Below are 56995 nucleotides of genomic sequence, written 5' to 3' on the forward strand. Positions count from 1 at the left end.
GCTTAAAGTGGCCATTACCGCAGCAATGGATATACACACCGACCGGGAATTGCTTAAAGGATCGCCACACCCCGGCGGCATAGCTATCCACCCGACAGCCAGGAATCAACCAGGCAATGCAGCCTGCTTACGACTGGCCGCCGCCGTCACCGCATAACCCAACAACGCCGCCAGAATCGACCCGGTGAGAATCCCCATCCGGTCCATGCCCGCATAGTCGCTGACACCCGGCTCAAACGCGAGGGAGCCAACAAACAGACTCATGGTGAACCCGATCCCACACAGGATTGCCACCCCCAGGATCTGCCCCCAATTAGCCCCGGCGGGCAGGCTGGCGATGCCGATCTTCACTGCCAGCCAAGTCAAGCCGAACACACCGACGGTCTTGCCCAGCAACAGGCCGATCGCAATGCCCATCGGTACATGATGGGTGAAACTCTCGGCGGTCACGCCGCTCAGGGACAGGCCCGCGTTGGCAAAGGCGAACAGCGGCAGGATGCCGTAGGCCACCCAGGGATGAAGGGCATGTTCGAGTGCCAGCAGCGGCGACGTTTCGGCGTTTTTCGTGCGCAGTGGAATGCAGAAGGCCAGCGTCACACCCGCCAGGGTGGCGTGGACGCCGCTCTTGAGCACGCAAACCCAGAGGATCAGCCCGACCACCATGTAGGGTCCGAGCTTGACCACGCCCATGCGGTTCATGGCCACCAGCGCCGCGATGCAAGCCGCAGCCAGGCCCAACGACAGCGTCGACAGGTCGCCTGAGTAGAACATTGCAATGATGACGATGGCGCCCAGGTCATCGATGATTGCCAGGGTCATCAGGAACAGCTTGAGCGACACCGGTACTCGCTTGCCCAGCAAGGCCAACACGCCGAGGGCAAAGGCAATATCGGTGGCTGTCGGGATCGCCCAGCCGGCCAGCGCGGCAGGGTTCTCGCGGTTGAGGAACCAATAGATGAGCGCCGGAACCAACATGCCGCCGATCGCCGCTGCGCCCGGCAAGACGATCTGCGACGGCTTCGACAGTTGTCCGTCGAGGACCTCGCGCTTGACTTCAAGACCGATCAGCAGGAAGAACAGCGCCATCAGGCCATCGTTGATCCACAGCAACAGGGGCTTGGCGATCTTCAAGGCGCCGGCCTGGGCCACCACCGGTGTGTCCAGCAAGCCGTTGTAAAGCCAGTCCAGCGGCGAATTGTTGATGACCAGGGCCAGGACGGCGGCAGCGATCAAGAGAAGGCCGCTCGCCGCTTCCAGTTGGAAAAAACGTGTCATAGAGCTACGTAGAGCCAAGACTGCTCTCCATTCATCGAATCAAAAGATGGGCTACCCTAACCCGTACTGTTAGTTGTTAAAACAAAAGTTATATTCTTTTTTGTTATATGCTGTTACAACGCTTGCGCCGGGCAATCGGGCAGTTGCCGGGCATATTGGACCTTAGCTGTACCTGTGCGGGATGTCGGTTTTTTCCTAAGCTGGCGTCTCGTATTTGCGAACCAGATCGTGCCCCGCGGCTATCGGTCTGCCTGCGTCGTACCGATCCAGCGAGAAAACACCATGAATGACCACCGTCAGTGGGCGCGTGAAGCCATCCGTATCATCGAAGCGGATTTCCAGCGCAGCGCCGATACGCACCTGATCCCGCTACCCTTGCCGGGACTGCCGGGCATAGAGCTGTATTTCAAGGACGAATCCAGCCATCCCACCGGGAGCCTCAAGCATCGATTGGCTCGCTCGTTGTTTCTCTATGCGCTGTGCAACGGCTGGCTCAAGCCCGGTGCGCCGGTGATCGAAGCCTCCAGCGGATCGACGGCGATTTCCGAAGCTTACTTTGCCCGATTGCTGGGCCTGCCCTTCATTGCGGTAATGCCCGCGAGCACCTCCCGGGAAAAAATCGCACAGATCGCCTTCTATGGCGGCCAAAGCCACTTGGTGGACGATCCTACGCAGATTTATGCCGAATCCGAACGCCTGGCGCGTGAGCATGACGGTCATTTCATCGATCAATTCACCTATGCCGAGCGCGCCACGGATTGGCGCGCCAACAACAACATCGCCGAGTCGATCTTCCAGCAGATGCGTTTCGAGCAGCACCCGGAACCGGCCTGGCTGATTTCCAGCCCCGGAACCGGTGGCACGACTGCTACCCTGGGACGCTACGTACGTTATCGCCAACACTGTACCCGTGTGCTGTGTGCCGACGCCGAACGCTCGGTATTTTTCGATTACTACCGCAGTGGCGACGCCAACCTGCGCCTGGATTGCGGCTCGCGGATCGAAGGCATCGGTCGGCCACGGGTCGAAGCGTCGTTCCTGCCCAAGGTCATCGATGCGATGGTCAAGGTCCCCGACGCCCTGTCCCTCGCGGCCATGCATTACCTGGCCCAGCGGCTGGGGCGCCGGGTCGGCGGGTCCAGCGGCACCAACCTGATCGGCGCATTGATCGCCGCGAAGGGAATGGTGGACGCCGGAGAGTCGGGGTCGATCGTGGCGATTTTGTGTGACGGCGGCGAGCGTTACGCCACGACTTATTACGATCCGGCGTGGCTCAAGGAGCAGGGGTACGAATTGGACGTATTGATCAGCGCCGTGGCTGCGTGTGCGGAGCGCGGAGAAGCGCTGCCGGAGAATGTGTTGCGGGCCAACATTTGAATCACTGCGATCGCCTGTGGGGGCGAGCAAGCCCGCTCCCACAGGTCCGGGGTCACGCCTCGAGACCGAGGATATCCCGTGCCACCGCTTCGGCAATGCGGATTCCATCCACGCCCGCCGACAGGATCCCGCCCGCGTAACCGGCGCCTTCGCCAGCCGGGAACAGGCCCTTCACATTCAGGCTCTGCAGCGTTTCGTTGCGAGTGATGCGCAGCGGCGATGAAGTGCGGGTCTCGATGCCGGTCAGCACGGCATCGTGCAGTGAATAGCCGCGGATTTGTTTCTCGAACGCCGGCAACGCTTCACGGATGGCTTCGATGGCGAAATCCGGCAGGGCCAGGGCCAAGTCACCCAAGGCAACCCCTGGTTTGTAGGACGGTTCGACGCTGCCCAGCGCCGTGGACGGCTTGCCGGCGATGAAGTCGCCCACCAGTTGCGCGGGGGCTTCATAGTTGCTGCCGCCCAGTACGAAGGCGTGGGACTCCAGGCGCTCCTGCAACTCGATCCCAGCCAGTGGACCACCCGGGTAATCCACTTCCGGGGTGATGCCTACAACGATGCCGGAGTTGGCGTTGCGCTCGTTGCGTGAGTACTGGCTCATGCCGTTGGTCACGACGCGGTTCGGCTCGGAAGTGGCTGCCACCACAGTGCCGCCCGGGCACATGCAGAAGCTGTACACGGAGCGGCCATTCTTGGCGTGGTGCACCAGTTTGTAATCGGCGGCGCCGAGCTTCGGATGGCCGGCGTATTTGCCCAGCCGTGCGCTGTCGATCAGCGATTGCGGGTGTTCGATGCGGAAACCCACCGAGAACGGCTTGGCTTCCATGTACACGCCACGGCTATGGAGCATGCGGAACGTGTCACGGGCGCTGTGGCCCAGGGCGAGGATCACATGTTTGGAATGGATCTGTTCACCGCTGGCAAGCTCGACACCGACCAATTGGCCATCTTCGATCAGCACATCGGTGACCCGCTGTCCGAAGCGGACTTCGCCGCCCAGCGCGCGAATCTGCTCACGCATGTTTTCCACGACGCCTGTCAGGCGAAACGTGCCGATGTGTGGCTTGCTCACGTAGAGGATTTCTTCGGGCGCCCCGGCCTTGACGAACTCGTGCAGCACCTTGCGGCCGAGGAATTTCGGATCCTTGATCTGGCTGTAGAGCTTGCCGTCGGAGAATGTCCCCGCGCCGCCCTCGCCGAATTGCACGTTGGATTCAGGGTTGAGCACACTTTTACGCCACAGGCCCCAGGTGTCTTTGGTGCGCTGGCGCACTTGCGGGCCGCGCTCGAGGATGATCGGCTTGAAGCCCATCTGCGCGAGCAACATGGCGGCGAAGATGCCGCACGGGCCGAAGCCGACGACGATCGGTCGTTCGCCCAGGTCTGCCGGTGCCTGGCCAACCATCTTGTAGCTGATGTCCGGCGCTTCGCTGACGTTACGGTCATCGGCGAACTTGCGCAGCACGCTGGCTTCATCGCGCACCGTCAGGTCGATGGTGTAGATGAAGCAAAGCTCGGAGGATTTCTTGCGTGCGTCGTAGCTGCGCTTGAACAAGGTGAAGTCGAGCAGGTCCTCGCTGGCGATGCCCAGGCGTTGCACGATGGCGGGACGCAGGTCTTCTTCGGGATGGTCGATCGGCAGCTTGAGTTCGGTGATTCGTAACATGACAGGATCCGGTTCGCGGGGCACACAACTGCGCCAGGGCGTGCTTCAAACCGGTGATTATAAGCTGCATTCCCTGTTTCCCGTGAGGTTAAAACAGCCGTGCAACGAGTCAGTCGTCCCGTGCACCACCGAAATAGGCACAACCGCGCTGGACCTGGCCGTTGACCCGCAGTTCAGCGCTCATGTGTTGCACGCTGCCGCTGGCGCTGTCGACGCAGCGCGCCGGGGTAACCCAGAGCTCGACTTTCTGGCCGTTGGCCTCGGTGCCGAGATTGAAGCGGCCATCGCCCAGTTGCTCCTCGACGTAGGGCACCGCCAGCGTTGGCTGGCCTTCGCGGTCCAGTACCAAGCCCTTGCCGCTGGCCTTGAGCACCCATTCCGGGCCGTGGCCCGCGGCGCGCAGGGCCAAGCGTTTGAAATCCACCTCTTCACAAGCCGTTCCCGAGCGCTCCAGGCGATACAACTGCTCGACGTCCAACTGGCTGTCGGTGCCGGCAGCCGCGCTGGAAACGATGCGACCCCGCATATCGGCAAACAGCTTGCCGCGATCATCCGCCAGGGTGGCGGCCTGTTGCAGGACGCTGGTGCCGCCGGTGTCATTGATGATGTAACGGCGCTGTTCCTGGCATGGCTGGAACACCAGTCTGCCATCCGCCGCCGTCAGTTCGCCTTGCATGCGCGTCTGCCCGGCATGGGATGCGCTCTGGCGCGGGGCATCGAGCAATTGGCAGCCGGCGAACAGCGGGAGGAGGGTGACAAACAACAGGGAACGAGCGGCACGCATCATTGGGTCTCCAGACAAGTGCCGTCACGTTACTCAGACTGTTCCTTCATCACAAGGGGTCAGCCCACGTGAAAGGTCTGTCCGGTTTGCTGGCCTTCGACACTCTTGGCGTAGGCCAATGCCACCTCCGCTGCGGGAACCGGCTTGTAGCCAGGGAAGTACGGCGCATATTTGTCCATGGCTTCCAGCAGCACATTCGGGCTCACCGAATTGATCCGCAGCCCACGTGGCAGTTCGATTGCCGCCGCGCGTACAAAACTGTCGAGGGCGCCGTTCACCAGCGCCGCCGAGGCGCCGCTCTTGATCGGGTCGTGGCTGAGCACGCCAGTCGTGAGGGTGAAGGATGCGCCGTCATTGGCGAATTCACGACCGATCAGCACCAGGTTGACCTGGCCCATCAGTTTGTCCTTCAAGCCGAGGGCGAAGCTCTCCTCGGTCATGTCGCCCAGGGGCGCGAAGGTGACGTTGCCTGCGGCACAGACCAGCGCGTCGAAGCGTCCGGTTTTCTGGAACATGGCGCGGATCGAGGCACTGTCGCTGATGTCCACCTGCACGTCACCGCTGTGGCGGCCGATGCGCACGATGTCGTGGCGGGGCGATAACTCGTTATCGATGGCCGAACCGACGGTGCCGTTGGCGCCGATCAACAGGATTTTCATGGCTGTTCCTCATTGGGGTTGAACGAGGTTGCAGTCTAGAGTGGATTTTCCTGGGGATAAGCGTGCTAATAGGAAACCTTTGGTTTTCAATTGGAAACAATCCAGTGAGCGAAATTGACGACCTTGCAGCGTTTGCAGTGCTGGTGGAGGCTGGAAGTTTCACCTTGGCGGCGCAGCAATTGGGATGCAGCAAGGGGCAACTGTCCAAGCGCATCAGTCTTCTGGAAGAGCGATTTTCGGTGCTGCTGCTCCAGCGTACGACACGACGCTTGAGCCTGACGGCGGCGGGGGCGGCGCTGCTGCCCCAGGCCCAGGCGTTGTTGGTCCAGGTGGAAAGGGCGCGTCAGGCGTTGGCGCGCCTGAAGGGCGATATTTCCGGGCCGGTGCGTATGACCGTTCCGGTTTCGTTGGGCGAAACGTTCTTTGAGGGGTTGCTTACGGAATTTGCCCACAGCTATCCCGATGTGCAGATCGAGCTGGAGCTCAACAACGGCTACCGCGACCTGTCCCGCGATGGCTTCGACCTGGCGATCCGCTCCGATGCGGCAATCGATGAGCGATTGGTGGCTCGCCCATTGTTGGCCTGGCATGAGATGACCTGCGCCAGCCCGGCCTACCTGGAACGCTATGGCGAGCCCGAGAGTCCCCACGCCTTGGCGGAGCACAAGTGCCTGCTCAACAGCCACTACAGTGGCCGGGAAGAATGGTTGTATCACCAGCAACACGAATTGCTCCGGGTGCGAGTGTCCGGGCCGTTTGCCAGCAACCACTACAGCCTTTTGAAGAAAGCCGCCTTGGCGGGCGCCGGCATTGCCCGTTTGCCGTCTTACCTGCTCAACGATGAATTGGCCGATGGACGCCTGCGCTGGCTGCTGCGCGACTATCAGACCCGGCGCATGCCGATGTACCTGGTCCACCCGTATCAGGGTGGGTTGCCCAAGCGGACGCAGGTGCTGGCTGATTATTTGATGGCGTGGTTCAAGAGGAGTGGGGAGGCGTTGGATCGGTTGTAGAGTGAAAGGCGCTATACCTGTGGCGAAGGAGCAAGCTTCCTCGCCACAGGTGTTTTCGCTGAACATCGGGGCGAAAAAAAACGGCCCGAAGGCCGTTTTTTTCATCGAGGCGGAATCAACCGCCCAGGTACGCCTCGCGCACTTTCGGGTCGGTCAGCAGCGCTTCACCGGTGCCTTGCATCACCACGTGACCGTTCTCCAGCACGTACGCCCGGTCGGCGATTTTCAGCGCCTGGTTGGCGTTCTGCTCCACCAGGAACACCGTCACGCCGTCCTTGCGCAGTTGTTCGATGATGTCGAAGATCTGCTGGATGATGATCGGCGCCAGGCCCAGGGAAGGCTCGTCGAGCAACAGCAGCTTGGGCTTGCTCATCAGCGCACGACCGATGGCGAGCATTTGCTGTTCGCCACCGGACATGGTGCCGCCGCGCTGGGTAAAGCGCTCTTTCAGGCGTGGGAAAAGGTGCAGGACCTTGTCCATCTGCTCCTGATAGTCGCCCTTGTCGGTAAAAAAACCGCCCATGGCGAGGTTTTCTTCCACGGTCAACCGGGCAAATACCCGACGACCCTCAGGCACCACGGCAATGCTCTTGCGCATGATCTTCGCCGAGTCCTGGCCCACCAGTTCCTCACCCATGTAGCGGATGCTGCCGCTGTGGGCCTGTGGCGAACCGCAAAGGGTCATCAGCAACGTTGACTTGCCGGCACCGTTGGCACCGATCAGCGTGACGATTTCGCCCTGGCGGACCTCGACGTTGACGCTGTGCAGCGCCTGGATCTTGCCGTAGAAGGTGGAAACGTTTTCGAACTGCAGCATTTACGCTTCCCCCAGGTAGGCTTTGATCACTTCAGGATTGTCGCGGATCTGTTCCGGCGTGCCGTCGGCCAGGGGGGTGCCCTGGTTGATCACGACGATGTGGTCGGAAATGCTCATGACCAGCTTCATGTCATGTTCGATCAGCAGCACGGTGACGTTGTGCTCCTCGCGCAGCACGCTGATCAGCGCCTTCAGGTCTTCGGTTTCCTTCGGGTTCAGGCCGGCGGCCGGTTCGTCGAGCATGAGGATCCGCGGGCGGGTCATCATGCAGCGGGCGATTTCCAGGCGACGTTGCTGCCCGTAGGCGAGGGTGCCAGCGGTACGGTTGGCGAACTCGGTGAGGTTGACCTTGTCCAGCCAGTACCCGGCGTACTCCATGGCCTCGCGTTCGCTCTTGCGGAACGCCGGGGTCTTGAACAGGCCGGCAAAGAAGTTGGTGTTCAAGTGACGGTGCTGGGCGATCAACAGGTTCTCGACCGCCGTCATGTCCTTGAACAGCCGCACGTTCTGGAAGGTCCGCACCACGCCCTTGCGGGCGATGTGGTGGCCGGGCAGGCCCTGGATCGGCTCGCCGTCCAGCAGGATGGTGCCGCCGGTGGGCTGGTAGAAGCCGGTCAGGCAGTTGAACACCGTGGTCTTGCCCGCGCCGTTCGGCCCGATCAATGCAACCACTTGTTTCTCTTTGACGGTCAGGGCCACGCCGTTGACCGCCAGCAAGCCGCCGAAGCGCATGCTCAGATTTTCAACCTTTAGGATCTCGCGGCTCATTTGCGCAGCTCCATGTGGGGGCGTTGCATAGGCAGCAGACCTTGAGGACGCCAGATCATCATCAGCACCATCAAGGCGCCGAACATCAACATGCGGTATTCACTGAATTCACGCATCATTTCGGGTAGCAGGATCATCACGATCGCCGCCAGGATCACGCCCAACTGCGAGCCCATCCCGCCCAGCACCACGATGGCGAGAATGATCGCCGACTCGATGAAGGTGAAGGACTCGGGCGTCACCAGGCCTTGGCGAGCCGCGAAGAAACTACCGGCGAAACCGGCGAACGCTGCGCCAAGGGTAAAGGCCGACAGTTTGATCACGGTCGGGTTGAGACCCAGGGCACGGCAGGCGATTTCGTCTTCACGCAGCGCTTCCCACGCACGGCCGATCGGCATGCGCAGCAGGCGATTGATGACGAACAGCGCGGCCAGGGCCAGGAGCAGGGCAACCAGGTAGAGGAAGATCACCTTGTTGATCGAGTTGTATTGCAGGCCGAAGTACTCGTGGAAGGTCTGCAGGCCTTCGGCGGCTTTACGCTCGAAGGTCAGGCCGAAGAAAGTCGGCTTCTCGATATTGCTGATGCCGTTCGGGCCACCGGTAATGTCGGTCAGGTTGCGCAGGAACAGACGGATGATCTCGCCAAAACCCAGGGTTACGATCGCCAGGTAGTCGCCGCGCAAGCGCAGGACCGGGAAACCCAACAGGAAACCGAAGGTGGCGGCCATCATCCCGGCGATCGGCAGGCAGATCCAGAAGCTCAGGCCGAAGTAGTGGGACAGCAGCGCGTAGCTGTAGGCGCCGACGGCATAGAAGCCGACGTAGCCCAGGTCCAGCAGCCCGGCGAGGCCTACGACGATGTTCAGGCCCAGGCCCAGCATCACGTAGATCAGGATCAGCGTGGCGATGTCCACCGCGCCGCGCGAACCGAAGAACGGCCACACCAGTGCCACGACGATCAGGCCCAGGACGATCCAGCGCTGGGTCGATGGCAGGGTCAGGAAGTTGCTGGCCTTGGCCGGGATTACCGGAACGCCGGGCGATGCCTTCCATGCGGCGCTGATCTGGGTGCTGAACAGCACGCGCAGGAACATCAGCACGGAGCACACGGCGATGGTGGCGAGGATGGCCGGGCTGGTGCCGTGCACTTCCAGGTTGATGCCGACGATGGTCAGTTTGAGACCGAGTACCGGGTAGGCCACGGCCCAGACCAGCAGGGCGCTGAAAAGCGCCGATTTGAGATGCCTAGTCATACTTTTTCAACCTCCGGGCGGCCCAGGATGCCGGTCGGCCGGAATAACAGAACCAGAACCAACAAGCCGAACGCTACGACGTCCTTGTACTGGTCGCCGAAGATGTCGGCGCCAAAGGCTTCCGCCACGCCCAGCACCAACCCGCCGAGCATGGCGCCGGGGATGCTGCCGATGCCGCCCAGTACCGCGGCGGTGAAGGCTTTCAGGCCGACGAGGAAGCCGGCGTTGGGGTTGATCACGCCGTATTGCATGCTCAACAGCACCGCCGCGATGGCCGCCAGGGCCGCACCGATGACGAAGGTCAGGGCGATGATGTTGTTGGTGTTGATGCCCAGCAGGTTTGCCATCTTGATGTCCTCGGCGCAGGCACGGCAGGCGCGGCCCAGGCGGGAACGGGAGATGAACAGCGTCAGGCCGAGCATGGCGACCAGGGTCACCACGAACACCACGATTTGCATGTAGGAAATCAGCACTTCATGTGCCCCGCCTGGCCCGATGGCGAAGTTGCCCGGAATCAGGTTGGGAATGGATTTGTCCTTGGAGTCTTGCGAAAGCAGTACCGTGTTCTGCAGGAAAATCGACATACCAATGGCGGAAATCAGCGGGATCAGACGGTTGCTGCCGCGCAGGGGGCGGTAGGCGATCCGTTCGATGCTGTAGCCATAGGAACTGGTGACCACGATGCTCGCGATGAAAGCCGCGGTCATCAACAGCGGGACACTGTCGAGTCCCATCATGGCCAGCCCGGCGATGGCGATGAACGCCACGTAGGAGCCGATCATGTACACCTCGCCGTGGGCGAAGTTGATCATTCCAATGATGCCGTAGACCATCGTATAGCCGATGGCGATCAGGGCATACGTGCTGCCAACGGTCAGGCCGTTAACCAGCTGCTGGAAGAAGTGATAGATGTCAGGCATTACAGCGCTCCTAAAAACCTGATACGCATTTCACTGGTGGAGTCATTTTCCCGCCCGGGGCCCGTGGATCTTCATCCACTTCGAACACGGGTTTTGCCAGCGAACCGCTGATGACGGTTTTGAGATTTTCAGGTGGGGAGACTGGCGGATCACGCCAGCGCGGCCCAATACATTCAAAACAAAGCCCACGGCACGCCGTGGGCTTTATTGGCAGTCAGTCAGGCAGGGCCTTACTGAGGCGAAGCTTCGGTTTTAGGTTTGCCGAAATGCCACTCGTAAACCACGAACTTGAAGTCCTTCAGGTCGCCGTTCTTGTCGAAGCTCAAGTCACCGGTCGGCGTCTTGAAGGTGCCGGCGTGGATGGCTTCAGCCACTTTTTCCGGGTCTTCGCTTTTGGTGGAAGTGATGGCCTGGGCGATCACTTGCACAGCGGAGTAGGACGGGAACACGAACGGACCGCTCGGGTCTTCTTTCTTGGCCTTGAACGCGTCAGCCAGGGCGACGTTGGCTGGATCCTGGTCGAAGGATTTCGGCAGGGTCACCAGCAGGCCTTCGGAAGCTTCCTTGGCGATTTGCGAAATGGAGTCGTTACCCACGCCTTCCGGACCCATGAACTTGGCCTTCAGGCCTTTTTCCTGGGCTTGACGCAGGATCAGGCCCAGCTCTGGGTGGTAGCCGCCGTAGTAGACGAAGTCGACGTTGGCTTGCTTGAGCTTGGCGATCATCGAGGAGAAGTCTTTGTCGCCGGCGTTTACGCCTTCGAATACGGCAACCTTGGTGCCTTTCTTCTCGAGGGTGGCTTTCACCGCGCTGGCAATGCCTTCACCGTACTGCTGTTTGTCGTGCAGGACCGCAACGACTTTCGGCTTGACGTGGTCGGCGATGTAGTTGCCGGCCGCTGGGCCTTGGGCGCTGTCCAGGCCGATGGTGCGGAAGATCATCTTGTAGCCACGGGCGGTGATGTCCGGGCTGGTGGCCGCTGGAGTGATCATGATCACGCCTTCGTCTTCGTAGATGTCCGAAGCCGGCTGGGTGGAGCTGGAGCACAGGTGGCCGATGACGAACTTGACGCCGTCGTTGACGACTTTGTTCGCGACCGCGACCGCTTGTTTCGGATCACAGGCGTCGTCGTATTCAACGGCGACCAGTTGCTTGCCGTTGACGCCGCCCTTGGCGTTGATTTGCTCGATCGCCATCTTGGAGCCGCTGAACTGCATGTCGCCGTATTGGGCTACAGGGCCGGTTTTCGGGCCGGCGATGCCGATCTTGATGGTGTCGGCGGCAAACGAATGGCTGGCAACCCCGGCCAGAACCATAGCGGCAAACAGTTTGGAAATCTGCTTAGTAGCCTTAGTCATAGTGCTCCACTCATGCTGTTGTAGTTTTTATAGTCCTGGCGCCGTAGCAGCAGAACCGGGTCAGATATCTTGGATATCCTCGCGGAAAATGCCCCCGGCAACTGTACCGGTACAGTGTAGAGCGCCGATTGTTGGCAAGGGAAGCTGGCGCTTGGGGGCAAAACCTGAGGGTGTCGCTTTATTGAAAGAAAAAGACAGATTCGCGGCGGGGTTTGTCCGGTCAAATCGGCAATCCTTGGCTTTGCTGCGCTTTTCGATCGATGCTGCAATTGCAACCGGGTTTTGCTGCCAGACCACCGACGTTATCATTCGCGCCGATTTCTTTTCCGGACAGCTCCCATGAATCAAGAACCTAGCACCCTCTATGCCAAATTGCTCGGTGAAACCGCATCTATCACCTGGAAAGAGCTGGAGCCGTTCTTTGCCAAGGGTGCCCTATTGTGGGTCGACCCGGCATTGGATCTGATCGCCGCAGCCGAAGCCGTTGCCCAGGACGAAGGTACCAAAGTCGCCGCCTGGCTGGGCGCCGGGCAGGTCGCCAAGCTATCTGAAACGCGGGCGCTGGATTTTTTCGAGCGTGATCCACAACTCTGGGCCGTGGTGGTTTCGCCTTGGATCATGATCCAGGAAAGGGCATCGAATTGATCGATGCACCAAATTGAATCGTCCCGTGGCCCGGTTGAAAGTGTGTAGGTGAGTAGCGAGACGTCAGCCTGCCGTGGCGAAACGCCACAAGGCAGGGTGACGTATACGTAACGGGAACAGTTTATCGAGCAGCCTTTTGGCTGCTTAATTGTTTCTGGATGTTGTTTCTGCGGTGTCGCTCAAGGCCCCTTCGCGAGCAGGCTCGCGAATCGGGGCGATACGGTGGCCTGCCTCAATAACTCTTGCCCGTATGGTTATTGAGGGAAATAACCTTGGTCTTGCCGATCCGGTGACGGTAGATCTCGCGCAGGTACTTGATGGATTTCTTCACGCAATCCCGGGACAGGCGGATGTCGTTGATCGAGACGAACTTCTCCTTGTCGCTGATCAGCTCACGGTACTTCTTCTCGTACATCGGCTTGATCGCGTACCAGTTGGTGTCGAGGATCTTGGCCGGGTTCTCGAATTCATTGAGCAGATCGTCGATGCGTGCTTCGTCGAAGTCTTCATTGATGATGAAGTCCAGGATCGAATTGTCCAGCGTCTCGTCGAAGCGGTACGGGGTGCGGGCGAAGCAGCGCTTGATAAACGCCACGATCAGGGTCAGGAAGTCGTCCGACAGGCACGGGCTCTTGGCGATCAGGGTGGTCAGCGACAGGTTGGCCGAGGCGCCGATCACCAACGCGTAGCGCTTGAGGGTAGTGTTGGGGAACAGGCTGTTGAGGTGGGTCTTGAGCCGGTTCAGGTCCATGTAGGACAGTTTGTAGTCCTTCGGCAACGAGACGATCGATACCACCGACGAGCAATTCTTGAAGAAGTGCAGGTCGTGCAGGGCCGCAGCGTCGTAGCCGGAGTTCTTGTATTGCTCCAGCGAGGCGCGGTAACGCTTGGACTCGATGGGCAACAGGCTGATGCCCTCGATGGCCTGGGTGACTTTGTTGAAGTGCGGCAGGTCGATGGAGCGGAAGAACAGGTCGTCGATGTTCAGGCGCGGCGGCTCTTTCTCGAATACCTTGAACTTGTCACCGCTCGGCGCCGGCGTTTCCGGGACGACAGACTCGGCATAGGCGATTGCCACCGGGCCGGCCAGGCTCATGAACAAGTCGTTGGCGTCCAGGCGAATGGTTTCGCCGATGTCGATGCCGGCGCGACGGAAGTAGTTCTGGTCGTAGTCGGTGGTGACGGCCTGGGCCGTCAGGATGTTGAAGATCTGCTGGGAGATGTATTGGTTGGCGTGCTTCTCCATGGCATTGACATCAATGTTCTGGATGTTGCCGTCATCGCTTTCTTCGGCGTAGCGCATGATGTCGTTGGAGATCAGCATCATCGCGTTCCATGGACGGATACGCCCCATCACGCTGGCTTCGCTGCTGTCTTCGTTGGCGAAGTTGTACGAGAAATCCCATTCTTCCGAGAGGTATTTGCACAGCAGGCGTCCGGCGTTGATGTGCAAGGCCTCGGACATTTCGCTGCGATGGTCGGAAATGTTCGGCAGCACGCAGATGCCGCTGGTGAAGATCGGCTCGAAGACGAAGGAATGGCCGCTCTTGCTGTCATGCTCGTCCATCGGCTTGGTGTCGAACGTCTTGTTCATGTACGAGTACTGCTGGGCCAGGCCGAACTCCGAGGCCATGCCCGAACCGGTGCCGCCGCCGGCACTGAAGATCGAGAAATACAGGCGCGACTGGTTGGCCTTGATGCCGCAGCTGTCGATCAGGTACGAGTGGATCATTTTCCAGTCGGGGCTGGAAAAACGCTGGGTGTCCTTGTTCAGGATGATCTTGGCCAGGTACTGGCCGAGGATCGGCGCGTTACCGGCACCGCCGGCATGGACTTCCGAAAGGTCCATGATTTTCATTTTGCTGTAGTCGCGCAAAAAGCCACTTTTCTCGCCCTTGCGCGAGAAACGGATGCGCCCGGCGATGTCCTTGTCCAGGTCGCCGAGCATGACCAGCGGTTCCACCAGGAACACCGGTTTGCTGGCCTTGCCGGTGCCCAGGCGCAGGTTGCGCATCCACTGGGCCGGGCGATAGCTCTTGTCACCGTAGTTCTTGTCTTCGGCGTTGAATTCGTTGAGGTAGAACTTGCGGGCGTTGTAGACCAGCTCCGCGACGTCCAGGGCGATATTGGACCCGCAGCGCCCCAGGCCGATCAGGCACACCGAAGGGAATTCCTGCTGGCCACGTTCGCTCTCGTCGTCCACCAGATGCGGCGGGCGCGGGAACACGGCATCGCGCAGGCCGTCGAGGTTGTCGAGGATGCGGTCGGTGTTGGTCTCGGTGAAATACAGGTATTGCTGGGTGGCCAAGGATCGTGAGCTGCTCGACAGTGTCGAGGTTTCAGGGCCGTTGGCGGCTGGGCTCAGGGTCAGATCGGAAACCGCAGTGGCTGTTTTTTTGGAGGTCATTGTGCGCCGTATGCCTGGACTGGTCGGATCGACGATCTGGGTCGTCGAACCATCGCGAATGGGAACTCGCGTCCTTTGATGGCGACGCGAGTGTCGGCCCAAGCGTTCAGGGCTGCAGCCTGAGCAGCGCTCGGGAGAATCTATTCCTGATCATGTTGGATCGGCCATCGCCCGGCGTTCTTTAATCATGAACAGGCAAAATGATGGCAATTGTTACAGCAAATTGACCAACGTCATGAAACACGCCCTGCGCCATGGTTCGGTATCAGCCATGCGAATGATTGGAGACAGCTCGCGCCCGGCTGTCTAGATTGCAGACTCCGGGCTCGGATGCCTCGCCCAACAATAAAAAGAGACGGACCCATGCAGAACTCGACCCAAGCGGCGAATGCCTGGCGCATTCTGTTCCTGCTGTTCCTGGCCAACCTGTTCAATTTCTTCGACCGTACCATCCCGGCGATCATCATCGAACCGATCCGCATGGAATGGAGCCTGAGCGACTTCCAGATCGGCATCATCGGCACCGCGTTCACCATCGTCTATGCCATTGCCGGCTTGCCGCTGGGGCGTATGGCCGATACCGGCTCGCGCAGCAAGTTGATGGGCTGGGGCCTCGCGGCCTGGAGTGGACTGACGGCGGTGAACGGCCTGGTGGGCAGTTTCTGGGCGTTCCTGGTGGTACGCATGGGCGTGGGCATCGGCGAGGCCAGCTATGCACCGGCGGCCAACTCATTGATTGGCGACCTGTTCCCGGCTCACCGCCGGGCGCGGGCGATGGGTATTTTCATGCTGGGGCTGCCGATTGGGTTGCTGCTGGCATTCTTTACCATTGGCGCGATGGTCAAGGCCTTCGACAGCTGGCGTGCACCGTTCTTCATTGCAGCGGTGCCGGGGTTGGTGCTGGCGGTGTTCATGTTTTTCATCAAGGAGCCCAAGCGCGGCGCGGCGGAAACCGTGCAAGTGTCCCAGGAAAAGGTCAATAAACCGGTTCGCCGAGTGCTGGCGATTCCGACCTTTCTCTGGTTGGTGCTGGCGGGGCTTTGCTTCAACTTCGCCACCTATGCCTGCAACTCGTTCCTGGTGCCGATGCTGCAACGTTATTTCGGGATGCCGCTGCACGAGGCGGCCGTGGCCACCGGCATCATGGTGGGCGTGACGGGATTGTTCGGTCTGACCCTGGGCGGCTGGGTCGCGGACAAGATCCACCAGCGCGTGCCCAACGGGCGCCTGCTCTTTGCAGCGTTCAGCCTGGCCATTTCCACCGTCACCACGGCGTGGGCCCTGCATGCCGGGCGCATAGAGATCGGTGTGTTCGTGGCGGTGTTCAGCGTCGGTTGGCTGTTTGCCTATAACTTCTATACCTGCGTCTATACCGCGATCCAGGACGTGGTTGAGCCGCGCCTGCGCGCCACGGCGATGGCCTTGTATTTTGCCGGGCTGTATTTGCTCGGCGGCGGCCTGGGGCCGGTGGTGGTAGGCGGCCTGTCCGACTACTTCGCCCACACGGCAATGGCGGCCGCAGGCGCCCCGCAAATGACCGAAGCGTTCAAGGCCATCGGCCTGCACGACGCGATGTACCTCATCCCGGTGGCGCTGCTCCTGACCATGGTGTTCCTGTTCCTGGCGTCACGCTGTTTCGTGCGCGATGCCAAGCGGATGAAGGATGGGATGAGTGCAGTGGTGGTGCCGGAGGGTGTGGTGGCGACAGCCTAGTGCGATTTTGTGACAACGGTGCTTTTGTGGCGAGGGAACAAGCTCCCTCGCCACAGAGGTGGTGTGTTACAGGTTACTCAGCCTTGTCATCCCGGCCTCGCAACAGGCGGTTGGGCATCGCCAACGCTGCCGCCAACCCCAGCAGCGACACCGCCGCGCTAATCATAAGCAAGTGCCGGAACGTCGCCTGCAATTCTCCACGCAAGGCATTCCGTGCCTCGCCCGGGGCAGCGTTTAGGCCATCGAGCAGCACGTTGCCGGAATGCCCTTCGCCGAGCAGCGACGAACCGGCGAGTTGGGCGAAGCTTGAATCCTGCAGCAAGGCCAGCAGCAACGCCGACATCAAGGCCACGCCCACCGCGCCGCCGAGAGAGCGGAACAGGTTGGTGGTGCTGGTGGCGACGCCGATGTCCCGTTGCTCCACCGCATTCTGCGAGCCCACCAGCGACGTGGGGAATTGCATGCCGGAGGCGATGCCGCTGAGCAACATGAACAGGCTGCTCAGCCAGAACGCAGCGGGCGGCGTGAAGGCCATGCCGAGGATCGCGAACGGAAAGAGCAGGGCGCCGCTGAGGATTATCGGTTTGTAGCGCCCGGTGACCGAGGTCCGTCGACCGGCGAAATACGCGCCGATCGGCAGCCCCATCGCCAACGGCAACAAGTGCAAGGCCGCGCTGTCGGCACCGGCGCCGGTCACGCTCTGGAAGCGCAACGGCACCAGCACCGTCAGGGAAATCGCCTGGAAGCTGGTGAAAAACACCGTGCACCAGCACAGCACCGCGCTGCGGTTCACGAACAAGTGCATGGGCAGCAACGGCTCGCGGGCGCGGCGTTCGTGCCAGGCGAAGAGACCCAGCACAACCACGGCGCCACCCAGCAGCCCGAGCACCTCGCGGCTGTGCCAGGCGTGGCCCTGGCCGACCTGGGTAATGCCTGATAACAGGGATGTCAGGCCGATGATCAGCAACACGGTGCCCAGGTAGTCGATGATCGGCGTGCGTTGCGGCACCGGCAGCCCCACCAGGGCGCGCCGGGCCACCAGCCAGGCGCCCAGGCCCAGCGGCAGGTTGATCCAGAACACCCAGCGCCACGACAGGTACTCGGTCATGTAGCCGCCCAGCACCGGCCCGGCGACGCTGGCCACCGCGTACATGCTGCTGAAATAACCCTGGTAGCGACCGCGCTCGCGGGGCGCGATGATGTCGCCGATGATCGCCTGGCTCACCGAAATCATGCCGCCAGCGCCGATGCCCTGGAGGATCCGCGCCAGCACCAATTGCTCCATGTTCTGGGCCAGGCCACAGAACAGCGAAGCGAGGGTAAACAGGCCCATGCCGAACAGCATCAGCGGCCGCCGGCCATACAAGTCGCCCAACTTGCCGTAGATCGGCACCGCCACGGTCATGGCGACCATGTAGCCGGAGATCACCCAGGCCAGCAGGCTGACGTCCTTGAACTGCGCGGAAATGGCCGGCATCGAGACCGCGACGATGGTCTGGTCCAGCGCACCGAGGAAAATCGCCAGCATCAGCGCCACCAGCACGCTGCGGATGGCGGGTTGCGGGGCTTGAGGCGTATCGAGCTGAGTCAAGGCAAGACCTGCGGGCATCGCGCCAGGCGGCGCGGGGACGAAGCCCGCAGTTTAAATCGGTAGCCGGCTATTCGATAGCCTCGTAAGGAAGGCCGACGTAGTTTTCCGCGATGGTCTTGCGGCCCGCCTCGGAGTCGACAAAGTACTCCAGCTCCGCTTCGCTGATGCGCTGGTTGAACGCATCGTCATCGAAGCGGTGCAGCATCGAGGTCATCCACCAGGAAAATCGTTCGGCTTTCCAGACCCGTCGCAGGCAGATTTCGGAATAGCGTTCCAGCAGATCCACACGGCCGTCGCGATAGACCTTGAGCAAGATGTTGAACAATGTGCTGACGTCGCTGGCGGCCAGGTTCAGCCTATTGGCGCCGGTCGGCGGGACGATGTGGGCGGCGTCGCCCACCAGGAACATCCGTGCGTATTGCATCGGTTCGACAACGAAGCTGCGCAGCGGCGCGATGCTTTTTTCGATGGAGGGGCCGGTCACCAGCGCTTCGGCCAGATCGGCGGGCAAGCGGTTTTTCAGTTCGGCCCAGAAACGCTCGTCCGGCCAGTCGGTCACTTGTTCGGTGGCGGGCACCTGCAGGTAATAACGGGTGCGAGTCCGCGAGCGCATGCTGCACAGGGCAAAGCCCCGCTCGTGGCGAGCGTACACAAGTTCTTCATGGACGGGCGGGGTGTCGGCGAGAATGCCGAGCCAACCGAACGGGTAGACGCGTTCGAAGACCTTGAGTTTTTCCGCCGGGATCGATTGCCGCGCCACGCCATGGAAACCGTCGCAGCCGGCGACGTAATCGCAGTCCAGGCGCCAGGTTTCGCCGGCGTGTTCGAAGGTCACGAAGGGGTGATCGGTCGTGAGGTCGTGGGGCTGGGCATTGTCGACCTGATACAGCGTCCGCGCGCCTGATGCCTCGCGCGCCGCCATCAAGTCGCGGGTGACTTCGGTCTGGCCGTAGACCATGACGTTCTGCCCGCCGGTCAGGCCCTTGAGATCAATGTGCACGCGGCGGCCGTTGAGGACCAGTTCAAAGCCATCATGGGGCAGGCCCTCGGCGTCCATGCGCTGGCCGACTCCGGCCTGGCGCAGCAGTTGCACCATGCCCTGCTCGAGTACACCGGCGCGGATGCGGCTGAGTACGTAGTCGGGCGTCTGGCGTTCGAGGATCACGGTGTCGATCCCGGCGTTGTGCAATAACTGGCCGAGCAGCAGCCCAGAGGGGCCGGCGCCGATAATGGCGACTTGGGTCTTGAGGGTTTTCATTGTTGTTATGACTCGCAAGAGGCACGCGACCAGGGTCGACGTTTATTTTTAGTAATCCTGGCGTGCATTTTTCGCTTGCGGACCTGTCAATTGAAGGGGAAAACTGCGCTGAAACCTGTACTTTCTGCCAATCGGTGCGATTACCGCCCGTAACCCGAGGCCGATCCTCGTTATGAAGAAAACTGAGCTGCCTTCGATCCCGGTGTTCAAGCTCTATGGCGAAAGCCAGGATTGGCCCACGCCGGACCTGCTGCACTGCGAAACCATTTCCAGCCGCAGTAGCGAGCACCAATGGGAAATCAAACCCCATCGGCATGCCGACCTGTGCCAGTTGCTGTTTGTCTTCAAGGGCGAGGCAGAGCTGGAGATTGAAGGCCAGCGCACCCGGCTTGACGAGCCGGCGGTGCAGATCCTGCCGCCGCTGTCGGTCCATGGTTTTCGGTTTTCCGAGGATGTGCAGGGCTATGTCGTGACCCTGGCGGCGCCGCTGGTCACGCACCTGCAAGGGCAGTTGGGCCATTCGGTCAACATCCTGGCCCAGGCCGAAGCCTACCCGGCAGGGGAAAATGCCGATTACCTCAACAGTTTGTTCAGTGCCTTGCAGGCCGAGTACGTCGGCCATCAACCGGCCCGGGAAATGCTCATGCATGCATTGGTCAGCGTGATCATGGTCTGGGTCAGTCGCCAAGTGATGAGCCGGCGCACCTCGACCCAGCGCCCGCAACGAGCCCGGGAATACCTCAACGGGTATATCCAGCTGGTGGAAGAAACCTATCGCCAGCACGTCAAGGTCGAAGACTTGGCCCATCGGCTGGGCATCTCGGTGTCCCACCTCAACGGCACCTGTCGCGAACTGGCGGGGCAACCGGCGTTGCAGATCATGCATGAGCGGCAGTTGCTGGAAGCCAAGCGGCTGCTGACGTATACCGGCATGACGATCTTCGAGATTTCCGAGATGCTCGGTTTTTCCGACCCGACCAACTTCACCCGGCTGTTTCGCCGGCGAGTCGGCATTTCGCCAAAGGCCTTCCGCGACCGGCTCAAGACCGATCAGCGGGACGACTGAGGCCGCTTCAGCGCAGAGCGTTCAGGGATGCGTTGTGCGGTATGCAGCGTTCGAAGTTGCAACTGGCGTAGTCTCGGGGCAACTGCCTGGCCTGCTCGACCCGATAAGCCGCGGTGCCATACAGCGCGAGCGTGGCGGTGCAGGTCAGGAAAATGGCGAGGCGTCTTCTTGTTTTGATGTTCATGGCGATGACCTCTGAACGAATACCCGGGGGTACTGTTTTCAGCATAGGTCAGCTATGGCGGGTTGCCACTGAGGTGGGTCTCGTATGTAGCTCGATATTCAGAACAATGATGGCGGCCAGGTGCAGGGATTGATTGTGGCGAGAAAGCAAGCTCCCTCGCCACAGATGCTTTTCATGACCGAAAGGGTGTGTCAGGGATTACTCCAAATGCTCAGGCTTCATCGGGTCTCCCGGCTTGACGTCCAGTTGCTGGCGCACGTCTTGGAACATCTCATCGTAGTACTTGTGCATCGAGCCAATGCTGGCGGCCTTGGGCAAACCGTATTGCTGGGCGATGCGGGTGGCATGGCGAGCAAAGTCGAAGGCTTGGTCCTTGGCCAGGAAAAACGTCTCGTCCACGTTCTTGTCTTCCACCGTGCCATGCAGGCGAAATGACATGCCCTTTCCCTCCTTGGGATCCTGTGCAATCTCGTAGTCGATGCACAGGTTATAGCTGAAGTCATCCTTGTTCAGCGCATGGCGCTCCATGTGCAGGTGTCCGGGTTGGAACGTGGCCATCAGCGTCTCTCCTTTGAATGCATGGAGAACGGCAGACACCGCGCCTGCCGTATAAGTTTTCCCGTTACCGATAAACAATTCCTGGCGTCGCCGTGCTGATACGCGTGCCCGCCGTGCCCTGGACGATAGCATCGATGTCTGAAAGCGACCCGATCACCGCGACCTTGCCGGTATTGCGGGCAAATTCGCAGGCGGCTTGCACCTTCGGCCCCATGGAGCCGGCGGCGAAACCGAGCCGTTCCAAGTCGTCGGGGTGGGCCTGGGCGATGGCTTTCTGGGTCGGCTTGCCGAAGTCGATGAACGCCGCGTTGACGTCGGTGGCGATGACCAGCAGATCGCTTTCCAGTTGTTCGGCCAGCAGCGCCGAGCACAGGTCCTTGTCGATCACCGCTTCCACGCCTTGCAAGTTGCCGTGGGCGTCATACATCGTCGGGATGCCGCCACCACCGGCGCAGATCACGATGCTGCCTTTTTCCAGCAGCCATTTGATCGGACGGATCTCGAAGATGCGCTTGGGCCTGGGGCTGGCGACCACGCGCCGGAACTTGTCGCCGTCCGGGGCGATGGCCCAGCCTTTTTCGGCGGCCAGTCTTTGCGCTTCTTCCTGGCTGTAGACCGGGCCGATGGGCTTGCTCGGGTTCTGGAACGCCGGGTCGTTGGCGTCCACTTCAACCTGGGTCAGCAGCGTGGCGAAGGGCACTTCGAAGTCCAGAAGGTTGCCCAGTTCCTGTTCGATGATGTAGCCGATCATGCCTTCGGTCTCGGCGCCGAGCACGTCCAGGGGGTACGGCGTGACCGAGGTGTAGGCCGCCGCCTGCAACGACAGCAGGCCGACCTGCGGACCGTTGCCGTGGGCAATGACGAGTTCATTGCCGGGGTGGATCTTGGCGATCTGTTCGGCGGCGGTGCGGATGTTGCTGCGTTGATTGTCTGCGGTCATGGGTTCACCCCGACGCAGGAGGGCGTTACCGCCCAAGGCAACGACGATACGCATGGTGTTGTCCTTTCAGGTTAGGTGTTGATCGTTCCCATGCGGAGCGTGGGAACGATCACGCTTCAAGCGTCTAGATATCCGCCAATGCCGCCACCAGGATCGCCTTGATGGTGTGCATGCGGTTTTCCGCCTGTTCGAAGGCGATGTTGGCCGGGGATTCGAACACCTCTTCGGTCACTTCCACGCCGTTGGCCAGGTTCGGGTAGCGCGCGGCGATGTCCTTGCCGACCTTGGTTTCGCTGTTATGGAACGCCGGCAGGCAGTGCATGAATTTCACCCGGGGGTTGCCCGAGGCCTTCATCATTTGCGCGTTGACCTGGTAGGGCAGCAATTGCTCGATGCGCTCGTCCCAGGCTTCCACCGGTTCGCCCATGGACACCCAGATATCGGTGTGGATGAAGTCCACGCCCTTGACGGCTTCCCGCGGGTCTTCGGTGATGGTGATCCGTGCACCGCTTTCGGCGGCGAAGGCCTGGCATTGGTCGATGAAATCCTGGTGCGGCCACAGCGCTTTCGGCGCGCCGATGCGCACGTCCATGCCGAGCTTGGCGCCGATCATCAGCAGCGAATTGCCCATGTTGTAACGCGCATCGCCCAGGTACGCGTAGCTGATGTCATGCAGCGGCTTGTCGCTGTGCTCGCGCATGGTCAGGGTGTCGGCAATCATTTGGGTGGGGTGGAATTCGGCGGTCAGGCCGTTGAACACCGGTACCCCGGCGTACTTGGCCAGCTCTTCGACGATCTCCTGTTCGAAGCCCCGGTATTCGATGGCGTCGAACATCCGCCCCAGGACCCGGGCGGTGTCCTTCATGCTTTCCTTGTGGCCGATCTGCGACGACACCGGGTCGATGTAGGTGACGTGCGCGCCCTGGTCATGGGCCGCGACTTCGAAGGCGCAGCGGGTGCGGGTCGAGGTCTTTTCGAAAATCAACGCGATGTTCTTGCCCTTGAGGTGCGGCTGCTCGGTGCCGGTGTACTTGGCACGCTTGAGGTCGCGGGACAGGTCCAGCAAAAAGTGCAGCTCGCGGTTGGTGTGATGCATCAAGCTCAGCAGGCTGCGGTTGCGCATGTTGAAAGCCATGGTGGATCTCCTTGGGTGTCGGTTATCCCCTGGGCCATTCTCGATAAAAACGGCCCAGGCTCGAAGGTCAGTAATCGATCGGGTCGCGGATGATCGGGCAGGTCATGCAATGGCCACCGCCCCGGCCCCGGCCCAGTTCGCTGGCGCTGATGGTGATGACTTCCACGCCGGCCTTGCGCAGCAGAGTATTGGTGTAGGTATTGCGGTCGTAGCCGATCACCACGCCTGGCTCCAGGGCGACCACGTTGTTGCCGTCGTCCCATTGCTCGCGTTCGGCGGCGAAGCTGTTGCCGCCGGTTTCCACTACCCGCAACGCTGGCAGCTTGAGGGCGGCGGCCACGGTGTCGATAAAACTGCCTTCCTCGCGGCGCACATCGATGCCACCGGGTTTGCTCTCGTCCGGACGCAGGGAAAACGCCACGATTTGGCTGACGACTTCCGGGAAAACCGTGACCAGGTCGCGGTCGCAGAAGCTGAACACGGTGTCCAGGTGCATGGCCGCGCGGGATTTCGGCAGGCCGGCGACAATCACGCGCTCCACGGCTTTGTGCTTGAACAGGTTCAGCGCCAACTGGCCGATGGCTTGGCGGGACGAGCGCTCGCCCATGCCGATCAACACCACGCCGTTACCGATCGGCATCACGTCGCCGCCTTCGAGCGTGGCATTGCCGTGATCGTGGTCCGGGTCGCCGTACCAGATCTGGAAATCGGCCTGGGTGAACTCGGGGTGGAATTTGTAGATGGCGCTGGCCAGCAGGGTTTCCTGGCGGCGCGCCGGCCAGTACATCGGGTTCAGCGTCACACCGCCATAGATCCAGCAGGTGGTGTCGCGGGTGAACTGGGTATTGGGCAGTGGCGGCAGGATGAAGCTGGAGTGCCCGAGGAAGTCGCGGAACATCTGGATAGTCTTGCCGCCGAAGCTGTCCGGCAGGTCATCGGCCGAGACGCCGCCGATCAGGAATTCAGCGATATGGCGCGGCTCCAGGCTGCGCAGCCAGGCGCCGACTTCATGCACCAGGCCCAGGCCCACCGAGTTGGCGGTGATCTTGCGCTGCAGGATCCAGTCCAGCGCTTCGGGGATGGCGACGATGTCAGTCAGCAGGTTGTGCATCTCCAGGACGTCGATCCCGCGTTCGCGCATCTTGGTGACGAAATCGAAATGGTCGCGCTTGGCCTGGTTGACCCAGATCACATCGTCGAACAGCAACTCGTCGCAGTTGTTCGGGGTCAGCCGCTGGTGGGCCAGGCCTGGGGAACAGACCATGACTTTGCGCAATTTTCCAGCTTCGGAGTGGACGCCGTACTTCACTTTTTCCGTGGTCATTACCGTAATCCTCCAGATAAATGCATCAGCGTTACAGGGTCAGGAAGCCATCGTAGAGGCCGTAAGCCGCCACCAGGGCTCCGATGATCACAGCAGCAAAAATCAATTTTTCGATCGAGGTGAAAACCGGTTTGCCCAACTCGCGCTTGGCCTTGGCGAACAGAATCACGCCGGGGGCATAGAGCAGGGCAGAGAGCAGCAGGTACTTGACGCCGCCGGCATAGATCAGCCAAACCGCATAGATCAGGGCGATGGCACCGATGAACAGGTCCTTGCGCCGCTCGGCCGCGAAGCCTTCGTAGGTCTCGCCGCGCACCGCCAGCAACACTGCGTAGGCCGCCGACCACAGGTAAGGCACCAGGATCATCGAGGTAGCGAGGTAGATCAGCGACAGGTAGGTACTGGCGGAAAACAGCGTGATGACCAGGAACAGCTGAACCATCGCATTGGTCAGCCACAGGGCGTTGGCCGGCACGTGGTTGGCGTTCTCGCGGCGCAGGAACTCGGGCATGGTGTGGTCCTTGGCGGCGGCGAACATGATTTCGGCGCATAGCAGCACCCAGGACAGCAGGGCGCCGAGCAGCGAAATGATCAGGCCGACGCTGATCAGCACCGCGCCCCAATGCCCGACGACATGCTCCAGCACGGCGGCCATGGACGGGTTCTGCAACTTCGCCAATTCAGGCTGGGTCATGATGCCCAGGGACAGCACATTGACCAGCACCAGGAACAACAGCACGGTGATGAAACCGATGACGGTGGCCTTGCCGACGTCGGTGCGTTTCTCGGCGCGGGCGGAAAAAATACTCGCGCCCTCGATGCCGATGAACACCCACACGGTGACCAGCATCATGTTGCGCACCTGGTTCATCACGCTGCCCAGGTCCGGATTTTTCAGGCCCCAGATGTCAGCGGTGAAAATCTCCAGCTTGAAGGCAAATACCGCGATCAGCACGAACAGCAGCAGCGGCACGACCTTGGCGACGGTGGTCACCAGGTTGATGAACGCGGCTTCCTTGATGCCACGCAGCACCAGGAAATGCACCGCCCACAGCAGCACCGAGGCGCCGATCACCGCGGCGACGGTATTGCCCTCACCAAAAATCGGGAAAAAGTAGCCCAGGGTGCTGAACAGCAACACGAAGTAACCGACGTTACCCAGCCAGGCGCTGATCCAGTAGCCCCAGGCCGATGAGAAGCCCATGTAGTCGCCGAACCCGGCCTTGGCGTAGGCATACACCCCGCCATCCAGATCGGGTTTGCGGTTGGCCAGGGTCTGGAATACGAACGCCAGGGTGAGCATGCCGACGGCGGTGATGGCCCAGCCGATCAACACCGCGCCGACATCGGCACTGGCGGCCATGTTTTGTGGCAGGGAGAAAATTCCCCCGCCGATCATCGAACCCACTACCAGCGCGACCAGCGCACCCAATCGAAGTTTTCCGGGGGTATCAGACATTTGCGAGACTCCAATGCAGGAGAAGAGAGTCAACAGACTAAGTCGATTTGAAAGTTGAATTGCTGATCTGGATCAGTGCATGACAACATTCCATTGTTAATGAACAACTTAAGGCGTCCATTGGCGTGTATAAATGCTTGAAAGGCCCATTCCAGAGGCTTTCGGTCAGGTCGTTGGACGATTGCTTTTTCGTAGGATATTCACGCTAGTTGATTTCCACCGAGTCGCAACTATTTTGTAGATGGCTGTCTTGCAACGCTATTGAGGGCCAATGGCTGATAAATAAGACAACGGACTTTGAAACGCGCGCGTTATTCAAAATGGCTATTGGGCTTTTATTTAATTATTAAATAGCGAGGGGAAATGTCGCCACCGATTGAAAAGTTGCCGCTGGGCGCATTGATCGCACTGGTGGTGGGGTCGATGATCGGTGGTGGAATTTTTTCCCTGCCGCAAAACGTCTCGGCTCGGGCCAATGTCGGTGCGGTGTTGATCGGCTGGGCCATCACCGCCGTCGGCATGCTCACCCTGGCGTTCGTATTCCAGACCCTGGCCAATCGCAAACCGGCGTTGGACTCGGGCGTGTATGCCTACGCCAAGGCAGGGTTCGGTGACTATATGGGTTTCTCATCCGCCTGGGGCTACTGGATCAGCGCCTGGATGGGCAATGTCGGTTACTTCGTGCTGCTGTTCAGCACCTTGGGCTATTTCTTCCCGGTGTTTGGCCAGGGCAACACGCCGGTGGCCATCGGCTGTGCATCGTTGCTGCTATGGGCCGTGCATTTCCTGGTGTTGCGGGGCATCAAGGAGGCGGCGCTCATCAACCTGGTGACCACCGTGGCCAAGGTTGTACCGCTGTTGATGTTCATCGTCCTGGCCGCCGTGGCCTTCAAGGCCGAGGTGTTCACCCGCGATATCTGGGGCGCGATGAGTCCGGAACTGGGCAGCGTGATGGACCAGGTGCGGCACATGATGCTGGTCACGGTGTTCGTGTTCATCGGTATCGAAGGCGCCAGCGTGTATTCGGCGCGGGCGCAGAAACGTGCGGACGTAGGGCGGGCGACGGTGATTGGTTTCCTTGGCGTACTGGCGTTGCTGGTGCTGGTGAATGTGTTGTCCCTGGGGGTCATGAGCCAGCCGGAACTGGCGCAATTGCAGAACCCGTCCCTGGCTGGCGTGTTCGAGCACATTGTCGGGCCTTGGGGCGCTTTGCTGATCAGCCTGGGCCTGGCGGTGTCCCTGCTGGGGGCGCTGCTGTCCTGGGCATTGTTGTGCGCCGAAATCCTCTACGCCACCGCCCGGGACAAGACCATGCCTGCATTCCTGACCAGGGAAAATGCCAACCATGCGCCGGTCAACGCGCTGTGGTTGACCAATGGCATGATCCAGCTGTTCTTGCTGATCACCCTGTTTTCCGCCGGTACCTACACCAGCCTGATCTACCTCGCTTCATCAATGATCCTCGTGCCATACCTGTGGTCGGCGGCCTATGCGGTGCTGCTGTGCGTGCGAGGGGAAACCTACGAACGGGCCTCGGCCCAGCGTATGAAAGACCTGTGCATCGGTGGCGTTGCGTTGTGCTACGCGGTGTGGCTGTTGTACGCCGGCGGGGTGAAATACCTGCTGCTGTCGGCGTTGTTGTACGCGCCGGGGGTGATCCTGTTTGCCCAGGCCAAGCGGGAACAGGAACAGCCCTTGTTCACCGCTGTGGAAAAAGGCGTTTTTACCTGCGTGGTGTTTGGGGCAGGCGTGGCTGCGTATGGGTTGTACAGTGGTTTTTTGGCGTTGTGAGGTTCACCACCGGGCCCGATGTGCCCCCAGTTCCGCCGCCGGCAAGGTCCATTGCAGCGGTGTCCCGGTGATTTTCACGGGCACCTGCAGCCGGTGGGCTGGTCCCCATGGCGTCTGTTCGATCACCAGGCCCTGATCATCTTCGGCCTCGGCTCGCAATGGGCTTGAGTCCCCTGCGCCACGCTCGACCAACAGCTTTGCCGTGCGCGCCAGCGACAAGCGTGCCGAGCCGCCGTGGCCGCTTTCGAGACGGCGGGACAGTAGCACCAAGGCGCTGGCCGCCAGCAAATAGCCGGTGCCATGGTCCAGCGCTTGTACCGGCAGCGGTGTCGGTTTGTCGGTGTGTTTCCAAGCCATGCCGGCTTCGGCAATGCCACTGCTCATTTGCACCAGGCTGTCGAAGCCGCGTCGGTTCTGCCACGGGCCGCTCCAGCCGTAGGCGTTGAGGCTGACGTCGATCAGGCCCGGGGCCAGTTTCCGGCACTGTTCGGCGCCGTAGCCCAGGCGCTCCAGGGCGTCGGCACGGTAGCCGTGCAGGAGAATGTCGGTGTCCTTGAGCAGGGCCTCGAACGTCGCGCGATCCTCGGCTCGATGCAGGTCGAGGCGGGCGCAGCGTTTGCCCAGGGTGACTTCCGGGACCACGCCGGGCTCGTTCCAGGTCGGCGGGTCGATGCGCAGCACGTCGGCACCGAGGCCGGCAAGGAAGCGGCTGGCGACGGGGCCGGCCAGTACGCGGGTCAGGTCCAGGACCTTGAGTCCCGCCAGTGGCTGGGTCACGGAGCCGAGCCAGGGTTTGTGCTGTTCTGCAATCGTTTCACTCAGATGCACCAGCGGCTCGGCGTTCACCGCCATGCCTTGAGGGTGGGTTTGCCAGGCCTGCCACGAACGCATTTGCGCGGCGCAACCGTCGGCGTCGACCACGGCCTGTTCCAGCTCGGCCTTGTTCCAGCGGGCCACCCTGGCCGCCATGTCGGCGCGGTCGGTGCAGGTGCCGAGGACTTTTTCCGCCGCCAGGCGATGATGCGGCGCGTTGGTGTGCAGGCGAATCCAGCCGTCGGCGCAGGCATAGTCGCCGGCCACCGGATCCCACATCGGCGGCACGTGCCAGCCGATGGGGCGTAGGGAGGTGGCGAACCAGAACGACGCCAGCCGTCGGTCGACTTCGACGGGTGGCAGGCGGCCGGTTTGCTGGTGGATGAGCGCTGCGGTGGCTTGGCCGGCTGCGGCGATGCTGGCACTGGCCAATTCCGTGACGGCGAATGCGGAGGGCAGGGCGCCTTCGCCGCTGAAAGTGATCGGGGTCGTGGGTAAGCCGAGCGCGGTTTGCACGGACGTGAGCAGATCTGACATCGAAAGCCCTCCAGTACGAGAGGGCGATCATAGTTCAAAAATCCGATGGGGGCCGCTTTGCGGCCCAGCGGGGGCAAGCTCCCTCGCCACGAGAGCCCTGTGCCTGTTCCGGGCGCGACCAGATCCACAGGTTGCCAAGGCCCATGCCGGCGAGCGCCAGGTAGACCGGCCAGCGGTGGTCGAGTATCACCAGCATCAACCCGGCACACAGCAGCATGCTGGCGGTGGCACCGACCTTGGCCCGGCGCGCGATGACCTTGCCGTTGTGCCAGTTGTGCAGCATCGGCCCGAACAGCCGATGGTTTTCCAGCCAGGCGCTCAGGCGTGGCGAACTGCGGGTCGCGGCCCAGGCGGCCAGGAGGATGAACTCGGTGGTCGGCAAGCCGGGCACGACGATGGCGACCAGGCCGATCGCCAGGCTGGCGTAGGCGAGCAGGGCGAAGAGCAGTTGGGTGAATTTCGCGGGGCGGTTCATCGGCGTTTTTCAGTCATGCACCATCCCTGTGGGAATCAGGCCAGTTCGGCCGCATAGGCCTGTTCCAGCAGTACGGTAAACCGGTTGAAGGCATCCAGCGCGCCTTTGTCCGCCTCGGCTTCCTGCTGTTCGGTGAAGGCCAGGCCATCCAGGGTGCGGGTGAAGATTTTCCAGCCTTCGGCACGCCCGCCGGCAGGTTCGGCCAGGTGTCGGGCGCCGAAGGTTTCGCTCAGGCCCAGGCCCACGGCACGCTTGATCAGGAACGCAGCGCCAAGCTTGGACCCCTCGGAAACGAACAGCCAGCCCAGGGCTTCGGCCTGGGTCGGATTGTTCACCGCACCGGCCACCGGCGCGGGAACTTCGGTGTCCAGGTCGGCGAGATCCGCCTTCGCTGCGTCGGCACGGCAGCGGGCTGGCAGGTCGGGAATCAAGGCGGACAGTTCGGCGTCGTTGTACAGCGCCACCAGTTCCGACTGGAACAGGTACTGGGCGACGACGAAGCGGGCGAAGCTGGTTGGGGTATCGAACGGGGCGTGGGCCTTGACCTGCGCGTCGAGCTTGCTGTGGGGCTCGTGGGTGATCTGGTTCAGGCGTTGGGAACGGGAAACGAGACGTTGGGTGGTCATGAAAAAATCCTTCGAGTTGGAACATCGTGGCAAGGGAGCTTGCTCCCTCGCCACAGGGCATTTGGCTTGTCGACAGAAATCCTGTTCAGATATCCCAGATCAGGTTCACCGCGAAGTTGCGCCCAGGCGCGGTCAGGCGATCGAGGTTGGCCGGGCTCAGCACCGCCGCTTCGCCGACGCTGTCGTAGCCGCGCACGTCGTCCCACAGCCAGTACTTCTTGTCGGTGAGGTTGTAGAGGCCGCCGCTGACGGTGACGTCGTCGGTGACCTTGTAGTACCCGCTCAGGTCGAGGATGCCGAAGCCCGGCGTCTTGAACTGGCTGCTGACGCCATCAGGGGAGTTGAAGTTGCTGTCGTCGACACGGTTTTTCTTCTTCACCAGGGTCCAACTGAGCAAGGTGCCGAACTGCGCCTGGTCGTAGCCCAGGCCGAACACGCCGGTCAGCGGATTGACGCTGTTGAGCGGTTCGCCGGTGTCGTCGTTGCGGCCATAGAGGTAGGCCAACGAGCCTTGGGTGTAGAGCCCCCGTGGCGCGCCCAGCACGTCCAGGTCCAGGCGCCCCTTGGCTTCGATGCCCTTGATGGTCGCGTGTTTGATGTTGTTGCTCTGGAAGGTCAACTGGTTTGACCCCGGGGTGATGGCGTCTTCGTTGATGAAGTCGCGGTACTTGTTGTAGAACACCGCCACGTCGAACGAGCCGGAGTCGAAACGGCCGCGCAGGCCGGTTTCGTAGCTCTTGCTTTTTTCCGGTTCCAGGTCGGGATTGGGTTCCACGCTGTAACCCGCGCCTGGGTTGTCGAAACGACCATACAAAGCCTTGGCCGTCGGTGTGCGGAAGCCCTCGGCGTATTGGCCGTACCACGTGTATTGGTCGGTCAGGGCATAAGTCAGGCCGAACTTGGGCGAGACGCGATGCCAGGTCTTGTTTTCATCGCTGACGTCACCGCCGGCGGTAGGGTCTACGGTGCTGAGGAATTCCTCGGTCAGGTGCGGCTTGAGCCGGGTGTAGTCGTAGCGCAGGCCGGGCGTGAAGGTCCATTTGTCCCAACTGATCTGGTCTTGGGCGAACAGGCTGTAGGTGCTGATGGTCGGGTCGGGAAAGTCGCTGGCTTTTGCCAGCACGTCCCGCGTGCTGATGGCGCCAACGGTGGGGCAGCCCACGCCAACCGCCAGGCACACGCCGTTGCCGCTGCGTGAGCCGGTGACTTTCTGTTGCTTGAGCGTGGTGCCATAGGCCAGCGCATGATCGGTGTCGGCAATGCTGAATGACTTGTCCAGCTGCGCGTCGAACACCCACTGCTTTTCTTCATATAGCGTTTCCCGTGTGCGCAGTACTCGACGAGTGATCGGGAAGTAGAACTCGGCGGTGCTCTGGTTGGTCTTGGCGATCTGGTGGTTCAGGCTCCACTTGATGTTGTCGGCCAGCAAGCTGTCGAGGGCGAAGCTGTGCTCTAGACCGAAACGTTCACGGGTGATGGTGTCGTTGCCGGTGCGCCACTGGTACATGCCGCCGGGCAGGATGGAGGCGGGAATGGCCGGTTGGCCGTTGGCGTAGGGACCGCCGTAGGCGCTTTTCAGGTCGGTGTCGCGATCATCCTTGTACTTCTCGTACACCAGGCTCAGGCGTGCGTCATCGCTGTAGTCCCAGCCGAGTTTGGCCAGCACGTTGTTGGCGCGCACGTCTTCCGGGTTGGCCGCGGTGCGGTCCAGGCCGATGCCATTGTTGCTGCCGTAGGATTCGGTTTCATGGCCGTCGCGCTGGCTGTAATGCAGCAGGCCGTCGAATGGCCCGTTGCGACCGGCGACCGTGGCGGACTTGAGCCAGCTCTCATCGGCGGAGCTGTAGCCAGTCTTCAGGCGTGCACCGACGTCCTGGCCGGGCTTGATGATGTCATCCGCATCGAGCGTGAAATAACTGACGACGCCACCAATGGCATTGCTGCCGTACAGCACCGAGGCCGGGCCACGGAGGATTTCCACGCGCTTGATGATTTCCGGGTCGACATAGTTGCGCTGGGTCTTGGCATAGGGGCCATTGAAGAAACCGCCGGGCACTTCCACCCCATCGATCTGGGTCAGTATCCGGTTGCCGTCGATGCCGCGGATGTTGTAGCCGCTGATGCCGCCGCGCTGGCCCGCGCCGCCCACCGAGACGCCAGGCTCGTAGCGCACCAGGTCCTTGATGGTGTTGACGTTATTGCGATCGAGTTCCTGGCGATCGTGGACGGAAACGGTGCTCGGTACGCGGGTGATGTCCTGTTCCTGGCGGGTGGCGCTGATGGTCACCTGTTGCAAATCCAGCACGTTGCCGGCGCTGCGTTTTTCCAGAACGATGTTGTTGCTGCTCAGTTTGCGGTAGCTCAAGTCGGTCCCCACCAACAGGCGCTCCAGGGCTTTTTCCGGCGACAGCGAGCCGTTCACACCCGGCGAGGCGATGCCTTCGGCCAGTTCAGCCGGCAAGCCTACCTGCCAGCCCGTGACGGCGGTGAATGCGTTGAGCGCGGAAACCAGGGGTTGTCGAGCGATGTTGAAGGTGTAGTCGCCCATGTTGTGGGCGGGCGGTTGCCCGGCGGCGAGGGCCGCCGGCACGGCACCGGCCATCAGGATGGCGGCGGTCAGCAATGACAGCGCGCAGGAAGGTGCGAGGAACCGGCAAGTAAGGCGAGAGGACATCGATAGCGCTCCGTGTCGCATCTGTTATAGGTGCAGATCGGCATCGTGAAGATGCGAATCAATTGCATTGGCTATAACGAGACGAACCAGCGAGGACTATCGAGTAAAAATAATTCTCATTTAGTTCAAAATCACCAACGCCGGGAATTCCTGCAGCCGCGCGGAGGTGATGTGGGCCAGGGAACGGACCACATCCAGCGGCTGGTCGAGGCGGTAGTTGCCCGTCACCGCGACGTTGGCCAGCCGTTCGTTGGTGTTGATGATCCAGCCTGGGTAGTAGCGTCGCAACTCTGCCAGGACCTGGCTCAGCGGCCGGTTTTCGAACACCAGCCGACCTTGGACCCAAGCCAGTTCCGTTCCGGCATCGAGCCGCGCCGGCCGGTCGAAGCCGTTGGGGCCGATGCGGATGCTTTCTCCCGCCGACAGCCGTACGTGGGTGTCATACCGGGTGGCCCGCAGGTCGATGTCGCCGCGCTGCACCTGGACCTGCGCGACGCCGTCCACGTAGCGCACGGCAAATGAGGTGTCACTGACGCTGGCGGTGACCGGACCGGCGTCCAGCTCCAGCGGCAGGTGACGGTTGGCCGGCACCTCGAAGAATGCTTCGCCCTTGTAGAGTCGGGCCACTTGCCGATGTTCGTCGAACGAACTGGAGAAAGCCGAATCGGTGTTGAGCAGGACCTTGGAGCCGTCTTCCAATTGCAGTCGCTGGCGCTCACCGACCACGGTCAGGTGGTCGGCCTGGAAACGCAGCGGCAAGTCGCTGAAATTGAACAGGCCCAGCACCAGCACGGCAGCGGTGGCCAGGGGTTTCCAATGGGCGCGCAGGCGCGACAGCGCGGTGACGTTTGGCCGATCCCGCAGTTGCCGGGCGCTTTCGATAATCTGCGGGCCATTCCAGATCGCCTGCGCCCTGGCGAACGCTTCGCCATGGCGTGGATCGGCCGCCAGCCAGGCCTGGAAGTGTCGGCGTTGCTCCTCGCTGGGGCTTTCGAGCAGGATCAACCAGTCCAGCGCCTGGTCCATGGCGTGGGCGGTGTCCTGTGCCCCGGCGGCTTCAGGTGGGCGATGATTGTCCGTCACGGTGGATTCTCATTATTGGCGGCAGGCACACGCTACAAGCCGCAAGCGGTAACTGGCAAGCCTGCATCCGGCATTCGGCTTGTCGTCATGGGTTGCGTTCGGCCACGGCCACGCAAATGGCCATGATCAGTTTCAGTTCTTTTTGCACGGTGCTCAGGGACACGTCCAATCGTTGCGCGATGTCTTGGTAACTGTGGCCATGCAGTCGACTGAGAATGAAGACCTGCCGTTGGCGCGGGCTGAGGGATTGCAGGCTGACATTGAGGCGTTCGAGCATTCGTTCGGCATGGGCGGCGTCTTCGGCGCTGCTCTGGGGAGCGATCACGTTGTTCACGACGTCCTGCGGCACGTCGTCGACCAGGGTTCGCGACTGGATTCGCCGCGCGCGCAAATGGTCCAGCGCCAGGTTGCGGGCGGTCTGGAAGACAAAGGGTTCGAGATGATCGACAGTGCGCTCGCTCAGGGCGCGGGTGACGCGCAGGTAGGTTTCCTGCAGCAGGTCCTCGGCGGTGCTCGGGTTGTTGACCATCCGTTCGAGGGTGCGCAGCAGCGGGGTACGCTGGGCGAGAAAGACGTGGTGAAAACGCGATTGACTCACGATAGGGCCCGATCCGGTTCGAGCAGATGATAATGCTTATCATCTGCGTGACGGGTCAAGCCTTCATTTCGTACCGCAGAACCACTGTTGGAGCGAGCCTGTTCGCGAAAGCGTCAGTTCAGTCAGCAGAGAGTCGACCGGGATACCGCCTTCGCAAGCAGGCACGCTTCCACAGGGAAAGCCATTACTGCCGTATCGGTTACTCCGCGTTACACAACGCCAGGCAGTTATCCAGCATGCGGTTGGAGAAGCCCCATTCGTTGTCGTACCAGGCCAGTACCTTGAGCAGCTTGCCACTGGCCTTGGTGTGGTTGGCGTCGAAGATCGACGACAGCGGGTTGTGGTTGAAATCGCTGGAGACCAACGGCAGGGTGTTGTAGCCGAGGATCTTGGAGTGCTGGCTGGCCTGCTTGAGCAGCGCGTTGACTTCATCGGCCGACGCTTCGCGCTTGAGCTGCACGGTCAGGTCCACCAGGGACACATTGATCACCGGGACGCGCACGGCCATGCCGGTCAGCTTGCCCGCCAGTTCCGGCAGCACCAGGCCCACGGCTTCGGCGGCGCCGGTCTTGCTCGGGATCATGTTCTGGGTGGCCGAGCGGGCACGGTACGGGTCGCTGTGGTAGACGTCCGTCAGGTTCTGGTCGTTGGTGTAGGCATGGATGGTGGTCATCAGGCCGCTTTCGATGCCCAGCTCGCGGTGCAGCACCTGGGCCACCGGGGCCAGGCAGTTGGTGGTGCACGACGCATTGGAGATGATCTGGTGGGACTGGCGCAGGATGTCATGGTTGACGCCATACACGACGGTGGCGTCGGCGCCCTTGGCCGGGGCCGAGATGATCACCTTGCGGGCGCCTGCGCTGATATGCGCGGCAGCCTTGGCACGGTCGGTGAACAGGCCGGTGCATTCGAACACTACGTCGATCTTCTCGGCGGCCCAAGGCAGTTCGGCCGGGTTGCGGATGGCGCTGACCGAGATGCGGTCGCCGTTGACCGTCAGGCTTTCGTGATCGTGCTGGACGTCGGCATCGAAAGTGCCATGCACGGTGTCGAACTTGAGCAGATGGGCATTGATCGCACTGTCGCCCAGGTCGTTGATGGCGACGATCTGCAAGTCGCGACGATAGCCTTGGGTATACAGTGCACGAAGGACGTTGCGGCCGATGCGGCCAAAACCATTGATTGCGATTCGAAGAGTCATTAACTGCGCCGCCGTCGATTTGTTGTTGGAATTACAAGATTATTCGCATAAAAATAGAAAACAAGCCTTTTTAGTGGCAATATTTTGTTTTATCTACAACGAGTGACCTGTATCAACTGGTCCGATTGGTCAAAAACCGTTTGTCGCCTCGCCTTGGGCACAGCATGCAGCGGGCTTTTGATCAGCATAGACAATCAGGTCGCCACACCCGTTAGCCTGGAGTTCTACACATGCATCCCCGCGTACTTGAGGTCACCGAACGGCTTATCGCCCGCAGTCGCGCTACACGCGAGGCTTACCTTGCACTGATCCGCGGTGCAGCCAGCGACGGCCCGATGCGTGGCAAGCTGCAGTGCGCCAACTTCGCCCATGGCGTGGCCGGTTGCGGCACCGAAGACAAGCACCACCTGCGGATGATGAACGCCGCCAACATCGCCATCGTGTCGTCCTATAACGACATGCTCTCGGCCCACCAGCCGTACGAAACCTTCCCCGAACAAATCAAGAAAGCCCTGCGCGAGATCGGCTCGGTCGGCCAGTTCGCCGGTGGCACGCCAGCGATGTGCGACGGGGTGACCCAGGGCGAGGCGGGAATGGAATTGAGTCTGCCGAGCCGTGAAGTGATCGCACTGTCCACGGCGGTGGCGTTGTCCCACAACATGTTCGACGGCGCACTGATGCTCGGCATCTGCGACAAGATCGTCCCGGGCCTGATGATGGGCGCGCTGCGCTTCGGTCATCTGCCGACGATCTTCGTGCCCGGCGGGCCGATGGTCTCGGGCATTTCCAACAAGGAAAAAGCCGATGTGCGCCAGCGCTACGCCGAAGGCAAGGCGACGCGCGAAGAGCTGCTGGAATCAGAGATGAAGTCCTACCACAGCCCCGGCACCTGCACCTTCTACGGCACCGCCAACACCAACCAGTTGCTGATGGAAGTGATGGGCCTGCACTTGCCGGGCGCCTCGTTCGTGAACCCGAACACGCCGCTGCGCGATGCCCTGACCCGTGAGGCAGCGTTCCAGGTCACGCGCCTGACCAAGCAGAGCGGCAACTTCATGCCCATCGGCGAAATCGTCGACGAGCGCTCGCTGGTCAACTCCATCGTCGCGCTGCACGCCACCGGCGGCTCCACCAACCACACCCTGCACATGCCGGCCATCGCCATGGCGGCGGGCATCCAGTTGACCTGGCAGGACATGGCCGACCTCTCCGAGGTGGTGCCGACCCTGAGCCACGTCTACCCGAACGGCAAGGCCGACATCAACCACTTCCAGGCGGCGGGTGGCATGTCGTTCCTGATCCGTGAGTTGCTGGAAGCCGGTTTGCTTCACGAAAACGTCAACACCGTGCTCGGTCACGGCCTGAGCCGCTACACCCAGGAGCCGTTCCTCGAGAATGGCGAGCTGGTGTGGCGCGACGGCCCGATCGAAAGCCTCGACGAAAACATCCTGCGCCCGGTGGCCCGCGCCTTCTCGCCAGAAGGCGGGTTGCGGGTGATGGAAGGCAACCTCGGCCGTGGTGTGATGAAGGTGTCGGCCGTGGCCTTGGAAAACCAGATCGTCGAAGCCCCGGCCATGGTGTTCCAGGATCAGCAGGACCTGGCGGATGCGTTCAAGGCCGGACTGCTGGAAAAAGACTTTGTCGCGGTGATGCGCTTCCAGGGCCCGCGTTCCAACGGCATGCCCGAGCTGCACAAGATGACACCGTTCCTCGGTGTGCTGCAGGATCGCGGCTTCAAAGTGGCGCTGGTGACCGACGGGCGCATGTCCGGTGCGTCGGGGAAAATCCCGGCGGCCATTCATGTCAGCCCCGAAGCTTATGTCGGCGGCGCGTTGGCTCGGGTGCAGGAGGGCGATATCATCCGCGTCGATGGCGTCAAAGGCACCTTGGAACTGAAGGTGGACGCCGAGGAATTCGCCGCGCGCGAACCGGCCAAGGGCCTGTTGGGCAACAACATCGGCACTGGTCGCGAGCTGTTCGGTTTCATGCGCATGGCCTTCAGCTCGGCGGAGCAGGGCGCCAGCGCCTTCACTTCTGCCCTGGAGACGCTTAATTGAAACTGGCTTTGGTCGGTGACATCGGTGGGACCAATGCGCGTTTCGCCCTGTGGAAAAACCACAACCTGGAAAATATCCAAGTGCTGGCGACGGCGGATTACGCCTGCCCGGAAGATGCCATCAAGGTTTACCTGAGCGGCATGGGCATGGCGCCGGGGGCGATTGGCTCGGTGTGCCTGTCGGTGGCCGGCCCCGTGAGCGGTGATGAGTTTCGCTTCACCAACAACCACTGGCGACTGAGCAACCTGGCGTTCTGCAAGACCTTGGAGGTGGAGAAGCTGTTGCTGGTCAACGACTTCTCGGCCATGGCCCTGGGCATGACCTGCTTGCGTCCTGGTGAATACCGGGTCGTTTGCCAGGGCACTCCGGAGCCCATGCGTCCGGCGGTGGTGATCGGCCCGGGCACCGGGCTGGGTGTCGGGACGCTCCTGGACCTGGGCGAAGGCCGCTTCGCAGCACTGCCGGGCGAGGGTGGTCACGTCGACCTGCCGATGAGCAGTCCGCGCGAGACCCAGCTCTGGCAACACATCTACAACGAGATCGGTCACGTCAGCGCCGAAACCGCCTTGAGCGGCAGCGGCCTGCCCCGTGTCTACCGGGCAATCTGTGCGGTGGATGGCCATGAGCCGGTGCTCGATACCCCGGAATCCATTACCGCCGCCGGCCTGGCCGGGGACCCTGTTGCGCTGGAAGTCCTTGAGCAGTTCTGCCGGTGGCTGGGGCGCGTGGCGGGCAACAACGTACTCACGGTGGGCGGGCGCGGCGGTGTCTACATCGTTGGCGGCGTCGTCCCGCGGTTTGCCGATTTCTTCCTTGAGAGTGGCTTTGCCAAATCCTTCGCCGACAAGGGTTGCATGAGCGATTATTTCAAAGGCATTCCGGTCTGGTTGGTGACGGCGCCGTACTCCGGCCTGATGGGCGCGGGCGTGGCGTTGGAGCAGTCGACCGCAGTTTGAAATATGAAATATCCCCCCTTGTGGGAGCGAGCAGGCTCGCTTCCACAAGGGGCTCTGTGTGTTTGTAGAACCCGTCCATCAGGCATAATCGCCCCCAATCCAAACAACAAGGACGAGGCCCCGTGAGTTCAGTGAACAAATCGATTTTGTTGGTCGACGACGACCAGGAGATTCGCGAACTGCTGGACACTTACCTCAGCCGTGCGGGTTTCCAGGTGCGCACCACGCCTGATGGCGCCGGGTTTCGCCAGGCCTTGAACGAGGCGCCTAGCGACCTGGTGATCCTTGATGTGATGTTGCCCGACGAGGACGGCTTCAGCCTTTGCCGCTGGGTTCGCGAGCACCCGCGCCAGGCCCATGTGCCGATCATCATGCTCACCGCCAGTTCCGACGAGGCCGACCGGGTCATCGGCCTGGAGCTGGGTGCCGATGATTACCTGGGCAAGCCGTTCAGCCCCCGTGAATTGCAGGCGCGGATCAAGGCGCTGCTGCGTCGGGCGCAGTTCGGCCAAGAGCGGCCGGGCGGCGACGTACTGGCCTTCGATGAGTGGCGGCTGGACATGGTCAGCCATCGGTTGTTTCATGCCGACGGGGAGGAGGTGATTCTCTCCGGCGCCGATTTTGCCCTGCTCAAGCTCTTCCTCGACCACCCTCAGGAAATCCTCGACCGCGACACCATCGGCAACGCCACCCGTGGGCGCGAGCTGATGCCCCTGGACCGGATCGTCGACATGGCGGTCAGTCGCCTGCGCCAACGCCTGCGTGACACGGACAAACCGCCGCGGTTGATTCGTACGGTGCGCGGCAGCGGTTATCAGTTGGCGGCCAGTGTGGTTGCCAGCAATGGTCACTGAAACGATCAGGAAGATTGTCAGGCGGGTGCCGGTGCCGCGCTCGTTGCTGGGGCGGATGCTGTTGCTGACCCTGCTGGTCGTGCTGTTCGCCCAGACATTGTCCAGCCTGATCTGGGTCTCGCAATTGCGCGCCACCCAGCTTGAAGGACTGGTCACCAGCGCCCGCAGCCTTGCCCATTCGATGACCGCCACCGTCAGCTATCTGCGCTCGCTGCCCGTGGCTTATCGGCCCTTGGTACTCGACCAGTTGCGCAGCATGGGCGGCACACGGTTCGTCGTCACGCTCAATGACAAGCCGCTGGGCATGGACGTGCTGCCCGTGACACCGCGCAAACTGGCGGTGCTCCAGGCCGTGGACGACGTGCTGCGGCGCTCCCTGGGTAGCAACACCGACATCTCCGTCAAGTTCGTCAGCCCCGAAGACCTGCGGATCTTCAACGGCGGGCTCAAGCTCGACGAGCTGCCGCGCTCATGGGCCCATTACGCGTTGACGCTCGAGCCGGTGAACCCGCCGGTGCTGGTCACGCAAATCCAGATGGCGCCGGGTGAATGGCTGTACATCGCCTCGCTGCTGCCCGAACCCTATACCAGCCTCGAAGAACAGGACCTGCCCAAGCAGCAGGTGGGCTTCATCGTGCTCACCAGCAGCTTGTTGCTGTTGTTCATCGGCTTGCTGGTGCACTGGCAGAGCCGGCCACTCAAGCGCCTGGCCCGGGCGGCGCGGGACATGTCCCTCGGCGCTGAAGTGCAGCCGGTGGCCGAGGGCGGCGGCAGCGAAGTGGTGGAAGTGGGCCGGGCGTTCAACGCGATGCGCGAGCGCATCAGCCGCTACCTGACCGAGCGCAGCCAGTTGTTCAGCGCGATTTCCCATGACTTGCGCACGCCCATCACTCGGCTGCGGTTGCGGGTCGAGCTGCTGGAAGATGAAAACCTTCAGGCCAAGTTCGGCCGAGACCTCGACGAACTGGAGCTGCTGGTCAAGGGCGCGCTGCAATGCGTCAAGGACACCGATATCCATGAAAACATCGAGCCGGTGGACCTCAACCATGTACTGGACTGCCTGGTGGAACCTTACCTCGCGCCCAACGGCAACGGCCGGGTCACCCAGGATGGCCGGGCGCTGGCGCCGTATCCCGGCAAGCCGTTGGCCCTCAAGCGCTGCATCGGTAACCTGATCGACAACGCTTTGAAATACGGACAAAGGGCGCATCTGCACATCGATGACGATGAAGCGGCGTTCATCCTGCACGTCGACGATGAAGGGCCGGGTGTGCCGGAACAGCGCCTGGAGCAGGTCTTCGAGCCGCACTTCCGGCTCGCCGGGCAACAACAAGGCTACGGCTTGGGGTTGGGCATCGCCCGCAACATCGCCCACAGCCATGGTGGCGAAGTCAGCCTGCAGAATCTGCGCGAGGGCGGGTTGCGGGTGACGTTGCAGTTGCCTCGGAGTGTGGATTAGTCGGACCGAGTCATCGTTCTTCGCGAGCAGGTCCAACACACTCCCGTCCCAATGTCACAAGTCGGTGACATAACTCGTCCCTTTCGTTACCTGCCGCGCATCTCCCGTTGTTTAGACTCCCCGGGTCAAAACAACAAAAAAGGTATCTCGATGGACACCTTCCAACCGGCCTTCAGCAGTTGGCTGAACGCTCCTGCCCACCAGCAATGGCTCGCTGCCGAAGGCTTGCGGCTGTTGGCGTTCGCCAAGGCCTCGAAGCTGCCGGACGGTTTCGGCAACCTGGACGAGCTGGGGCGCCTGCCGGCCAATGCCCGGGCCGAAACCATGAACACCGCGCGCATGACCCACAGCTTCGCCATGGCCCACATCCAGGGCCTGCCTGGGTTTGCCGAACTGGTAGATCATGGCGTGCAAGCCCTCATGGGGCCGCTGCGCGACGCCGAGCATGGCGGTTGGTTCGCCACGGCCAATCCGGCTGAAAACGAGACCGGCAAAGCCGCCTACCTGCATGCTTTCGTTGCCCTGGCCGCCAGCTCCGCGGTCGTGGCCCAGCGCCCTGGCGCCGAGGCCTTGCTCAACGAAGCGGTGCGGGTCATCGACGAACGTTTCTGGTGCGAGGAGGAGGGCGCCATGCGCGAATCCTTCAACCGCGACTGGCGCGAAGAAGAGGCCTATCGCGGCGCCAACAGCAACATGCACGCCACCGAAGCCTTCCTTGCCCTGGCCGATGCCACCGACGACCCGCGCTGGCTGGTTCGTGCGCTGCGGATCGTCGAGCGGGTGATCCACGGCCATGCAGCCGCCAATGATTACATGGTCGTGGAGCATTTCGACCGCGACTGGCAGCCGCTGCGCGAATACAACCACGACAACCCGGCCGATGGGTTTCGTCCCTACGGCACCACCCCAGGCCATGGCTTCGAATGGGCGCGGCTGCTGCTGCACCTCGAAGCCGCGCGCGTGCAGATCGGCATGCTGACGCCGGGCTGGCTGGCCCAGGACGCGCAAAAACTCTTCGACCAGAACTGTCGCCATGGCTGGGACGTCGATGGTGCGCCAGGCATTGTCTACACGTTGGACTGGGACAACCGCGCCGTGGTCCGCCATCGTCTGCATTGGGTGCATGCCGAAGCGGCAGCCGCGGCCAGCGCCTTGCTCAAACGGACCGACGAGGCGCAATACGAAGCGTGGTACCGGCGTTTCTGGGAATTTTGTGACAAACATTTCATCGACCGCTGCAATGGCAGCTGGCATCACGAGCTTGATCCGCAGAACCGTCCCAGCGCCGACATCTGGCCGGGCAAGCCTGATCTTTATCACGCCTGGCAGGCGGTGCTGATTCCACGTCTGCCGTTGGCACCGAGCATGGCGTCAGCCTTGGCGCGGTTAGCCGATCCCGCACCTGTGTAACCATGTCGTGACATATCCGCGTCCCTTCGTTACCTGCGAAGGGATAACCCCTGATTAGAATCCATGCAGCGCAAGCACCAGACTTGCATGCATAACAACAAGAAAGGTACTTCTAGATGAATGCGATTTCTCGCCTCGCTACTGTCATTTCTCTTGCTTCCCTGCTTCCCGTCGCAGCATTCCCTGTCACTGCTCTTGCCGCCGAATCGAAAGGTTCCGTGGAAGTCGTCCACTGGTGGACGTCAGGTGGCGAAAAAGCCGCGGTCGATGTGCTCAAGGCCCAGGTAGAAAAAGACGGCTTTACCTGGAAGGACGGCGCTGTCGCCGGCGGTGGCGGCTCCACCGCCATGACCGTACTCAAGAGCCGTGCGGTGGCAGGTAATCCACCGGGCGTCGCCCAGATCAAGGGGCCGGACATCCAGGAATGGGCGACCACGGGCCTGCTCGACACCGACGTCCTGAAAGACGTTTCCAAGGCGGAAAAATGGGACAGCCTGCTCGACAAGAAAGTCTCCGACACCGTGAAGTACGAAGGCGACTACGTCGCCGTGCCGGTGAACATCCACCGCGTCAACTGGCTGTGGATCAACCCGGAAGTCTTCAAGAAAGCCGGTATCACCAAGAACCCGACCACCCTCGAAGAATTCTATGCCGCCGGTGACAAGCTCAAGGCCGCGGGCTTCATCCCGCTGGCCCACGGTGGCCAGCCATGGCAGGACAGCACCGTGTTCGAAGCGGTGGTGCTCTCGGTCATGGGCGCCGAAGGCTACAAGAAAGCCCTGGTCGACCTGGACAACAAGGCGCTGACCGGTCCGGAAATGGTCAAGGCACTGACCGAGCTGAAGAAAGTCGCGACCTACATGGACGCCGACGGCAAGGGCCAGGACTGGAACCTGGAAGCAGCCAAGGTCATCAACGGCAAGGCCGGCATGCAGATCATGGGTGACTGGGCCAAGAGCGAATGGACCGCCGCGAAGAAAGTCGCCGGCAAGGACTATGAGTGCGTAGCGTTCCCGGGTACCGAGAAGGCCTTCACCTACAACATCGATTCCCTGGCGGTGTTCAAGCAGAAAGACGAAGGCACTGCGGCGGGCCAGCAGGATATCGCCAAGGTCGTGCTGGGCGAGAACTTCCAGAAGGTCTTCAGCATCAACAAAGGCTCGATCCCGGTGCGCAACGACATGCTGGCCGACATGGGCAAGTACGGTTTCGATTCCTGCGCCCAGACCGCCGCCAAGGACTTCCTGGCAGACGCCAAGAACGGCGGCCTGCAACCGAGCATGGCGCACAACATGGCAACCACGCTGGCGGTACAAGGCGCGTTCTTTGACGTGGTGACCAACTACATCAACGACCCGAAAGCCGACCCAGCAGACGCGGCCAAGAAGCTTGGCGCAGCGGTTCAGTCTGCGAAGTAATCAGCGCCGCGATCCCTTGGGGGAGCGAGCGTTTGTGGTGAAGGGATAAATCTCCTCGCCACAAAAGCTCGCTCCCACATGGGATCGCCCTTGTAACCCTGTTTTTTGGATTTCCCCATGAGTTCTGTTGCTGTGTTCAGCAAGGCCTCGCCGTTCGATGCATTGCAGCGCTGGCTACCAAAACTGGTGCTGGCGCCGAGCATGTTCATCGTCCTGGTGGGCTTCTATGGCTACATCCTGTGGACGTTCGTCCTGTCGTTCACGACTTCGACTTTCCTGCCTACCTACAAATGGGCGGGCCTGGCGCAATACGCACGGCTGTGGGACAACGATCGTTGGTGGGTGGCCAGCAAGAACCTCGCGGTTTTCGGCGGGATGTTCATTGGCATCACCCTGGTGATCGGCGTGCTGCTGGCGGTATTTCTCGACCAGCGTATTCGCCGCGAAGGTTTCATCCGCACCATTTACCTGTACCCGATGGCGCTCTCGATGATCGTCACCGGTACCGCCTGGAAATGGCTGCTCAACCCGGGCATGGGCCTGGACAAACTGTTGCGTGACTGGGGTTGGGAAGGCTTCCGCCTGGACTGGCTGATCGACCCCGATCGCGTGGTGTATTGCCTGGTGATCGCTGCCGTATGGCAGGCCTCGGGTTTCATCATGGCGATGTTCCTGGCCGGCCTGCGTGGGGTGGACCAGTCGATCATCCGCGCCGCGCAGATCGATGGCGCGAGCATGCCGCGCATCTACTGGAAAGTGGTGCTGCCGAGCCTGCGCCCGGTGTTCTTCAGTGCCGTGATGATCCTTGCGCACATCGCGATCAAGAGCTTCGACCTGGTGGCGGCCATGACGGCCGGTGGCCCGGGTTACTCCTCCGACCTGCCTGCCATGTTCATGTATTCGTTCACCTTCAGTCGCGGCCAGATGGGCATGGGCTCGGCCAGTGCAATCCTGATGCTCGGTGCGATCCTCGCGATCATCGTGCCTTACCTGTATTCCGAGCTGAGGGCCAAGCGTCATGACTAGTCTCGCTGCGAAACCTTCCATCAGCCTGAGCCGCATCGCCATCTACGCGGTGCTGATCCTCGCGGTACTGCTTTACCTGGTGCCGTTGGTGGTCATGCTGTTGACCAGCTTCAAGACGCCGGAAGACATCAGCACCGGCAACCTGTTGAGCTGGCCGACCGTGGTCAGTGGCATCGGCTGGGTCAAGGCCTGGGGGACCGTCAATGGTTACTTCTGGAACTCGATCAAGATCACCGTGCCAGCCGTGCTGATTTCCACCGCCATCGGCGCGTTGAACGGTTATGTGCTGTCGATGTGGCGCTTCCGTGGGTCGCAGTTGTTCTTCGGCCTGTTGCTGTTCGGTTGCTTCCTGCCGTTCCAGACCGTGCTGCTGCCAGCCTCGTTCACCCTCGGCAAGATGGGCCTGGCCAGCACCACCACGGGCCTGGTGTTCGTCCACGTCGTCTACGGCCTGGCATTCACCACGCTGTTCTTCCGTAACTACTACGTGAGCATTCCCGACGCGTTGGTGAAGGCTGCGCGCCTGGATGGTGCCGGATTCTTCACGATCTTCCGGCGGATCATCCTGCCGATGTCGACGCCGATCATCATGGTCTGCCTGATCTGGCAGTTCACCCAGATATGGAACGACTTCCTGTTCGGCGTGGTGTTCTCCAGCGGCGACTCCCAGCCCATCACGGTGGCGCTGAACAACCTGGTCAACACCAGCACCGGGGCCAAGGAATATAACGTGGATATGGCGGCGGCGATGATCGCCGGGCTGCCGACCCTGCTGGTCTATGTGATCGCAGGCAAGTATTTCGTGCGCGGCCTCACGGCTGGCGCGGTCAAGGGGTAATCATGGCTACGCTTGAACTACGCAATGTAAACAAGACCTACGGCGCGGGCCTGCCCGACACCTTGAAAGACATCCAATTGTCGATCAAGGAAGGCGAATTCCTGATCCTGGTCGGTCCTTCGGGCTGCGGCAAGTCGACCCTGATGAATTGCATCGCCGGCCTCGAGACCATCACCGGCGGCGCGATCATGATCGGCGACCAGGACGTCAGCGGCATGAGCCCGAAGGATCGCGACATCGCCATGGTGTTCCAGTCCTACGCGCTGTACCCGACCATGAGCGTGCGCGAGAACATCGAGTTCGGCCTGAAGATTCGCAAGATGAAACAAGCCGACATCAACGAGGAAGTGGCGCGGGTCGCCAAGCTGTTGCAGATCGAACACCTGCTCAACCGCAAGCCAGGCCAGCTCTCCGGCGGCCAGCAACAGCGCGTTGCGATGGGACGTGCCCTGGCGCGGCGGCCGAAGATCTACCTGTTCGACGAACCGCTGTCCAACCTCGACGCCAAGCTGCGGGTCGAGATGCGCACCGAAATGAAACTGATGCACCAGCGCCTGAAGACCACCACGGTCTACGTCACCCACGACCAGATCGAAGCCATGACCCTGGGCGACAAAGTGGCGGTGATGAAGGACGGGATAATCCAGCAGTTCGGCACGCCGAAGGACATCTACAACAACCCGGCCAACCTGTTCGTGGCGAGCTTCATCGGTTCGCCGCCGATGAACTTCATCCCGTTGCGCCTGCAACGCAAGGACGGCCGCCTGCTGGCCTTGCTCGACAGCGGCCAGGCCCGTTGCGAGTTGCCGTTGGGCATGCAGGACGCGGGTCTCGAGGACCGCGAAGTGATCCTTGGCTTGCGCCCGGAGCAGATCGTGCTGGCCGGCAATGAGCCGAACGGCTTGCCGACCATTCGCGCCGAAGTCCAGGTCACCGAACCCACCGGTCCGGACACCCTGGTGTTCGTCAACCTCAACGACACCAAGGTCTGCTGCCGCCTGGCGCCGGACGTGGCGCCGCAGCCGGGGGAAACCCTGACGTTGCAATTCGATCCCGCGAAAGTGCTGCTGTTCGATGCCAAGTCCGGCGAGCGCCTGGGCGTGGCTGCGCAGCCGCAGGCTGGAGACCGACCTGCCAATGTGGCGCAGTTCAAAGGCCGGTGAAGAACACATGGGGGATTGAGTTTGTTCCCACCAAAAGGGGTATGCGGCGAGTGGGGGACCACCCGTCGCAATCGTTGTAAACCGCGTTAGATAAAAACAGTTAATAACAATAAAGACGAGGATGTAGGGATGAAGAAGAACAACAATGCCCAGCTTATCTGCCAGTTGTCAGCCGTTGCGGCGATGATGCTGGCCGGTAGCGCACACGCTGCCGACGCGTTCAGCGCCGATTCGCAGTGGATGACGGGCGACTGGGGCGGTGAACGGACCAAGCTGATCGAGCAGGGTATCGACATCAAGGCTGATTTCGTCGGAGAGATGGGTGCCAATCTCGATGGCGGCTACAATGATGACAAGACCGCGCGCTGGTCCCAGCAGTTTGGCCTGGGTGTAGCGCTCGACCTGGAAAAACTGGCGGGCTGGAACGATACCGAAGCCAAGATCCAGTTCACTCGCCGCGATGGCCGCAACATTTCCAACGACCGTATCGGTGACCCGCGTGCCGGCACCCTCAGTTCGTCCCAGGAAGTCTGGGGTCGCGGCCAAACCACGCGCCTGACCCAGTTGTGGATCAAGCAGAAGTACTTCGACAGCAAGCTGGACGTGAAGGCCGGTTACTACGGCGTGGGCGAGGACTTCAACACCTTCCCTTGCGACTTCCAGAACCTGGCCTTCTGCGGTTCCCAAGCAGGTAACTGGGCCACCGGCATCTGGTACAACTGGCCAATCATGCAGGCGGCGATTCGGTTCAAGTACAACATCACCCCTGAGCTCTATGCACAGATCGGTGCGTACAACCAGAACCCTTCGCAGCTGGAAAACAACAACCGCTACAAGCTCAGCGGCAGCGGGACCGAGGGTACGCTGATTCCGGTCGAATTGGTCTGGTCGCCCAAGCTCAACAACCTGCCGGGCGAATACCGTGTCGGTTACTACAAGAGCACGGCCAAGGCGGACGACGTTCGTGAGGACGACAACGGCGGCGACGCAGCAATCACCCGTAACCCCTATCGCAGCCACAGCAGCAAGGACGGCTACTGGTTCGTCATGCAACAGCAGCTCACCACCCACAACGGTGACGCTTCGCGTGGCCTGAACATTGCCGCCAACGCCACCTTTCACGACAAGGAAACCAACATCGTCGACAACTACCAGTCGCTGATGTTCGTGTACAAGGGACCGTTCGATGCACGTCCAAAAGACGATGTCGGCATCGGCTTCTCGCGTATCCATGTCAACGAAGATGTGAAGAAAAACGCCGAGCTGACCAACGTTGCCAATGGCGTGACCGATTATGACGATCCGCTGTTCTCGCCACTGCGCAGCACCGAGTACAACTACGAAATCAACTACGGCTTCCATGTCACCAACTGGCTGACCGTGCGTCCGAACCTGCAATACGTCACCCACCCGGGTGGTGTTGATGAAGTGGATGACGCGCTGGTGGCCGGCCTGAAAATTCAGTCGGTGTTCTAACGCTGTTGCGATAAGCTCTCCTCTATGTGCGCATATTTGCGGATGGCCAAGGCTGTCCGCTTTTTTTTGTGGAGTGCGTCGTACCTCCTTGACCATCCCAGGACCGCGGCCCATGCATGAGCATCCGCTACAACGCTTTTTCAGATCCTTGCGCGAGCGTCCGGTGTTTGCGTGGGAGCGCTATCAGCAGCGTGACGTCTTGGTTATCGATCATCCGCTGTGCCAGGCGGTTTTCAGTCGCCAGGGTGCGCAATTGCTGCATTTCCAGCCGCGAGGCCAGAAACCCTGGTTGTGGTGTGCGGCCAAGTGGCCGCAGGTCGGCGCGATACGCGGCGGCGTGCCGGTGTGCTGGCCTTGGTATGGTCGCCATCCGAGCGAAAACGCCTGGCCGTCCCATGGCTGGGCGCGTCTGATCGATTGGAAATTGCTCGACAGCGCCAGCGATGACGATGGCGTACACCTGCATTGGCAATTGCAGTTGTGTGACTGGCAAGTGGACCTGTATGCCGACCTGGGCGAGCGCATGGAGTTGCGCTTGAGCACCGAGCATCAGGACAGCCTGCCTTGCCAGTTGAGCCAGGCCTTGCACGCGTATTGGCGTATTGGTGACGTTGGTGAGGTAGCGCTGTCTGGGCTCGAAGGCGCCCAGGGTTACGACCAGTTGAGCCGTGCCGCTTGCCAGCAGGAGGGCGAGTTGCGGGTCGAGGGCGGCTGTCAGAGGGTGTTCCAGCATGACGGCGAATTGCAGCTCAAGGATCACGCCTGGCAGCGCGAACTGCGCATCGACACCGGAGAAAGCGCCGACACGGTGGTTTGGCATCCCGGTGCGCGGCCCCTGTTGGGGGTAAGTTGGGATGAGGTCAGCGAGTTCGTTTGCGTCGAAGCGGCCAGTGGCGGTACAGCAAGCCTGTGCCTGGCGCCCGGGGAGCGAGCGCATTTGAGTTTGCAGGCGCGGGTGGAGGCTTAGCTCTGGATGATCGTTCCCGCACAGAGCGTGGGAACGATCGGGACGGGGTCAGTTGAATTCATCCCCAACCGGGTAGCGGCTGGCATTCAGGCTTTCCTTGATCTTGCGCAGATGCGGCTGGAAGTCCACGCCGCGGCGCAGGGTCATGCCGGTGGCGAGCACGTCCAGTACGGTGAGCTGGATGATCCGAGAAGTCATCGGCATGTAGATATCGGTATCTTCGGGCAATGGAATGTTCAGGCTCAAGGTGCTGGCCTTGGCCAATGGCGAACCTTCGGCGGTCAGGCCGAGTACCGATGCGCCGTTCTCCCGGGCGATGCGCGCAACCTCTACCAGTTCGCGGGTGCGCCCGGTGTAGGAAATGATCACGAACAATTCGCCGGTATGGGCCACCGAAGCGATCATGCGTTGCATCAGCACGTCGGCATGGGCGGTCACTGCCAGGTTGAAGCGGAAAAACTTGTGCTGGGCATCCAGCGCTACCGGCGCCGATGCGCCGAGGCCGAAGAAGTGGATCTGCCGCGCCTGGATCAGCAGATCCACCGCGCGGCTGATCAAATTTGGATCAAGGGCCTGGCAGGCACTGTCCAATGAGGCAATGGCGCTGCCAAAGATCTTCTGGGTATAGGCTTCGGGGTTGTCGTCGGCTTCCACGGCGCGGCTGACATAAGCCGCGCCGCTGGCCAGGCTTTGGGCCAATTGCAACTTGAGTTCCGGGTAACCGCTGACACCGAACGAGCGGCAAAAGCGATTGACGGTCGGTTCACTGACCGAGGCCGCCTGGGCGAGGGCGGCAATGCTGAAGCGGGTAGCCTGCTGTGGGTTGAGCAGGATCACCTCGGCCACCTTGCGTTCGGCCTTGTTCAGGTCTTCCAGGCGACTCTGGATCTGCTCCAGTAGATTTCGCACGCGGTCCATACAAGATTCCTAGAGATGACGGGTCTTTGATACGACCCTTTGCGGTGGCCTATCCTACTGATGGCTCCGACGGACCACCACTCGGAATCGGTATTTTCGAAAAATGTTGTGGTTATTACTACATTTTTCCTTGAGTGATGCCTTGAAAAAAGGTATTTGTAGCTTAACTTGATAAAAGAACAAACATCATGCATTCGATTACGGTTGAACCGTGCACTTTTGCCTTGTTCGGCGCGCTGGGCGACCTGGCGCTTCGCAAGCTGTTTCCAGCCCTTTATCAGCTCGATGGCGCCGGCCTGTTGCACGAAGACACGCGAATCCTGGCGCTGGCCCGCGAACCGGGCAGCGAACAGCAGCATTTGGCGTTCATCAGCACCGAGCTGCGGCGCTATGTGGGCGATAAAGACCTCGACGAAACCGTGATCGAACGCTTCCTGGCGCGGCTGACTTACCTGCACGTCGATTTCCTCAAGGCGGACGATTACGTCGCGCTTGCCGAGCAGGTCGGCTTGACCCAGCAACAAGTCATCGCCTACTTCGCCACTCCGGCGGCGGTCTATGGCGCGATCTGCGAGAACCTGGCGAAAGTCGGCCTCAGCGAAAACACCCGTGTCGTGCTGGAAAAACCCATCGGCTCGGACCTCGAGTCGTCGCGCAAGGTCAACGACGCCGTGGCGCAGTTCTTTCCCGAGAACCGCACTTACCGCATCGACCATTACCTGGGCAAGGAAACGGTACAGAACCTGATCGCGCTGCGGTTCGCCAACAGCCTGTTCGAAACCCAGTGGAACCAGAACTACATCTCCCACGTGGAAATCACCGTGGCCGAGAAGGTCGGGATCGAAGGGCGTTGGGGCTATTTCGACAAGGCTGGCCAACTGCGTGACATGATCCAGAATCACCTGCTGCAGCTGTTGTGCCTGATCGCCATGGACCCGCCGGCCGACCTGTCCGCCGACAGCATCCGTGACGAGAAGGTCAAGGTGCTCAAGGCCTTGGCGCCGATCAGCCCGGAAGGCCTGACTACCCAGGTGGTGCGCGGCCAGTACATCGCCGGCCACAGCGAAGGCAAGGCGGTGCCGGGATACCTGGAAGAGCCGAATTCCAATACCCAGAGCGACACCGAGACGTTCGTTGCCTTGCGCGCCGATATCCGCAACTGGCGCTGGGCGGGTGTTCCGTTCTACCTGCGCACCGGCAAGCGCATGCCGCAGAAGCTGTCGCAGATCGTGATCCACTTCAAGGAACCGTCCCACTACATCTTCGCTCCCGAGCAGCGCCTGCAGATCAGCAACAAGCTGATCATCCGCCTGCAACCGGACGAAGGGATTTCCTTGCGGGTGATGACCAAGGAGCAAGGCCTGGACAAGGGCATGCAATTACGCAGCGGTCCGCTGCAACTCAACTTCTCCGACACCTACCGTAGCGCACGGATTCCCGATGCCTACGAACGGTTGTTGCTGGAAGTCATGAACGGCAATCAGAACCTGTTTGTTCGTAAAGATGAAATCGAAGCCGCGTGGACGTGGTGTGACCAGTTGATCGCCGGCTGGAAGAAGTCCGGTGATGCGCCCAAGCCTTATGCCGCTGGGTCATGGGGGCCGATGAGCTCCATTGCACTGATCACGCGGGATGGGAGGTCATGGTATGGCGATATCTGAATTGAATCTGCCCCAGGGTGTCACTGCCCTGGAGTTCAAGAGCCCGGTGCTGCTGGCGCAAAGCCTGGCCCTGAGCGTGGCGCAGCAACTGCGCGCCGCGATCGAGGCCAAAGGCGCGGCGACCCTTGTGGTGTCCGGCGGTCGCAGCCCGGTGGCATTTTTCCAGCACTTGGCCAAGGAGGCGCTGGACTGGTCGAAAGTGGTGGTGAGCCTGGCCGATGAACGCTGGGTGCCGGTTGAACATGCCGACAGCAATGCCGGCCTGCTCAAGCGTTATCTGCTCCAGAGGGCCGCGGCCAAGGCGCAGTTCCTGAGCCTCTACAGCGCCAGCGCCAACCTGGAAGCCGCCGCCGAACAGGCGGATCGCCGGCTCGCCGAGCTGCCGCCGATTGACGTGCTGATACTGGGCATGGGCGATGACGGCCATACCGCTTCGCTGTTTCCCGGCAGCCCGAACCTGGCTGAGGCCCTGGATCAAAATGGCGTCCGCCGTTGCTGGCCGATGCTCGCGCCGACGGTACCGCATCAACGCCTGACGATGAGCCGTGCCTTGCTGGCTTCGGCCACGCACAAAGTCCTGTCGATTTCCGGTCAATCGAAATTGACCACCCTGAACGCTGCAGTGGCCGGTGACAACGTCGCCGATATGCCGATCCGCGCGTTTCTGCAACCTACGTTAGAGATTTACTGGTGCCCATGAACCAAGGATCAGCCGCTATGAAAAACCCATCCTCGACCGTTTCCATGGCGGACAAAGTGACGCTGATCGACAGCCTCTGCGCCAAGGCGCGGATTCTGCCGGTGATTACCATTGCGCGTGAACAAGACATCCTGCCGTTGGCCGATGCCTTGGCCGCTGGTGGCCTGACGGCACTGGAAGTGACCTTGCGCTCGCAGTACGGCCTCAAGGCCATTCAGGTACTGCGCGAGCAGCGCCCGGAACTGGTGACGGGCGCTGGCACGGTGCTCGATCGTCACATGCTGGCCGCCGCCGAGGCAGCCGGTTCGCAGTTCATCGTGACGCCGGGTATCACCCGGGACTTGCTGGAGGCCAGCGTCCAGAGCCCGATCCCGTTGTTGCCGGGGATCAGCAATGCCTCGGGCATCATGGAAGGCTATGGCCTGGGCTATCGCCGCTTCAAGTTGTTCCCGGCGGAGGTCAGCGGTGGCGTCGCTGCCATCAAGGCGTTGGGCGGGCCATTCGGCGAAGTGAAATTCTGCCCGACCGGCGGCGTGAGCCCGGCCAATATCAAGAGCTACATGGCGTTGAAAAACGTGATGTGCGTGGGCGGCAGTTGGATGCTAGATCCGGAGTGGATCAAGAACGGCGACTGGGCCCGTATCCAGGAATGCACCGCCGAGGCACTGGCGCTGCTGGACTGATTGTCTTACCGAACTTCGTTGTGTGTTCTACGGCTTTACGGTGCGCTTGGTCGGCGCACCGTTTTTTTTTTGCCTGTATTTTTGCAGCGAGCACGCTGGCTCTGTGGCGAGGGGATAAATCCCCTCGCTACAACTAGATTCGGCTCAGGTCGGTCAGCGCTCGGGTCAACCGCTCGATATCACGGCCCAAGGTAATCAACCCCGGCGTAATGCGAATGCAAAGGCCGACGCTGGTCTTGCGCACCACGGTAAAAATCCCATGCTCCTCGAGCAACCGATCAGCCATCGCTTGCTGGTCAGGCTGGTGGGTAAAACGCATTGAAGTGATGCCGCAATAGAGGCGCCGGTCGTCCGGCGTCATGACCTCAATGCCCGGCACGTCACGAACGGCGTTTACCCACAAGTCCCGCAGATGACAGAGCCGTGCGCCCTTGGCCGATGCTCCGCCCAGGGCACGGTGCTCTTCGAATGCCAGGGGCAGCGTCAGCAACGCCGGAATGTTGGGCGTACTGTGAGGCGTGCGCGAGCGTATGTCGGTGGGCGGGTAGTGGCTCTCGTCCATGTCCGGGTCGATGTCGGCCAGCCGGTGTGGCGCGATATAGAGGAAGCCCAGCGCCAAGGGGCCGCCAAGCCATTTCTGCAGGTTGAACCCGGCAAACTCAATGCCGAGTTTCTTGAGATTGAAATCGATCTGGCCCAAGGCGTGGGCACCGTCGAGAATGATATCGACCCCGAATTCCCGTGCTGTCTCGGCGATCGCCTGGACCGGCATCACCAGGCCGGTCAGATGGTTCACATAAGTCAGCGCCATCAGCTTCAGGCGCGGATAACGAATGAAGGCTTCTCGGTAAGTGCCTACCAGTGCGTCAAAACTGGCAGGGTGCGGATGGACCAGCTCGACAACCTCGGCGCCGCGCTGGCGGGCCAGCCAGCGCATCGCGCTCTTGACCGACTCGTATTCCACATCGCTGATCAATACCTGGTCGCCAGGCTTGAGCTTGTTGTAATTGCGAATCAGCGTCTGCAGGGCGTCAACCGCATTGTTGGCCAGTGTCACGGTGGACGCTGGGGCGTGGATCAGTTGCGCCACTTCTCGGCGTATCGCTTCGCCATGCTCCTGGTCGAATTGTTGGCGCACATAAAACGAATTGCCGCGGTTCACCAGCTCGATATTGCGTTGATATTCTTCCACCACCGTACGCGACATCCGGCCGAAGTAACCGTTTTCGAGATTGAGGGGCCCATCGGCGTCGACATCGTAGCGACCGACAAAGGTTTCCCAGAAGGTTTCATCATGGGCGCGCAGCGTATTTTCGGGCATGGCGGGGCTCAATCAGTCAAAGGCAGCATCAGTAGCCAGGTTTGGGCAAGCCATGTTTGGCTCGCAGCGGGTCCAGCAGGTCCGACAGGCCGTTGTGGTCGATTTCCTGCATCAACGCCAGCAAGCCGCCCAATTCCCCGTGGGGAAAACCCTCCCGTGCGAACCAATTCAGATACTGGCCCGGCAGGTCGGCAAGGATTCGGCCCTTGTACTTGCCAAAGGGCATCTGGCGGGTGACCAGCAGTTCCAGCTTTTCCGGATTCATAGGCGAATGTCTTGTTGAAAACCATCGGCAAAATACAGGCATTCTGCATGCAGGCCAAATGACAGATCATGCAAATAAAGCGGATACAGAAATTGCGTTATTTTATAAATATTTGATTTATAAGGGTTTTATGTTGGTTCGGTGGCTGGCATGGGCGATGCAATATTCCTTGCAGGTTTTTATTCACCAAGCAAAGGAACTGAAAAATGACTGACATCAACAAAGAATCCATCTCTGTCTTGAATGACCTGATCGAGACCAGCAAGGATGGCCAGGAAGGATTCAAGACCTGCGCTGAAGACATCAAGCACCCTGAACTCAAGGCACTGTTCGTCAAGCGTTCCGCCGACTGCGCCACTGCTGCGGCCGAGCTGCAAGCCGCCGTACGTTCCCTGGGCGGCGATCCGGAAACTTCTACCAGCGTTGCCGGTGACCTGCACCGTCGTTGGGTCGACGTAAAATCGATGTTCACCGGCAAGGACGAAGAAGCGGTGCTGAACGAGGCCGAGCGCGGCGAAGACCACGCGCTGAAGGCTTACCGGGAAGCGATGGAGAAGATCAACAAGCACAACCTGGAGGGCATTCGCGACCTGGTGGAGCGTCAGTACCACGGTGTGCAACGCAACCACGACCAGGTCAAGGCCCTGCGCAACCAGGCGCGCGCCAGCTAACACTTGCGTGTGACGAAAAACGCCAGCTTGCCTGGCGTTTTTTTATGGAAGCGATCCGGGGCGAGGAACGCTTTCTATCAGCACAAATCCGCAAGAGAGTTTGTCAGATCTCTCAACAATCAACGCTGGACGTCAATAGATAGCTACCTAATAATTGCATCGCATTTTCCACGATCTATCGTTACGTCATCCCAAGAAGAGTTTTGCGCGTGCCCATCACCTTTCAGGCTCTGTTCGCCCCTGATCGCCTCGCTGTGCAGTTCGCCATCAAGACCGTGCTCGGTGGTGGCCTGGCGTTGTGGCTGGCGTTGCGCTGGGGATTGGAGCAGCCGTCATGGGCGCTGATGACGGCGTTCATCGTGGCCCAGCCGTTGTCCGGCATGGTGGTACAGAAAGGCTTGGCACGCTTGGTCGGGACGGCGGTGGGAACGATCATGTCGGTGGTGTTCATGGGCTTGTTCGCCCAGGCGCCCTGGTTGTTCTTGCTGGCGCTGGCGTTGTGGCTGGGCGTGTGCACGGCGTGTTCGACGTTGTTGCGCAGCGCCTGGTCGTATTCGTTCGTGCTGGCGGGCTACACCGTGGCGATCATTGCCCTGCCGGCGATTTCCCATCCGCTTGGGGTATTCGATCAGGCCGTGGCGCGCTGTACCGAGATCAGCCTGGGCATTACTTGCGCCACCTTGACCAGTGCCTTGCTCTGGCCGTTGCGGGTTGAACGGCAACTGGCGGATCAGGCCCGCGCCGCCTGGCAGAGCGGCATGCAGGCAGCCCGCGCCACCTTGGCAGGCGATGCCCAGGCACGCAAAGGCTTGCTCGAAATTCTCGGCAAGATCGTCGCGGTAGACGCCCAGCGCGAACATGCCTGGTTCGAAGGCCGATTGGGACGCCAGCGCGCCCGGTCCATCAGCGGCTTGAGCCAGAAACTGTTGATGCTGCTGCGCCTTTCCCGCTCCGTACGCCGGCAATGGAAACAGCTCGAGCCCCAGGAGGCCGAAGCGCTGCAGCCGTGGATGGACGAGGTACAGCAAGCCCTCGACGCTGACAGCGCGACACTGCACGCACTGCGACCGCGGGTCTGGGACGCCTCTCACGACTCCCGGTTAAGCTCGGCGCAAAGTTATTGCCTGGCACGTTTCGCCTTGTTGCTCGACACCGCCCTGGCGGCTTGCGATGCGCTGTCGGCG

51 protein-coding genes (1 of these 51 cut by a window edge) are annotated in these 56995 nt (G+C 61.3%); 22 read left to right on the forward strand and 29 right to left on the reverse strand.

All coding sequences use genetic code 11. The features are described 5' to 3' along the window. Positions 1–105: 105 nt before the first annotated feature. Positions 106–1293: a Na+/H+ antiporter NhaA gene (gene nhaA / locus JZ00_RS23900; protein ID WP_039593748.1), complete on the reverse strand. Its 1188-nt coding sequence runs from the start codon at positions 1291–1293 to the stop codon at positions 106–108. Between the two features lie 264 nt (positions 1294–1557). Between nhaA and JZ00_RS23905 the strand changes: the two genes are divergently transcribed. Continuing rightward, complete coding sequence (locus tag JZ00_RS23905) at positions 1558–2652, forward strand: PLP-dependent cysteine synthase family protein (protein ID WP_039593749.1); 1095 nt, start codon at positions 1558–1560, stop codon at positions 2650–2652. 52 nt (positions 2653–2704) lie between these two features. Here JZ00_RS23905 and JZ00_RS23910 read toward each other — a convergent pair whose 3' ends face one another. The 3 genes from JZ00_RS23910 to JZ00_RS23920 all read right to left on the reverse strand — a co-directional run bounded on the left by JZ00_RS23910 (position 2705) and on the right by JZ00_RS23920 (position 5761). Then, on the reverse strand, positions 2705–4318 hold the full coding sequence (locus tag JZ00_RS23910) for an NAD(P)/FAD-dependent oxidoreductase (RefSeq protein ID WP_039593750.1): 1614 nt from the start codon (positions 4316–4318) through the stop codon (positions 2705–2707). Positions 4319–4427: 109 nt separating this feature from the next. Beyond that, positions 4428–5102: a COG3650 family protein gene (locus JZ00_RS23915; RefSeq protein ID WP_039593833.1), complete on the reverse strand. Its 675-nt coding sequence runs from the start codon at positions 5100–5102 to the stop codon at positions 4428–4430. 59 nt (positions 5103–5161) lie between these two features. Next, entirely contained in the window at positions 5162–5761 is a 600-nt protein-coding gene (locus JZ00_RS23920) for a short chain dehydrogenase (RefSeq protein WP_039593751.1), read from the reverse strand. A 104-nt stretch (positions 5762–5865) separates the two neighbouring features. Between JZ00_RS23920 and JZ00_RS23925 the strand changes: the two genes are divergently transcribed. After that, positions 5866–6774, forward strand: coding sequence for a LysR family transcriptional regulator (locus JZ00_RS23925; protein WP_039593752.1), 909 nt, complete (start codon positions 5866–5868; stop codon positions 6772–6774). Positions 6775–6889: 115 nt separating this feature from the next. On the opposite strand, the gene JZ00_RS23930 is transcribed toward JZ00_RS23925, so the two are convergent. From JZ00_RS23930 to JZ00_RS31095, 6 genes are all read right to left on the reverse strand, one after another. Beyond that, the gene (locus JZ00_RS23930) at positions 6890–7591 is read right to left on the reverse strand and encodes an ABC transporter ATP-binding protein (RefSeq protein ID WP_039593753.1); all 702 of its coding nucleotides are present in this window, start codon (positions 7589–7591) and stop codon (positions 6890–6892) included. Then, complete coding sequence (gene livG / locus JZ00_RS23935; protein WP_039593754.1) at positions 7592–8359, reverse strand: high-affinity branched-chain amino acid ABC transporter ATP-binding protein LivG; 768 nt, start codon at positions 8357–8359, stop codon at positions 7592–7594. Beyond that, the gene (locus tag JZ00_RS23940) at positions 8356–9612 is read right to left on the reverse strand and encodes a high-affinity branched-chain amino acid ABC transporter permease LivM (RefSeq protein ID WP_039593755.1); all 1257 of its coding nucleotides are present in this window, start codon (positions 9610–9612) and stop codon (positions 8356–8358) included. Before JZ00_RS23940 ends, livG begins: the two co-directional genes overlap by 4 nt. Beyond that, positions 9609–10532, reverse strand: a complete 924-nt coding sequence (gene livH, locus JZ00_RS23945) for a high-affinity branched-chain amino acid ABC transporter permease LivH (RefSeq protein WP_014336891.1) — start codon at positions 10530–10532, stop codon at positions 9609–9611. The genes JZ00_RS23940 and livH overlap by 4 nt, the downstream gene beginning before the upstream one ends. A 230-nt stretch (positions 10533–10762) precedes the next feature. Further along, on the reverse strand, positions 10763–11890 hold the full coding sequence (locus tag JZ00_RS23950) for a branched-chain amino acid ABC transporter substrate-binding protein (protein WP_039593756.1): 1128 nt from the start codon (positions 11888–11890) through the stop codon (positions 10763–10765). Positions 11891–11950: 60 nt separating this feature from the next. Further along, positions 11951–12199 carry a hypothetical protein gene (locus JZ00_RS31095; protein WP_160300879.1) on the reverse strand — a complete coding sequence of 83 codons (249 nt, stop codon included), beginning with the start codon at positions 12197–12199 and terminating at the stop codon, positions 11951–11953. A gap of 30 nt (positions 12200–12229) precedes the next feature. Here JZ00_RS31095 and JZ00_RS23955 point away from each other — a divergent pair, with 30 nt between their 5' ends. Further along, the gene (locus JZ00_RS23955; RefSeq protein ID WP_039593757.1) at positions 12230–12535 is read left to right on the forward strand and encodes a DUF2288 domain-containing protein; all 306 of its coding nucleotides are present in this window, start codon (positions 12230–12232) and stop codon (positions 12533–12535) included. 232 nt (positions 12536–12767) lie between these two features. On the opposite strand, the gene JZ00_RS23960 is transcribed toward JZ00_RS23955, so the two are convergent. Continuing rightward, positions 12768–14942: a hypothetical protein gene (locus tag JZ00_RS23960; protein ID WP_039593758.1), complete on the reverse strand. Its 2175-nt coding sequence runs from the start codon at positions 14940–14942 to the stop codon at positions 12768–12770. Positions 14943–15305: 363 nt separating this feature from the next. Between JZ00_RS23960 and JZ00_RS23965 the strand changes: the two genes are divergently transcribed. After that, positions 15306–16655 (forward strand): spinster family MFS transporter, encoded by a 1350-nt coding sequence (locus JZ00_RS23965; RefSeq protein ID WP_039593759.1) that lies wholly within the window; start codon positions 15306–15308, stop codon positions 16653–16655. A gap of 73 nt (positions 16656–16728) precedes the next feature. Here the strand turns inward: JZ00_RS23965 and JZ00_RS23970 are convergent, their stop codons facing one another. Next, entirely contained in the window at positions 16729–18246 is a 1518-nt protein-coding gene (locus JZ00_RS23970) for an MDR family MFS transporter (protein ID WP_039593834.1), read from the reverse strand. A gap of 67 nt (positions 18247–18313) precedes the next feature. Next, the gene (pobA, locus tag JZ00_RS23975; RefSeq protein ID WP_039593760.1) at positions 18314–19504 is read right to left on the reverse strand and encodes a 4-hydroxybenzoate 3-monooxygenase; all 1191 of its coding nucleotides are present in this window, start codon (positions 19502–19504) and stop codon (positions 18314–18316) included. Between the two features lie 172 nt (positions 19505–19676). Here pobA and JZ00_RS23980 point away from each other — a divergent pair, with 172 nt between their 5' ends. Beyond that, positions 19677–20570, forward strand: a complete 894-nt coding sequence (locus JZ00_RS23980; protein ID WP_039593761.1) for a helix-turn-helix domain-containing protein — start codon at positions 19677–19679, stop codon at positions 20568–20570. A 7-nt stretch (positions 20571–20577) separates the two neighbouring features. On the opposite strand, the gene JZ00_RS31280 is transcribed toward JZ00_RS23980, so the two are convergent. The 6 genes from JZ00_RS31280 to arcD (JZ00_RS24005) all read right to left on the reverse strand — a co-directional run bounded on the left by JZ00_RS31280 (position 20578) and on the right by arcD (JZ00_RS24005) (position 26170). Beyond that, the gene (locus JZ00_RS31280) at positions 20578–20754 is read right to left on the reverse strand and encodes a hypothetical protein (protein WP_196304748.1); all 177 of its coding nucleotides are present in this window, start codon (positions 20752–20754) and stop codon (positions 20578–20580) included. A gap of 198 nt (positions 20755–20952) precedes the next feature. Next, positions 20953–21312, reverse strand: coding sequence for a DUF5064 family protein (locus JZ00_RS23985; RefSeq protein ID WP_039593762.1), 360 nt, complete (start codon positions 21310–21312; stop codon positions 20953–20955). Positions 21313–21376: 64 nt separating this feature from the next. Next, entirely contained in the window at positions 21377–22306 is a 930-nt protein-coding gene (arcC, locus tag JZ00_RS23990; RefSeq protein ID WP_039593763.1) for a carbamate kinase, read from the reverse strand. Between the two features lie 70 nt (positions 22307–22376). After that, a complete protein-coding gene (locus JZ00_RS23995) occupies positions 22377–23387 on the reverse strand; it encodes an ornithine carbamoyltransferase (protein ID WP_039593764.1) in 1011 nt (336 codons plus the stop codon). A 67-nt stretch (positions 23388–23454) separates the two neighbouring features. Then, positions 23455–24711 (reverse strand): arginine deiminase, encoded by a 1257-nt coding sequence (arcA, locus tag JZ00_RS24000; RefSeq protein WP_039593765.1) that lies wholly within the window; start codon positions 24709–24711, stop codon positions 23455–23457. A gap of 31 nt (positions 24712–24742) precedes the next feature. Continuing rightward, on the reverse strand, positions 24743–26170 hold the full coding sequence (gene arcD, locus JZ00_RS24005) for an arginine-ornithine antiporter (protein ID WP_039593766.1): 1428 nt from the start codon (positions 26168–26170) through the stop codon (positions 24743–24745). A 363-nt stretch (positions 26171–26533) separates the two neighbouring features. Between arcD (JZ00_RS24005) and arcD (JZ00_RS24010) the strand changes: the two genes are divergently transcribed. Continuing rightward, complete coding sequence (gene arcD, locus JZ00_RS24010) at positions 26534–27961, forward strand: arginine-ornithine antiporter (RefSeq protein ID WP_039593767.1); 1428 nt, start codon at positions 26534–26536, stop codon at positions 27959–27961. Positions 27962–27964: 3 nt separating this feature from the next. On the opposite strand, the gene JZ00_RS24015 is transcribed toward arcD (JZ00_RS24010), so the two are convergent. The 7 genes from JZ00_RS24015 to gap form a co-directional block, all read right to left on the reverse strand. Then, positions 27965–29311, reverse strand: coding sequence for a CoA transferase (locus JZ00_RS24015; protein WP_039593768.1), 1347 nt, complete (start codon positions 29309–29311; stop codon positions 27965–27967). A 34-nt stretch (positions 29312–29345) separates the two neighbouring features. Next, entirely contained in the window at positions 29346–29786 is a 441-nt protein-coding gene (locus tag JZ00_RS24020; protein ID WP_039593769.1) for a YbaN family protein, read from the reverse strand. A gap of 35 nt (positions 29787–29821) precedes the next feature. Further along, entirely contained in the window at positions 29822–30412 is a 591-nt protein-coding gene (locus JZ00_RS24025; RefSeq protein WP_039593770.1) for a biliverdin-producing heme oxygenase, read from the reverse strand. A gap of 85 nt (positions 30413–30497) precedes the next feature. Continuing rightward, entirely contained in the window at positions 30498–33086 is a 2589-nt protein-coding gene (locus JZ00_RS24030; protein WP_039593771.1) for a TonB-dependent receptor, read from the reverse strand. Between the two features lie 120 nt (positions 33087–33206). Next, the gene (locus JZ00_RS24035; RefSeq protein ID WP_039593772.1) at positions 33207–34169 is read right to left on the reverse strand and encodes a FecR family protein; all 963 of its coding nucleotides are present in this window, start codon (positions 34167–34169) and stop codon (positions 33207–33209) included. Positions 34170–34254: 85 nt separating this feature from the next. Further along, complete coding sequence (locus JZ00_RS24040; RefSeq protein WP_039593773.1) at positions 34255–34767, reverse strand: RNA polymerase sigma factor; 513 nt, start codon at positions 34765–34767, stop codon at positions 34255–34257. A 199-nt stretch (positions 34768–34966) separates the two neighbouring features. Next, a complete protein-coding gene (gene gap / locus JZ00_RS24045; RefSeq protein WP_039593774.1) occupies positions 34967–35968 on the reverse strand; it encodes a type I glyceraldehyde-3-phosphate dehydrogenase in 1002 nt (333 codons plus the stop codon). Positions 35969–36198: 230 nt separating this feature from the next. Here gap and edd point away from each other — a divergent pair, with 230 nt between their 5' ends. The 11 genes from edd (at position 36199) to JZ00_RS24100 (ending at position 49592) form a co-directional block, all read left to right on the forward strand. Next, positions 36199–38025 (forward strand): phosphogluconate dehydratase, encoded by a 1827-nt coding sequence (edd, locus tag JZ00_RS24050; RefSeq protein WP_039593775.1) that lies wholly within the window; start codon positions 36199–36201, stop codon positions 38023–38025. Continuing rightward, the gene (locus tag JZ00_RS24055) at positions 38022–38981 is read left to right on the forward strand and encodes a glucokinase (RefSeq protein WP_039593776.1); all 960 of its coding nucleotides are present in this window, start codon (positions 38022–38024) and stop codon (positions 38979–38981) included. The genes edd and JZ00_RS24055 overlap by 4 nt, the downstream gene beginning before the upstream one ends. A gap of 122 nt (positions 38982–39103) precedes the next feature. Further along, the gene (locus tag JZ00_RS24060; protein WP_039593777.1) at positions 39104–39835 is read left to right on the forward strand and encodes a response regulator; all 732 of its coding nucleotides are present in this window, start codon (positions 39104–39106) and stop codon (positions 39833–39835) included. Beyond that, the gene (locus tag JZ00_RS24065) at positions 39825–41294 is read left to right on the forward strand and encodes an ATP-binding protein (protein ID WP_039593778.1); all 1470 of its coding nucleotides are present in this window, start codon (positions 39825–39827) and stop codon (positions 41292–41294) included. Before JZ00_RS24060 ends, JZ00_RS24065 begins: the two co-directional genes overlap by 11 nt. A gap of 150 nt (positions 41295–41444) precedes the next feature. Then, positions 41445–42704 carry a D-mannose isomerase gene (locus JZ00_RS24070; protein WP_039593779.1) on the forward strand — a complete coding sequence of 420 codons (1260 nt, stop codon included), beginning with the start codon at positions 41445–41447 and terminating at the stop codon, positions 42702–42704. Between the two features lie 116 nt (positions 42705–42820). Next, complete coding sequence (locus tag JZ00_RS24075; protein WP_039593780.1) at positions 42821–44122, forward strand: ABC transporter substrate-binding protein; 1302 nt, start codon at positions 42821–42823, stop codon at positions 44120–44122. A 117-nt stretch (positions 44123–44239) separates the two neighbouring features. Then, complete coding sequence (locus JZ00_RS24080) at positions 44240–45148, forward strand: carbohydrate ABC transporter permease (protein WP_030139360.1); 909 nt, start codon at positions 44240–44242, stop codon at positions 45146–45148. Next, entirely contained in the window at positions 45141–45986 is an 846-nt protein-coding gene (locus JZ00_RS24085; RefSeq protein ID WP_039593781.1) for a carbohydrate ABC transporter permease, read from the forward strand. Before JZ00_RS24080 ends, JZ00_RS24085 begins: the two co-directional genes overlap by 8 nt. Positions 45987–45988: 2 nt before the next feature. Continuing rightward, positions 45989–47149, forward strand: coding sequence for an ABC transporter ATP-binding protein (locus tag JZ00_RS24090; protein WP_039593782.1), 1161 nt, complete (start codon positions 45989–45991; stop codon positions 47147–47149). A 129-nt stretch (positions 47150–47278) separates the two neighbouring features. Next, on the forward strand, positions 47279–48625 hold the full coding sequence (locus JZ00_RS24095; RefSeq protein WP_039593783.1) for a carbohydrate porin: 1347 nt from the start codon (positions 47279–47281) through the stop codon (positions 48623–48625). 112 nt (positions 48626–48737) lie between these two features. Continuing rightward, positions 48738–49592: a D-hexose-6-phosphate mutarotase gene (locus JZ00_RS24100; protein ID WP_039593784.1), complete on the forward strand. Its 855-nt coding sequence runs from the start codon at positions 48738–48740 to the stop codon at positions 49590–49592. A 48-nt stretch (positions 49593–49640) separates the two neighbouring features. On the opposite strand, the gene JZ00_RS24105 is transcribed toward JZ00_RS24100, so the two are convergent. Next, a complete protein-coding gene (locus tag JZ00_RS24105) occupies positions 49641–50501 on the reverse strand; it encodes a MurR/RpiR family transcriptional regulator (protein WP_181289374.1) in 861 nt (286 codons plus the stop codon). 197 nt (positions 50502–50698) lie between these two features. Here JZ00_RS24105 and zwf point away from each other — a divergent pair, with 197 nt between their 5' ends. From zwf to JZ00_RS24120, 3 genes are read left to right on the forward strand one after another with little or no spacing between them, the layout of a single operon-like run. After that, positions 50699–52171: a glucose-6-phosphate dehydrogenase gene (gene zwf, locus JZ00_RS24110; RefSeq protein ID WP_039593785.1), complete on the forward strand. Its 1473-nt coding sequence runs from the start codon at positions 50699–50701 to the stop codon at positions 52169–52171. Then, a complete protein-coding gene (gene pgl, locus JZ00_RS24115) occupies positions 52158–52871 on the forward strand; it encodes a 6-phosphogluconolactonase (RefSeq protein WP_039593786.1) in 714 nt (237 codons plus the stop codon). The genes zwf and pgl overlap by 14 nt, the downstream gene beginning before the upstream one ends. Positions 52872–52888: 17 nt before the next feature. Continuing rightward, on the forward strand, positions 52889–53554 hold the full coding sequence (locus JZ00_RS24120; RefSeq protein ID WP_039593787.1) for a bifunctional 4-hydroxy-2-oxoglutarate aldolase/2-dehydro-3-deoxy-phosphogluconate aldolase: 666 nt from the start codon (positions 52889–52891) through the stop codon (positions 53552–53554). A gap of 133 nt (positions 53555–53687) precedes the next feature. On the opposite strand, the gene JZ00_RS24125 is transcribed toward JZ00_RS24120, so the two are convergent. After that, positions 53688–54875 (reverse strand): aminotransferase class V-fold PLP-dependent enzyme, encoded by a 1188-nt coding sequence (locus JZ00_RS24125; RefSeq protein WP_039593788.1) that lies wholly within the window; start codon positions 54873–54875, stop codon positions 53688–53690. A 28-nt stretch (positions 54876–54903) separates the two neighbouring features. Further along, entirely contained in the window at positions 54904–55140 is a 237-nt protein-coding gene (locus JZ00_RS24130) for a DUF3820 family protein (RefSeq protein WP_039593789.1), read from the reverse strand. 206 nt (positions 55141–55346) lie between these two features. On the opposite strand from JZ00_RS24130, the gene JZ00_RS24135 reads away from it, so the two are divergent. Together JZ00_RS24135 and JZ00_RS24140 are read left to right on the forward strand one after the other, a co-directional pair. Further along, complete coding sequence (locus JZ00_RS24135; RefSeq protein WP_039593790.1) at positions 55347–55811, forward strand: PA2169 family four-helix-bundle protein; 465 nt, start codon at positions 55347–55349, stop codon at positions 55809–55811. A gap of 209 nt (positions 55812–56020) precedes the next feature. Then, positions 56021–56995, forward strand: the 5' end (the start) of a protein-coding gene (locus JZ00_RS24140) for an FUSC family protein (RefSeq protein ID WP_039593835.1). It continues 1026 nt past the right edge of the window; 975 of the gene's 2001 nt are visible here — the first part of the coding sequence; its start codon is at positions 56021–56023; the stop codon falls past the right edge of the window.

The sequence above is a fragment of the Pseudomonas frederiksbergensis genome, from assembly GCF_000802155.2.
Classification (GTDB): Bacteria; Pseudomonadota; Gammaproteobacteria; order Pseudomonadales; family Pseudomonadaceae; genus Aquipseudomonas; species Aquipseudomonas frederiksbergensis_A.

What these genes read in the sequence shown, in the direction of transcription:
- JZ00_RS23905 (WP_039593749.1), top strand. Translation starts at nt 1,558, where the DNA reads ATGAATGACCACCGTCAGTGGGCGCGTGAAGCCATCCGTATCATCGAA.
- JZ00_RS23910 (WP_039593750.1), bottom strand. Translation starts at nt 4,318, where the DNA reads ATGTTACGAATCACCGAACTCAAGCTGCCGATCGACCATCCCGAAGAA.
- JZ00_RS23915 (WP_039593833.1), bottom strand. Translation starts at nt 5,102, where the DNA reads ATGCGTGCCGCTCGTTCCCTGTTGTTTGTCACCCTCCTCCCGCTGTTC.
- JZ00_RS23920 (WP_039593751.1), bottom strand. Translation starts at nt 5,761, where the DNA reads ATGAAAATCCTGTTGATCGGCGCCAACGGCACCGTCGGTTCGGCCATC.
- JZ00_RS23930 (WP_039593753.1), bottom strand. Translation starts at nt 7,591, where the DNA reads ATGCTGCAGTTCGAAAACGTTTCCACCTTCTACGGCAAGATCCAGGCG.
- livG (WP_039593754.1), bottom strand. Translation starts at nt 8,359, where the DNA reads ATGAGCCGCGAGATCCTAAAGGTTGAAAATCTGAGCATGCGCTTCGGC.
- JZ00_RS23940 (WP_039593755.1), bottom strand. Translation starts at nt 9,612, where the DNA reads ATGACTAGGCATCTCAAATCGGCGCTTTTCAGCGCCCTGCTGGTCTGG.
- livH (WP_014336891.1), bottom strand. Translation starts at nt 10,532, where the DNA reads ATGCCTGACATCTATCACTTCTTCCAGCAGCTGGTTAACGGCCTGACC.
- JZ00_RS23950 (WP_039593756.1), bottom strand. Translation starts at nt 11,890, where the DNA reads ATGACTAAGGCTACTAAGCAGATTTCCAAACTGTTTGCCGCTATGGTT.
- JZ00_RS31095 (WP_160300879.1), bottom strand. Translation starts at nt 12,199, where the DNA reads ATGATAACGTCGGTGGTCTGGCAGCAAAACCCGGTTGCAATTGCAGCA.
- JZ00_RS23955 (WP_039593757.1), top strand. Translation starts at nt 12,230, where the DNA reads ATGAATCAAGAACCTAGCACCCTCTATGCCAAATTGCTCGGTGAAACC.
- JZ00_RS23960 (WP_039593758.1), bottom strand. Translation starts at nt 14,942, where the DNA reads ATGACCTCCAAAAAAACAGCCACTGCGGTTTCCGATCTGACCCTGAGC.
- JZ00_RS23965 (WP_039593759.1), top strand. Translation starts at nt 15,306, where the DNA reads ATGCAGAACTCGACCCAAGCGGCGAATGCCTGGCGCATTCTGTTCCTG.
- pobA (WP_039593760.1), bottom strand. Translation starts at nt 19,504, where the DNA reads ATGAAAACCCTCAAGACCCAAGTCGCCATTATCGGCGCCGGCCCCTCT.
- JZ00_RS23980 (WP_039593761.1), top strand. Translation starts at nt 19,677, where the DNA reads ATGAAGAAAACTGAGCTGCCTTCGATCCCGGTGTTCAAGCTCTATGGC.
- JZ00_RS31280 (WP_196304748.1), bottom strand. Translation starts at nt 20,754, where the DNA reads ATGAACATCAAAACAAGAAGACGCCTCGCCATTTTCCTGACCTGCACC.
- JZ00_RS23985 (WP_039593762.1), bottom strand. Translation starts at nt 21,312, where the DNA reads ATGGCCACGTTCCAACCCGGACACCTGCACATGGAGCGCCATGCGCTG.
- arcC (WP_039593763.1), bottom strand. Translation starts at nt 22,306, where the DNA reads ATGCGTATCGTCGTTGCCTTGGGCGGTAACGCCCTCCTGCGTCGGGGT.
- JZ00_RS23995 (WP_039593764.1), bottom strand. Translation starts at nt 23,387, where the DNA reads ATGGCTTTCAACATGCGCAACCGCAGCCTGCTGAGCTTGATGCATCAC.
- arcA (WP_039593765.1), bottom strand. Translation starts at nt 24,711, where the DNA reads ATGACCACGGAAAAAGTGAAGTACGGCGTCCACTCCGAAGCTGGAAAA.
- arcD (WP_039593766.1), bottom strand. Translation starts at nt 26,170, where the DNA reads ATGTCTGATACCCCCGGAAAACTTCGATTGGGTGCGCTGGTCGCGCTG.
- arcD (WP_039593767.1), top strand. Translation starts at nt 26,534, where the DNA reads ATGTCGCCACCGATTGAAAAGTTGCCGCTGGGCGCATTGATCGCACTG.
- JZ00_RS24015 (WP_039593768.1), bottom strand. Translation starts at nt 29,311, where the DNA reads ATGTCAGATCTGCTCACGTCCGTGCAAACCGCGCTCGGCTTACCCACG.
- JZ00_RS24020 (WP_039593769.1), bottom strand. Translation starts at nt 29,786, where the DNA reads ATGAACCGCCCCGCGAAATTCACCCAACTGCTCTTCGCCCTGCTCGCC.
- JZ00_RS24025 (WP_039593770.1), bottom strand. Translation starts at nt 30,412, where the DNA reads ATGACCACCCAACGTCTCGTTTCCCGTTCCCAACGCCTGAACCAGATC.
- JZ00_RS24030 (WP_039593771.1), bottom strand. Translation starts at nt 33,086, where the DNA reads ATGTCCTCTCGCCTTACTTGCCGGTTCCTCGCACCTTCCTGCGCGCTG.
- gap (WP_039593774.1), bottom strand. Translation starts at nt 35,968, where the DNA reads ATGACTCTTCGAATCGCAATCAATGGTTTTGGCCGCATCGGCCGCAAC.
- edd (WP_039593775.1), top strand. Translation starts at nt 36,199, where the DNA reads ATGCATCCCCGCGTACTTGAGGTCACCGAACGGCTTATCGCCCGCAGT.
- JZ00_RS24065 (WP_039593778.1), top strand. Translation starts at nt 39,825, where the DNA reads ATGGTCACTGAAACGATCAGGAAGATTGTCAGGCGGGTGCCGGTGCCG.
- JZ00_RS24070 (WP_039593779.1), top strand. Translation starts at nt 41,445, where the DNA reads ATGGACACCTTCCAACCGGCCTTCAGCAGTTGGCTGAACGCTCCTGCC.
- JZ00_RS24075 (WP_039593780.1), top strand. Translation starts at nt 42,821, where the DNA reads ATGAATGCGATTTCTCGCCTCGCTACTGTCATTTCTCTTGCTTCCCTG.
- JZ00_RS24080 (WP_030139360.1), top strand. Translation starts at nt 44,240, where the DNA reads ATGAGTTCTGTTGCTGTGTTCAGCAAGGCCTCGCCGTTCGATGCATTG.
- JZ00_RS24085 (WP_039593781.1), top strand. Translation starts at nt 45,141, where the DNA reads ATGACTAGTCTCGCTGCGAAACCTTCCATCAGCCTGAGCCGCATCGCC.
- JZ00_RS24090 (WP_039593782.1), top strand. Translation starts at nt 45,989, where the DNA reads ATGGCTACGCTTGAACTACGCAATGTAAACAAGACCTACGGCGCGGGC.
- JZ00_RS24095 (WP_039593783.1), top strand. Translation starts at nt 47,279, where the DNA reads ATGAAGAAGAACAACAATGCCCAGCTTATCTGCCAGTTGTCAGCCGTT.
- JZ00_RS24100 (WP_039593784.1), top strand. Translation starts at nt 48,738, where the DNA reads ATGCATGAGCATCCGCTACAACGCTTTTTCAGATCCTTGCGCGAGCGT.
- zwf (WP_039593785.1), top strand. Translation starts at nt 50,699, where the DNA reads ATGCATTCGATTACGGTTGAACCGTGCACTTTTGCCTTGTTCGGCGCG.
- pgl (WP_039593786.1), top strand. Translation starts at nt 52,158, where the DNA reads ATGGCGATATCTGAATTGAATCTGCCCCAGGGTGTCACTGCCCTGGAG.
- JZ00_RS24120 (WP_039593787.1), top strand. Translation starts at nt 52,889, where the DNA reads ATGAAAAACCCATCCTCGACCGTTTCCATGGCGGACAAAGTGACGCTG.
- JZ00_RS24125 (WP_039593788.1), bottom strand. Translation starts at nt 54,875, where the DNA reads ATGCCCGAAAATACGCTGCGCGCCCATGATGAAACCTTCTGGGAAACC.
- JZ00_RS24130 (WP_039593789.1), bottom strand. Translation starts at nt 55,140, where the DNA reads ATGAATCCGGAAAAGCTGGAACTGCTGGTCACCCGCCAGATGCCCTTT.
- JZ00_RS24135 (WP_039593790.1), top strand. Translation starts at nt 55,347, where the DNA reads ATGACTGACATCAACAAAGAATCCATCTCTGTCTTGAATGACCTGATC.